This is a genomic window from Cyanobacterium sp. T60_A2020_053 (assembly GCA_015272165.1).
Taxonomy (GTDB): Bacteria; Cyanobacteriota; Cyanobacteriia; order Cyanobacteriales; family Cyanobacteriaceae; genus Cyanobacterium.
This window is the reverse complement of record JACYMF010000039.1, coordinates 1-44,273: the sequence shown is the minus strand read 5'-3', so window position 1 is coordinate 44,273 and position 44,273 is coordinate 1. Positions and strand designations below refer to the sequence as shown.

Sequence of the window (44,273 nt, the reverse complement as noted above, 5' to 3'; positions counted from 1 at the left end):
GTTCAGTTTCTAAAGATTGCTCTTTTAAAATCCTCTCTGTGTCTTGAAAACGTCTCTCTGTCTCCTGAAAACGTCTTTCTGTTTCTTTTTGAGCAATAGCTAATTCGCCCAATAGTTGCCAAACATCATCCGCCGTGGTAGCCATAATCTATACCATTATTTTATTTTTTTTCTTCATTTATTCATTGATTGTAACTCATTAAACCGCTACAAAAATCAGGGCGTTCTCATTTTCCTTCCCACCCTTCCTAAGCAGGGCGTTTTCATTCTCAAAAATGTTAGTTTCTCAAACTAGCCAATAATCTGAAATTCAGAGGTTTTTAACTACTAATAAATCAATTAATAGTAAAAAATCCTCCTGTCTCCCTGAATCTCCCCCCTTTTTAAGGGGGGTTGGGGGGGATCATCCTTATATTGTCTTCTTGTCAAAAACAAATCAATGCTGTAAAGGTGTCAGGTATCAGGTGTTAGGTATTAGGTTTGAAAATTACCCCTGAAACCTGAAGCCTGAAACCTAGTCATCTTCTAACCTTTGCCCTTTGCCCTTTTCCCTTCACCTCACCATTGCACTTTTTCAGCAAACCCTATTTAGATTTATGGTCGCGCATCAATTTAACAAACTGTTCAAAGAGATAATCCGCATCATGAGGACCCGGACTAGCTTCGGGGTGATATTGTACAGAGAAAAATGGTAGTGTTTTATGTTTCAAACCAGCTACAGTACGATCATTTAAGTTGAAATGGGTAATCTCTACGGATGTGCTTAAAGATTCTTCAGTAACAGCAAAACCATGATTTTGACTGGTAATTTCTACTTTTTGGCTCAATCCAGCCGGTTGATTTAAGCCACGATGACCAAATTTTAGTTTAAAGGTTTCAGCGCCCATGGACAAGCCTAAAATTTGATGTCCCATACAAATACCGAAAGTAGGTTTTTCTGCTTTTAATAACTCCTTAGCGGTGGCAATGCCTTCGGCGACGGCGGAAGGGTCTCCGGGTCCATTGGATAAAAAGATACCATCAGGATTATAAGCCAGAATGTCTGCCGGGGCGGTGTGCGCTGGTACAACAATCACACGACAACCATAACTAGCTAAACGTTTTAAAATATTTCTTTTAATACCAAAGTCCACTGCTACTACAGTAAAGGTTTCTTCATCGCTGATGTGCGCCCTAGGATTAAATTCCCATTGTGAATTAGTAATTTCTGTCCATTGGTAAATTTCTTTGGTGGTAATATCCTTAACGAGGTTTAATCCTGCCATGGTGGGGGCGCTTTGTATCTGAATTAACAATTCTTCAGGGTCCAATATTTCCGTGGAAATAGCGCCATTCATAGCGCCCGAAGAACGCAAACGACGGGTTAAATCCCTCGTATCAATGCCGTAAATACCTACTACTTGATGTTGTTTGAGGTATTCTGGTAAAGACTGGGTAGAGCGCCAGTTTGAGGGGCGCTGGGAAATATTACGGGCTATAACACCCTTTACATGGGGTTTATAGGATTCTTCATCTTCCGGATTAACCCCCGTATTTCCCAACTCAGGATAGGTAAATGTGACCATTTGACCAGAATAACTAGGATCAGTTAAAACCTCTTGATAACCAGTCATTCCCGTATTAAAAACCACTTCCCCCATGGTAGTACCTTTTGCCCCAAAAGAAAAACCTTCGTAAGCTGTGCCATCAGCTAAAACTAATATCGCTTTGGTATTGTGTAAAATAGACATAAAAATTAAACTTATTTTCCCTGTAATGACAGAAATATTAGCAATTATTCCACCTATTTAACTAGGCAGATATAATCAAATTCATCTAGGCAATGGGTTTAAACCTATTGTTATCGATTGTGAATCATTGCTCACTGAATTTTAACTCTAAATTACGCTGAATCAATCATACAAATCAAGTATTCTTGACAAACTAGCCCCTAATAAGTCACATTATTAAGGACAGTGCATGAGACTTAGTCAAAATAAATAAGCGGGGTTGGAATTATGAGTCCCAAAAAACTTTCTGAGGATGATCGTCAAGAGATATTGAATCTATACCGTGACACCGATGAAACATCATCTACTCTGGCGGAGCGCTTTGGGGTGACTAATTCTACCATTAGTCGTATTATCAAACTTAGTTTGTCCCCCTCTGAATATGATGACCTAGTACAACAAAAACGGTTGGGGCGCGCTAATTCTCGCAAAAAAGCCCACAAAAAACAATCTAAACAATCATCCGATACCATTGTTGATGAAATTTTGTTGTTTCCAGCGCCCGTCACCCCAGAAATATCATCTCAACAGTTAGAAATTTCTCCTTTAGAAACCCCTGTTTTAGAGAATAATTCTTTAGATGACATTACCGAAGATACTCAGCTAACAGATAGCAATAATGACATCGTTGAAGAAGCCATAGAAGATGAAATTATTGAAAATCAAGCTGTTGAGGAAGTTATAAGGGATCAAACTCCTGAAAATGATATAGTTGAAGAAACCACAGAAGGGGAAGATATTGAAGATTTGGTGATTGAAAATCAAGAAACTATCACCCCTGATACCATGGAGGAATCTCCCCAAAGAATCATTCAAAAACCCATCCTCAAAGTAAAAAATGTCGTTAATAATCCCCTAGAAATAACAGAAAATGAAATAGAAGAAGAAGAAAATAACTACTACAATGACTCAAATAACCTCATGAAAGATGATGAGGAAGATTTTGAAGAAGAGCAAAATTTAGAATCAGTTAACACCCTCAAAGCCATGTTTGGGGAAGATGTGGACGAAGATGACGAAGAGGAAGACTTTGATGATGATGATTTTGGTGAAGAAGAAGAAATAAAATCCACCATTAACATTAAGGAAGTGGAGGTTTTACCTCTATCGGAAGCAAAATTTGCTCGTAATTGCTATTTAGCCATTGATCGTACCGCAGAATTAATGACTAGACCTCTGAAAGAATTTGCTGAATTAGGTAAAATTCCTCTAGGAGAAAATAATCAAAAAACCTTACCAATTTTTGATAATCACCGAGTGGCAAAAAGATTCTGCGACCGTAAAGGTAAAGTAATTAAATTACCTGATACTAAAATTCTACAAAAAACTACCTCTTGCTTACAATCTAAAGGTATTACTCGTATTCTGATGAATGGCAAAGTATATGAGTGTGTTTAGGGGTTTCTAAAAAAGTGGAGTCGTGAAAGGAATGTAGAATTTAGAATTTAGAATCAATAATTTTTTATTGGGATAGAAAAAATACAGTATTTTTAGAGAAAAAACATATTTTTGACACTTTTTCTGGGTTTTATTCTGCTTTAATCCTTTATTTAAGAAGGATTTTGATTTATTCAGCAGACCCTAATTAATTATTAATTGTCAATTATCCATTGTCAATTATCAATTGTTGACAAGACATTGAGTTAAGATAAACAGAGACAGCAAAAGGGTTTTTTCAAATGGTTAATTTTGGTTTTAACAGTGCAAGTATTTTAGGTATTTTCCTTGCGGTAGCCGGTGGTGGTTTATACCTTTTACGTTCTTTACGTCCCGAAGTATCAAGGGATCATGATATTTTCTTTGCCGCCGTGGGCTTGTTATGCGGAGGTATTTTATTGTGGCATGGTTGGCGTTTAGACCCGATTTTACAGTTTTGCCAACTGCTCCTAGCCGGTTCTGCGGTATTTTTTGCTGGTGAAACCGTACGTTTGAGGGGCGCTACTGGACAACAGGCGAGGCGAGGTAATTCTTATGTGGAAGACGAGCGCCCTTCACCGAGTCGAGTTTATCGGGCTGAGTTAGATCGCATTGATGGTTATGAGGATGAGTATGAAGAAGAAATCCCCGACCGTCGCCGTTTACAAGGTAGCCCTAGCCGTAATAATACTCGTCGTAGTGCTTCTGTGGAAGAGGGGAGGGCGCCTCGTCGTCGCCCCCCTTCCCGTGGCGGTTATGACCAAGCGCCCTCCAGAAATGCCCCCGCTCGTGGTGGTTATGATGATGCTTGGGATGACAACCCAGATGCTTGGGACGATACTCCCCCTAGAAGAACCCCCCAGCGCCCTCCCTCTCGTCCAACTCGTGATGATTATACCCAGCGCCCTCCTTCTCGTCCTAGTCGTGGTGACTACACCCAGCGCTCTTCTTCTCGCCCCCCCCGTCGTCCTAAATCACCAGAAGATATTGTCTCCTCTGTGGGAACGGAATATGTTGACTATCAACCCCTTGATTCCTCCGATGAGCAATCATAGATTTTTGTGGATGGAAAGGGAAGAAAGGGAGGCAGAGGGAGAAAGGGAAGCAGAGGGAGAAGGGGAGGCAGAGGAAGATTATGAATTAATTGGTAGGTAAAGAATTAATTATCCATTGTCAATTATCAATTATCAATTATTTTCATGAATGATAATCAACCTAATTTAGAATCTTTAAGCCGTACCCAAATTTTAGTTTTAATGGGGGTAACGGCAATAATTTTGTTACTGATTACTCAGGTATGGCAACGGTGGGGAAATATTGCCCTTGTGCCTTTCCACGCTGACGGGGAAAGCCTCATAAAAGGTGTATTGTTGGGGGCTCTGGTAATTGGTTTAAGCACCATAGTAAGTAAACTTTGGTTGGGTTATCGTCTCAGCGCGAAAAAATATCTCAATTTAATTATCACTCCTTTAGCTATTCCTGATTTAATCTGGGTGGGCTTATTACCCGGTTTGAGTGAAGAATTATTGTTTCGTGGGTTGATGATACCGGCTTTTGGTTACGGCTGGGGCGCTGTTATTCTCTCTAGTTTTTTATTTGGGGTTTTACACTGGAATGATCAAGCTAATTGGCATTATGTCTTGTGGGCAACCATTATTGGCTTGATGTTTGGTTTTAGTGTCTATTTTACTGATAACCTTTGTATTCCCATCACGGCGCACATCGTCACTAATTTAATTTCTAGTTTACTTTGGAAAATAAATCCTGATTATGAGTAGCATTTTATTGGTGGAAGATGAATTAGAATTGGGAGCGAGTTTGACGGCGATTTTAAGCCACGAAGCCTATGAGGTGCAATATGCTTGTGATGGTGGCAAGGCTTTGGAGTTATTAACTAACCATCGTTTTGATTTGGTGATTCTCGATTGGATGCTACCTTTGCGCACGGGGCTAGAAATTTGTCTGCTGTTACGCAATCCCACTGCTAATTATGCAACTTTATCTAATACTCCCGTTTTGTTTTTAACTGCTAAAGATACCCTCGATGATCGTGTTTTGGGATTGGATGCGGGCGCTGATGATTATTTGATTAAGCCTTTTGAGTTACGGGAATTATTGGCACGGGTAAGGGCGCTTTTACGGCGCACGGGAAAAGAAGAAAAGCCCCAAGAGTTGTCTAGTCATCTTCTCCGTTTAAATAATATTGAGTTAGATCAACTTAGTCAATTAGCCTATCGTGATGGTAAATTACTAAAACTATCAGAAAAGGAGTTTAAGTTATTGGAGTTTTTTTTGCTTAATTCTCATCAGTTAGTTACCCAAGAACAAATTTACCAATATTTATGGTCAGAAGATGAAGCGCCGAGTAGTAATGTGGTGGTGGCGGTGGTGCGCTTGTTACGGCGCAAGGTAGAATCGAAAAATCAACCTATTCTCATTCACACTATTTACGGCAAGGGTTATTGGTTTGGTAAACAAGATTAATTTATCTAAAAATCAAACAACAGAAAATATTATCTCTTCGCACTTTACCCACCGTGTAATGAATTACACGGAACCAATAGTATCCCGTTCAATAAATTGAACTAAGATTATTTTTAATTGATTTATGAGTAATCAATTATCACCATCGCCTATGTCTAATTTCCTCTCCTTAAAAATTAATTTATCATAACTACTGTACAAGAGCCACTAAATGAATCCCTTATTCTTGCTAATTGACGGACATTCCCTAGCTTATCGTGCTTATTATGCCTTTGCTAAAGCGCGCTCAGGGGCGCTATATACTTCTAAAGGTATTCCTACCAGTGTTTGTTTTGGCTTTCTCAATTCTTTGTTTCAGTTAATTGACACCTATCAACCCCAAGCGTTGGCGGTGGCTTTTGATTTGAAAGAGGCAACTTTTCGCCATCAAGCTGATAGTAATTATAAGGCAGATCGTCGAGAAACGCCGTCAGATTTTATTACCGATTTGGCTAATCTTTATGAACTTCTTCACTGTCTCAATATTACTACGGTGACGGGCGCTGGATATGAAGCTGATGATATTCTCGGTAGTCTTGCCACGGAAGCGGTGAAGGAAAATTACATTGTAAAAATTGTCTCTGGAGATCGAGATTTATTTCAATTAGTTAATGATGAGCAAAAAATTACGGTACTTTATCCCCAAAAAAAATTGGGTATTTATGATGAATTTGATGAGAAGGAAGTTTTTGCTAAATTAGAGGTTAAGCCTAGTCAAATTGTTGATTATAAAGCCCTTTGTGGTGATAAATCGGATAGCATACCCGGAGTTAGGGGAATCGGTGACAAAACGGCGGTAAAATTATTAGCTGAGTATGATAATCTCAGTAATATTTATGCCAATATTGACAACATTCAAGGGGCAAATAAAAAAAAATTAATTGAAGGAAAAGAGTCTGCTTTACATTCTCAATTCTTAGCACAAATCGTTACAGATGTCAAGGTAAATAATGATATAAAAAGTTATTATTTAAGGGGTTTTAATAGTCAAGAAACTTTGAATCTTTTGGAAGAGTTAGAGTTAAGGAGTTTTATTGCTCAAATCAATAAAATTCAAGCTCGATTAGGAGGAGATGAATTAAAAATTAGTCAAGAAAATGAGCAAAAAGAAGATAGTCAATTATCTTTGTTTAATAATCCAGCGCCCTCCACCGTTATTCAACCTTTAATCGTTGATACAGAAGAAAAATTAGAGCAATTAATTGATATTTTACAACAGCAAAAAGACCGAGAAAAACCCACGGCATGGGATACAGAAACCGACTCTTTAGATGTCAGGGAAGGGCGCTTGGTTGGGGTGGGGTGCGCTTGGGGTGAAAATGACCATGAAACCGCTTATATTCCATTACAACATACAGCCGGACAACAATTAGAATTGAAATTTGTTTTAGAAAAATTACAACCAATTTTAAGTAGTGAAATTTATCCAAAAACTTTACAAAATGCTAAATTTGATCGCTTAATTTTTCATCATCATGGTATTAATTTACAAGGAGTTGTTTTTGATACCATGTTAGCCAGTTATGTTTTGCAACCCGAACAAAGTCACAAATTAAGTAGCCTTTGTCGTCAATATTTAACTGATACTATTTCCTTAGATTATGATCAATTAGAATTAGGAAAAAATGAAACTATTGCTGATTTGCCTATTTCTAAAAGTGCTGAATATTGTGCATTAGATGCCCTTGCTACCTATAAATTAACTCTAGTTTTAGAACAAGAATTAAAAAATATTACCGACTTAAAAAATATATTTGCTTTAGAGGTAAAATTAGAGCCAATACTAGCAAAAATGGAAACAGTTGGCGTAAAAATTGACCAAGAATACTTATCTCAATTAGCAGAGGAAATCAATCAATATTTAGTCACCATTGAAAGTAAAACTTATGAATTAGCTGGAGAAGAAATTAACCTTTCGTCCCCAAAACAATTAAGTGAATTATTATTCAATAAACTAGGTTTAGATACTCGTAAAACTAAAAAAACTAAAACAGGTTATTCTACCAATCAAGACATCTTAGAAAAATTAGAAAAAGATCATCCTATTATCGAACAAATTTTACAACATCGCACCCTTTCTAAACTAAAATCGACTTATGTTGATGCTTTACCAACCTTAGTTAACGCTAAAACTAAACGCATTCATACTAACTATAATCAAACCGTTACCGCCACAGGGCGATTATCTTCTTCTCATCCTAATTTACAAAATATTCCCATTCGTACAGCATTTTCTAGGCAAATTAGACGGGCATTTATCCCTCAAGACAACTGGTTGTTTTTAGGTGCTGATTATTCACAAATTGAGTTAAGAATTTTAGCCCATTTAAGTCAAGAGCCTATTTTGATTAATGCCTATCAAAATAACCAAGATATTCACGCTGTCACCACTAAATTATTATTAGGAAAAGAAGATATTACCTCCGAGGAAAGAAATCTAGGTAAAACTATCAATTTTGGCGTTATCTACGGGATGGGCGCTCAGAAATTTTCTCGTCAAACTGGTATTTCTGTGGCTGATGCACAAAAATTTATTACAATTTATAGGGAAAAATATTCTCAAGTATTTAATTACTTAGAAACCATGAAAAAAGAAGCATTAGCAAATGGTTATGTCACCACAATTTTAGGCAGAAGAAGATATTTTTATTTTAACCAGCGCCCTTCAAACCAGTTAAAAGGTGAAAGTGTAGAATCAATCAATTTAGCTGAATTAAAATTCAATAATTATGATGCCCAAATGCTACGCGCCGCCGCCAATGCTCCCATACAAGGTTCAAGCGCCGATATAATTAAATTAGCTATGGTGAAAATAGCAGAATTATTAACTAATTATCAGAGTAGATTATTATTACAAGTTCATGATGAATTAGTCTTAGAAATTTATCCTGATGAACAAGAAGAATTAACCATTAAAATTAAAGACATAATGGAAAATGTGGTAAATTTATCTATTCCTTTATTAGTTGATATTCACATTGGTAATAATTGGCTAGAAACAAAATAAAAGACAATTGATAATTGATAATGGATAATTGATAATGGACGATGAATAATTAGTTATCCAATAATAAAGATTTTAAAACTTCATATTAGTTCAATTTATTGAACGAAATATCATTAGCTGTGTAATTCATTAAACGGTGACTATAGAGCAAAGATATAATCTTTTTATAACTAATCATCTGAACTTGATATTATTAGTCATATTTACTAAAGTTTTTGATTGATAAATATTTCGGACTTTTCCCCTTCCCCTTTTCCCTACCTCAACGACACCACTTTTTCATTAAACCCTAATTAACTATGACAAAAACAAGAAAAAAAACTGCTGAAATTATTATTATCTACTTAATATTGACAGTAATTGCTCTATTAATGTTATTTCCCCTATTATGGCTATTAGGAACATCTTTTAAATCAGCAGGAGAAGATATATTTTCCTTTCCTCCCAACTTTATTCCTAAACAAATTACCATTGAAAACTTTATTACCGTTTGGCAAAATTATCCCTTTGGCACATACTTAAATAATAGTATTATTGTGGCTATTTTAACCGTTAGTTTAAATTTACTATTTTGCTCTTTAGCCGCCTATCCCCTAGCCAGATTAGAATTTAAAGGCAAAAAAATAATTTTTATCATGATTGTCACCACCATTATGATTCCCTTTCAAATTGTCATGATTCCTTTGTATATTTTAGCCGTCAACTTTGGATTGAGAAATAGTTATTTAGGCGTTATTTTTCCCAATTTAGCCTCTGCATTTGGTATCTTTTTACTAAGACAAGCATTTTTAGGAGTGCCAAAAGAATTAGAAGAAGCAGGAAGGATTGACGGTTGTAGCGAAATTGGTATTTGGTGGCATATTATGTTACCTGCCATACGCCCAGCTACCATTACCCTTACTATATTTGTTTTTATTGGCGCTTGGAGCGATTTTTTGTGGCCTCTCATTGTGTTAGATCGCCCCAACTACTATACTTTACCATTAGGAGTTGCAACCCTTGCCAGTTCCCTTGATTTGAATTGGCGTTTAGTGGCGGCTGGATCGATAATTTCCATAGCGCCCGTCATCCTTTTATTTATCATACTACAAAAATATATTATTCCCAGTGATGTGGGTAGCGGTGTGAAAGGCTAATGAAGTGAAGGGCAAAGGGCAAGGGGCAAAGGTTTAAAGGTGAGTAGGTTTCAGGTATAATTTTCAAACCTAATACCCGATACCTGACACCTTTACAGATATGCTTAAAACCTTTGTTTGACAAGGGTTTTGATTTATTCAGCAAACTCTAATTGCTGACGATGCTTTTTCCTGTCAATTTTGTTATTAATGATCATTAAGATGATATGATTAAAGGTTATAGCAAAACAGAATAACTTTTATACTCATTATTCTTGAGATGCTAAACCCATATTATTATTAGTGATTAAACTCATCATCAAGTGTTTTTAATTTATCACTGATATTACTAAACAACTACTCAAATATGCTCTTCTATTTATAAAACTTATTAACTGACGTTACGCACTGATTCAAATGTTACGTTAAGGGAGGTTTCAGATAGCAGGTAGCAGGTTTCGGGTTTAAAACCCTTCCCTCAATAGACTCTTGTACAACAAAAAGATCAATAAACATAAGTTTCTTGTCAATTCTTTAACCTAATACCTAATACCTGACACCCGACACCTGACACCAACAATTAATTCTATATTTTGCCTAACATCAGTTATTAATAGAAAATAGTTGCCGTTTTAAAAATTATCAAATAATAAAAGATTTAAAAAATCCTCTTTTACAGTAGTTTTAATTTCCTTAAACCACACTTGCGATTATCACAAATATTCTCTTTGCGCCTCTGCGCCTTTGCGAGAAACAAAAAACGTGGTTTATTCATCTAAAATGAGCCGTAAGAGGTGATTAAATTTAATCGCAGTGTAAATTTCAAATTTACCTTTGCCCTTTTGATTTCAATTAACTATTATTAATTTAATAATTTCTTATAAAAATAAAAATCTATGTCAATGTTGCACGGTAGTTTCATCATCAAAAACCAGCAGAAATACTTTTTTATTTGGTATGAAGAATGGAAGCAATTAGGCTCAGAAAAATATGATTTACAAACTAGAGATATTTATGATTATCCTTTTCAAAGTGATGCTATCAACCATTTAATTTCTGCTTTAAATAATTATAATATCAATCATGATGACAACTATCAAAATGAAGAACAATTAGTATTATTTCCTGTTCAAAAAAAGCCTCGTTCTAAAACAGTGGTACCTTTACTTTATGAACAATTCATTACCATCGAAAATAAACTAAGCACTGTTATTTTATATCCTTGGCTAGTGCGAGGAATGAAATTAGATATTAAAAATAGTTTAGCTTTACTACAACAATTACCCCTAAGAGAAGATGAAAATATTGGCTCAGATTTAAGGTTTTGGAGTCATATTTATCGCTGGAGTTTAGATTTAATTTGTCGTCAAAAATTTCTACCAACTATTGATGAGAATAACTGTAGTGTTTGGCAACCTTTACTAGATAGTAATAAAGATCAAGTGCGCCTGACTAAATTTACTCAAACAATGCCTTCTATTTGTCGCTGTTACGTTGATTCTGAAGAATCTCCTACTATTGATCCTCAAGAATTAATTTTAGGAATTTTAACAGATATTATCGATTTACAATTAAGAGAATTATTAGATATTCCCATTAATACAGGAGTTAATTTAACAGTTGAACCTTGGTTAAATTCTTTAAGTAAAACTGATATTAATTACTGTGATTTACCATCTAATGAAAGTAAGCGTTTAAAGATGGCTTTTGATCATTGGACTTTACCTATTCAGGATAATTTAATTACAGCAGATTTTCAACTAGCTAAGAAAAAATATCGTACTTGTTTTAAGTTAACTCCGCCTCCAGCAAAAGAAAATAAATATGATGATTGGCGTTTAGATTATTATTTACAAGCCATTGATAATCCTGATTTTTTAGTGCCTTCTGAGCAAATTTGGCAACATCCTCATCCTGATTTAGATATTGGTGAAAGGCGCATCGAAAACTCTCAAGAAATTTTGTTAAAAGGTTTAGGATTGGCTGCGAAAATTTATTCTCCCATTGCTGAAAGTTTGATGCAGCCAATGCCTAATTTTTGTGCTTTAAATGCCATTGACGCTTATCAATTTATTCGAGGTGCAGTGTGGCAATTGCAAGATAATGGTTTAGGTATTATTTTACCCGATGGTTTGACGGAGGGCGCTGGGGAAAAACGTTTAGGAGTGAAAATTGAGGCTAAAGTTAATCTTAAAAAAGGTGAGCGTTTAAATCTAAATAGTTTGCTTAGTTATAATCTTAAAGTAGCTATTGGGGATAAAGTTTTAACTAATAAAGAGTTTCAAAGTTTATTAGCGCAAAAATCCCCTATTGTGGAAGTTGATGGGCAATGGTTAGCTTTGCAACCTGCTGATGTGAAAGCAGCTCAAGATATTCTCTCTCAAGCCAATAGTAACATTAATTTAACCGTTGAAGATGCACTACGTCTTAGTAGTGGCAATAACGAAATGATTGCTAAATTACCAGTAGTTTCTTTTGAAAGCAGTGGCGCACTTTCTGAGTTGATTAATAGTGTTAATGATTATCAAAAAATTAAAATTTTACCTACTCCAAAAGGTTTTCATGGAGATTTAAGACCTTATCAAAAAGCTGGTTTTAGTTGGCTTTATTTCTTAGAAAAATGGAATTTAGGTGCTTGTTTAGCTGATGATATGGGTTTAGGTAAAACTATCCAATTAATTGCTTTTTTATTAAAATTGAAACAAGATAAACTTTTGGAAAAATGTTGTTTAATTGTTTGTCCAACTTCGGTTATCAATAATTGGCAAAGAGAAATTAAAAAATTTGCTCCTAGTTTAAAAACAATTATTCATCATGGTGAGCAAAGAAAAAAAGGCAAGGATTTCGTCAAAGAAGCTCAAAATAGTGATGTAATTATTACCAGTTATGCCCTAGTTTTTCGTGATTTAGACAGTTTAAAATTGGCAGATTGGCAGGGGTTAATTTTAGATGAGGCACAAAATATTAAAAATCCTCAAGCTAAACAAACCCAAGCTATTCGACAGTTAAATACTGATTTTCGAGTGGCTTTAACTGGTACTCCTGTAGAAAATCGTTTATCAGAATTATGGTCTATTTTAGAGTTTTTGAATCCGGGTTATTTGGGTAATCAACAATTTTTTCAGCGCCGTTTTATTTTACCTATTGAAAAGTACGGCGATCAAGATTCTTTGAAGACATTAAGAAGTTTAGTACAGCCATTTATTTTAAGAAGGTTAAAAACTGATAAAAATATCATTCAAGATTTACCAGAAAAACAGGAAATGAATGTTTATTGTGGTTTATCTTCTGAACAAGCACAATTATATCAAAAATTAGTAGATAATTCTTTAGAACAAATTAATAATGCTCAAGGTATTCAGCGTCATGGTTTAGTATTAACTTTATTGATGAAATTAAAGCAGGTTTGTAATCATCCCAGTCATTTTTTGAAGGAAGATGATTTAGATTTTGAGCAAAGGTCTGGTAAACTTTTACGATTAGAAGAAATGCTCGAAGAAGTTGTAGCTGAAGGAGATCGAGCTTTAATTTTCACACAATTTACTGAATGGGGTAATCTTTTACAGCCTTATTTAAAGAAACGATTAGGGGTAGAAGTTTTATTTTTATCAGGTACTACAAAAATGGAAAAAAGGCAGGAAATGGTTGATCGTTTTCAGAATGATCCGCAAGGTCCTCCTATTTTTATTTTATCGTTAAAAGCAGGGGGAACTGGATTAAATTTAACAAAAGCAAATCATGTTTTTCATTATGATCGTTGGTGGAATCCTGCGGTAGAAAATCAAGCTACGGATCGAGCTTTTCGCATTGGTCAAACTCAAAATGTACAGGTACATAAGTTTATTTGCAGTGGTACTTTGGAGGAGAAAATTAATGATATTTTGGAGAGTAAAAAACAGTTAGCAGAACAAACTATTAATAGTGGTGAGGATTGGTTAACAGATTTAGATACTGATCAGTTGAGAAATTTATTAGTATTGGATCGTAATGCTATTTTATAAGTTATGGTATTACTATGGCTGAGGGGTTTAATTTTCTTATCGAAAATTGATCAATATACCTCTCCAGAAAGACAGGCAAGATGGGGGAGAAAGGGAGAAGGGGAGAAAGGGAGAAAGGGAGAAGGGAGGGAGATTATAATTCATAATTCATTCAACCTTTGCCCTTTTTATGTCTTCGCCCTACACCCACCGTGTTATGAATTACACGGCTACCTAGATTAAGTTCAAGAAATTGAATTAAGATTATTTTTAAAGAATAGCTTATGAAAATACTACATCTCAGCGACATTCATTTAAGTAGTGGCTATTCCCATGGCAAAATTAATCCTGAAACTGGCTTAAATACTCGATTTGAAGATTTTTTACATAGTTTGAGTCTGTGTATTGATCGTGCTATAAATGAACCGGTGGATTTAGTTTTATTTGGAGGGGATGCGTTTCCTGATAGCACCCCAGCGCCCTACATCCAATCAGCTTTTGCTAGGGAGTTTCGCCGTTTAGCTGACATTCCTACGGTGTTGTTGGTGGGTAATCATGATCAACATAGTCATGGGGTGGGGGGCGCTAGTTTATCTATTTATCATAGTTTGGGTGTGCCTAATATTATTGTGGGAGAAAAGTTGGCAACTCATACCCTAGAAACCAAATCGGGGAAAATTCAGGTGATTACTCTACCTTGGTTAACTCGTTCGGTTTTGGTGACGAAAGAGAAAACTGCTAATATGACTATGGAGCAAATTAACCAATTATTAATCCAGAAAGTCAATGCAGCTTTAGAAGGGGAAATACGTCGTTTAAATCCTGAAATTCCTACTATTTTACTAGGGCATTTGATGGCAGAAAGGGCGCAATTAGGCGCGGAGCGTTATTTGGCGGTGGGTAAGGGTTTTCAAATACCATTATCTTTATTAATTCGCCCTGAGTTTAATTATGTGGCGCTGGGTCATGTTCATAAACATCAAAATCTTAATCCTCGTAATAATCCTCCTGTGGTTTACGCTGGAAGTATTGAAAGGGTTGATTTTTCGGAAGAAAAGGAAGATAAAGGTTATGTTTTAATTGATATTGAGGGTAACGGTGAAGGGCGCTGGGAGTTTTGCCCGTTACCTGCTCGTCCTTTTTGTACCATAGAAATTGATGTTACTAAGAGTGAAAATCCTTTGCGGGATATTCTCAGGGAAATTGCCAAGCATTCCATTGAGTCGGCAGTGGTAAGGTTAATTTATCAAGCGCACTCCACCCAATTAGATGATATTGACCAAAAAATTATTAATGAAGCCTTAGAATCCGCCCATACCAAGAGTATTCGGGCTAATGTTGTTACGAAAGAAAGTCGGCGCCGATTACCTGAGTTGGGAGAAGGTAGTAATCTTGATCCTTATTCTGCTTTATCCACTTATCTCACCAATCGGGAGGATATGAAAGATATTGCTGAGGAGATGTTGACGGCGGCTAGGGAATTAATTGACAATTGATAATTATTCCAAAGGGCAAGGGGCAAGGGAAATTATTACAAATAGATTCTAGCTTCGTACTTTACCCACCGTGTAATGAATTACACGGCTAATAGTATCTCGTTCAATAAATTGAACTAAAATCATTTTAATTAATTTATAAGTGATAAAACGAACTTGACATAATAAAATAGAAAAAATCTCCTCTTTCTCCCATGCCTCCTTTGCTTCCTCTGCCAAAATTTAGATTTTTGATTCGACTTTGCAAAAACCCTGTTTTTTAGCGCCCTAGATAAAAAATGAAGGCAATTTGGAGCGATTACCATAGTAAATTACATCAAACTCTCAAATGTAGGCAAATTCTACCAAAAAACAGCAAAATCTTAATTGCCATATCAGGAGGACAAGATTCCCTTTGTTTAGCTCGTTTAATCTTAGATTTACAGCCAAAATGGTCATGGCAGTGTATGTTAGCACACTGTGATCACCGTTGGGCATTAGATCAAGGTTTACCTGAACATTTAGAGAAAATTTGTCATGATTGGGGCGTAAATTTACAGGTTATCAGCGCCCTTCACCCCATTAAGGAAAATGAGTCTAGCGCCCGACAATGGCGTTATCAAGTGTTAACAGAATTGGCACAAGAATTAGCCTACGATTATATTATTACAGGGCATACTTTAACGGATCGGGCTGAAACCTTGATTTATAACCTGTTGAGGGGCGCTGGAAGTGACGGTTTAAGCGCGCTTGATTGGAGTCGTCCCCTGAGTGATAGCATAGGGTTGGCGCGCCCTCTGCTCAATTTTTCCCGTCAGGATACCCTCGATTTTTGTCAGCAGTTTAAGCTACCCATTTGGTGGGATACTTACAACGACAATAAACAGTTTCGCCGTAATCGCATTCGCTTGGAATTGATGCCCTATCTGCAACATCATTTTAATCCCCAAGTGGAAAAGCATCTCGCCCATACCGCCGAAATTCTCAAGGCTGAAGGGGAATATCTCCATCACCAAGCCCAACTTTTACTAACTCTAGGGACAATTAATCGTCATACTATCGACCGTAAAATATTACAGGAAAAGCCGTTAGCATTGCAAAGAAGGGCGATAAAATTATTTTTAGTTCAAAATTTAACTAAAATGCCCAGTTTCGAGCAAATAGAGGCAGTCGTCCAGTTAATCGATGCACCAAATAAAAGTCAGACTTCTAGTATAGGGCGGAGGGCGCTGGTAAGAGTCGAAAACCATCATTTAATTATAGAAAAGCCTTAAGCCCAAACTCAGTAAAATATCAGTTAAAAACGTTTTAATAGTTTATGGAAAGGTCTTTATCTTATATCAAGTTTGCTTGAACACTTACAAATTAGTAATATCAATATCTTAGTTCAATTTATTGAACGATCTGCCCGTCAGCCGTGTAATTCATTACACGGTGGGTAAATTACGAAGACATAATCTTTTTATAGCAATTTCTACACTTATGAGGTACGCTCAAATCTTTCTAATCGAGCAGACTTTGATTTTATTTTGTACCTCATAACCATGAAAAACGCTATATAACTAAGTTGTAAACTTTACACAACATTTTTTGATAATAAATAAACATCCCTAAAAATAATATATTTTCAAAGTATTTTGGACTTCTAACCCGATGTTACCCCCCTTAATTACAAAAATAATCCCACAACTCATCTAGGATTGCCACAGCATAAATTAAAAGTGTTTATCAAAAGAAAAATAGATTTTAACTCACTAAAAACTCGCTTAATATTAGGTATTAGTATTTTGTCAATTACTGGCTTAACTGGTGTTGCTTTTGCCATGAGTTGGCAAATGAAAAATCGTCTAATTATGAGTCATGAAAAACACCTGAATAATCTTGCTCAACAAATACCTAATGATGTCAAAATTTATCAAGAAATGTATTCACCGCAACAGGCTTTAGATAAAACAATTAAAAGTTATTCCAGCCCAAAAACATTGCTGTGGATTAAAACTGATCAAGCCAAAATAACAACTTATTCCGATAATCTATCACCAGAAATTACCACCGTAGAAAATATTACTGATCAACCAAAAATTTTTAATATTAGTAATCAATATTGGCTTATGTGTTCATTGAAAATTAGTTTTGATGAAAAAAATTTACAAACAATATATGTAGCTCAGAATATTAATGATGATCAACTATTATTGAATGATTTACTAAAAACCTTATTTTTGATTATATTTTTAACTAACATAGCCATTATTTACGCTACCAGTACCTATATTTGTTTAGCCCTTAAACCTATAGATAACATAACCAAAACTGCTAAAAATATTTCCCCAGACAAATTAAAAGAAGTTTCCCTAAAATTTAACCAAGCGCCCACCGAAGTCAGAAAATTAGCCCTGACTATCGAAGAATTATTACTGAAAATAGGCGAAAGTTGGGATAATCAAGAACAGTTATTAAGTAATGTTTCCCACGAATTAAGAACTCCATTAACCATTGTTTCTGGTTACTTACAAAGTTTATTAAGAAGGGGAGATAATTTAACTAAAACTCAAAAAGAAGCCTTAACCATTGCCAATTCAGAAGCAGGGCGCACGGTGCAACTATTACAAGATTTATTAGAATTAGCAAGGGCAGATAGCGGTAATATAAAATTACAAATGGAAATAGTTAAATTGAGCGAATTATTAAGAGAAATTATCCCTATGGCTCAACAATATAGCCAAAGACAAATAACTTTATCCATTGAGGATCAAAATATTAATATAAAAGTTGATATTAACCGTTTTAAACAGATTTTTTTGAATCTATTAGATAATGCCATTAAATACTCCTCTGACGATACCCTAATTGAAATTAGAGTAAGTAAAAAAGAAGATATTATTATTGAAATAGAAGATCATGGTATTGGCATTCCCCTAGCTTATCAAAATCGTATTTTTGAGCGATTTTACCGTATGGATGAAGCCAGAACTCGTTATGACAGCGGTAGCGGATTAGGATTAGCTATTGTCAAAACTTTAGTGTTAGCAATGAATGGTAATATTTCTTTGATTTCTCAACCGCAAAAAGGCACTATTTTTACTCTTAAATTTCCTTATGAATAAAACTTGCTTGAAAAGTAGTTAAAAGGGCAAAGAGTAAAGGGCAATAATAAATTTATACGAGTGTGACAGGTAAAAACCCACGATTACTCATTATCAATGATCCATTGTCCACTAACTCTATAGTAAAAATTAGCTGAAATAGGCTTTAAATAGTGCTAAACTATACTGAGTTATAAATTTTGAGTAAAATATCATTCAAGGTTAAAAAACCCTAAATAAGCCTTGAAAACAGGAATATAAAATATGGCTATCGAAAAACAAACCTCAAACTACGGCGCAGAGCAAATTCAAGTTCTCGAAGGCTTAGAACCGGTCAGAAAACGTCCGGGCATGTACATAGGTACTACAGGACCTAGAGGACTGCATCACTTAGTTTATGAGGTAGTGGATAATTCCATCGATGAAGCCTTAGCAGGTCATTGTACCCACATTGAGATCGATATTAACGCCGATGGTTCAGTAAGAGTTACTGACGATGGTAGAGGTATTCCCACCGATATTCACCCTACCACCAAAAAATCAGCGCTGGAAACCGTGATGACTGTACTCCATGCTGGAGGGAAATTTGGTGGTGGCGGTTACAAAGTGTCAGGGGGGCTACACGGAGTAGGTATATCAGTGGTTAACGCCCTTTCTGAGTGGGTACAAGTGACAGTATGGCGCTTAGGTAATATCCATCAACAACGCTACGAAAGAGGAATACCCGTCACTGAGTTAATCGCATCCCCTGACCAAGAACATTCTACAGGTACATCGATATGTTTTTTACCTGATGCACAAATTTTCACAGAAACCACTGAATTTGATTACAATACCCTCTCAGGAAGATTACGAGAATTAGCTTACCTCAACGCCGGAGTAAAAATCACTTTTTCTGATTATCGTGTTACTTCTCCACGACAAGAAACCTACTGTTACGAAGGGGGCATCAAAGAGTATGTAACCTATATGACGAGGGACAAAGAGGTATTACATTCTGATATTATTTATGTGGAGGGGGAGAAAAATGGTGTACAGGTGGAAGTCGCCCTACAATGGTGTATTGATTCCTACAGTGATACTATTTTAGGTTTTGCTAATAATATCCGCACGGTTGATGGTGGTACTCACTTAGAAGGATTGAAAACGGTTTTAACCCGTACCTTAAATAATGTGGCGCGCAAACGCAATAAAATTAAAGAAAACGAGCCTAATTTGGGGGGAGAAAATGTCCGAGAAGGTCTAACAGCGGTGATTTCCGTCAAAGTACCAGACCCAGAATTTGAAGGACAAACCAAAACCAAACTTGGCAACTCAGAAGTAAGAGGTATTGTTGACTCTCTGGTTAGTGAGGTCTTAAATGAATATCTCGAATTTAATCCCCATGTGGGTGATAGTATCATCGAAAAAGCTGTACAAGCCTTTAAGGCGGCGGAAGCGGCGAGGCGCGCTAGGGAGTTAGTCAGACGTAAATCGGTGTTAGAGTCTTCTCCTTTACCCGGTAAATTAGCAGATTGTAGTACAAGAGACCCTTCAGAGTCAGAAATTTTCCTCGTGGAAGGAGATAGTGCGGGGGGCTGTTGGTCCGGAGACACTCTCATCGCTTTAGCCGATGGCAGAAATATTAGTTTTAAAGATGTCGTCGCTGAACAAAAGCAAGGAAAAGAACATTTTTGTTATACTGTCAATGAAAATGGTCAGGTTTGTGTCGAAAAGATCATTAATCCTCGCATCACCAAGAAAAATGCTGAGGTTATCAAATTGACTTTAGATAATGGTGAGGAGTTAATCTGTACACCAGATCATCGTTTTATGTTGCGAGATGGCAGTTACAAACAAGCTCAACATTTAACGGCTGATGACTCTTTGATGCCTTTGTATCGTAAATTGTCTCAACAAAATGCTGAAACTGGTGCTGGTTTGGATGGTTATGAAATGGTTTGGAGTGATGAATCATGGGTTTATACTCATTTACTAGCAGATTTTTACAATCTTAAACATGGAATTTATCAAGCTAGTCAGGGTAGCCACCGACATCATATCGATTTCAATAAGCTCAATAACAGTCCTAAAAATATTCTTCGACTTTCACCAGAAGAACATTTAGCGTTACACCATCGTCACATTAAACATACATTACACCGTCCAGATGTCATCGAAAAAGCCCGCAAAAGTCATCAAACTAATGAATATCGAGCTTTTATGAGTGAAAGAATGAAACAATCGGATACTCGTGAGGTATTATCTGCTCAAGCAAAAGCTCAATGGAAAGATGTAGAGTATAAAGTTTATATGGGCAAAAAATGGCTTGATTTCTACAATAATAACCCTGAATACCGTGAGAAGAATGCTCAACAGTTATATGAAGCTCAACAACTCTATTGGAGTGATGAAAATAATTGTCAAACTCAAAGTCAGAGAGTAAAGGAATTTTATCAAAATAATCCTTCTGCTCGTCAAGATTTATCTGATTTGGCGAAAAAACAATGGCAAGATGAAGATTTATTGAACTGGAGAAGGGAAGAAACTAAAAAACAATGGACCTCTGAATTTCGGGAGAAACGCCTTCAAGCATTATCAAAAACTTACTACAATAAAACTCTCTCTGCTCTCAAGCAGATTGAAATTGACTATGGGTATGCTAATTTTGAAGTCTATAATCAATATCGCTTACAAACAGGGGATAAATCTTTATTAAAACTAGAGACTTTTTGTGAACGTTATTTCAATGGCAATCAAGATAAAGTTTTAGAAGCTGTAGCTAATTATAATCATCGGGTTGTCAAAATTGAACCGATCACGGAATTAATGGATGTTTATGATATAGAAGTACCTCATACCCATAATTTTGCTTTAGCTAGTGGTATTTTTGTTCACAACAGTGCCAAACAGGGAAGGGATAGACGTTTTCAAGCGATTTTACCCCTCAGAGGTAAGATTTTGAATATCGAAAAAACTGATGATGCGAAAATCTATAAGAATAATGAGATTCAATCTTTGATTACTGCTTTAGGATTAGGTATCAGAGGAGATGAGTTTGATTCTAGTCAGTTACGGTATCATCATATCGTGATTATGACGGATGCTGATGTGGACGGCGCCCACATCCGTACACTTTTATTAACTTTCTTTTACCGTTATCAAAGGGAATTAGTGCAACAAGGATATATTTACATTGCTTGTCCTCCTCTTTATAAATTAGAACGGGGTAAAAATCATTATTACTGTTATAGTGATCGGGAGTTACAGCAAAAAATTGCTGAGTTTCCAGCGAATGCTAACTACAATATCCAGCGATTTAAAGGTTTAGGGGAAATGATGCCCCAACAGTTGTGGGATACCACCATGAATCCTGAAACGCGCATGATGAAACGGGTAGAAATTGAGGATGCGCTAGAAGCGGATCGAATTTTCACAGTGTTGATGGGTGATAAAGTTGCGCCTCGCCGAGAGTTTATCGAAACCCATGGCCCACGATTAAATCTGATGGAGTTGGATGTTTAAAAATTTCCCCTGTCTCTCTTGTCTATGGCTGTCTTAAAGCAGGGGAGAAAGCAAGATTTTTGCAAAGTTGAACCAAAAATCTAAATTTTGGAAGAGGAAGCAGAGGAAGCACGGGAGAAAGGGAGAAGGAGAGTAAGAATTAATCGGTAATGGATAACAGATGAAGAATTAGTTATCCATTATCCATTACCATCATGATTCTACTTTTTCATCAACCCCTATTTATTCTCCAATCTTTCCTCCAACTTAGCAATATCCAGTAAAGTTTTTAACACCGAATCAGGGTTTAAGCTGATGGAATCAATGCCTAACTCAACCAAGAAACGAGCAAACTCAGGGTAATCACTAGGCGCTTGTCCACAAATACCGATTTTTCGGTCATTGTGTTTCGCTTTGGCAATAACTAACGCTACCATATCTTTAACCGCTTGATTGCGTTCGTCAAAAATATGCGCTACCAAGGAAGAATCTCGGTCTAATCCCAAGGTTAACTGAGTTAAATCATTAGAACCAATAGAGAAACCGTCGAAAATTTCACTAAATTGATCCGCTAAAATGACATTACTAGGAATTTCACACATGACATAGACTTGTAAGCCATTTTCACCCCGTTTTAAGCCGTGTTTTGCCATTTCTGCTAAAACTTGACGACCTTCGTAGGGAGTACGACAAAATGGAATCATGGGAATTACATTAGTTAAACCCATGTCATCGCGCACTCGTTTCAGCGCCCGACACTCCAAGCCATAAGCGTCTCGATATTTTTCATCATAGTAACGAGAAGCGCCGCGCCAACCAATCATGGGGTTTTCTTCTTTCGGTTCAAAATCAGCGCCCCCCAACAGATTAGCATACTCATTAGATTTAAAATCAGACATCCTGACCACCACGGGATTAGGATAAAAAGCCGCCGCAATAGCGCCCACCCCTCGTGCCACTTTATCCACAAAGAAATCAGCCTTATTGTCATAACCTTTCGTTAAATTAGCAATTTCCTGTTTTACCAAAGGGTCTTGTAACTGATCAAAGTGCATAAGAGCGAGGGGGTGCGCTTTAATATGATTAGCGATGATAAACTCTAAACGAGCTAAACCCACGCCGTCACAAGGAATAGAAGCCAATTTGAATGCTTCTTCAGGATTGCCCACATTCATCAAAATTTTAGTTTTAGTTTTCGGCAAATTATCCAGCGCCGTTTCCACAATGTCAAAAGGAATCAAACCATCATAAACCCGACCTTCTTCACCCTCAGCGCACGATACCGTTAAATCTTGACCTGTTTGTAATACCCCTGTTCCATTACCACAACCAACAATAGCAGGGATACCCATTTCTCTGGCGATGATTGCCGCATGGCAGGTGCGCCCACCCTGATTAGTCAGGGTGTTTTCAAAGTCAGGATCAAAATTGATTTGTTTTTGACAAGAAGACAATATAAGGATGATCCCCCCCAACCCCCCTTAAAAAGGGGGGAGATTCAGGGAGACAGGAGGATTTTTTACTATTAATTGATTTATTAGTAGTTAAAAACCTCTGAATTTCAGATTATTGGCTAGTTTGAGAAACTAACATTTTTGAGAATGAAAACGCCCACCCTGATTAGTGACAATGGCACTAGCTTTTTTCATAATCGGTTCCCAATCAGGGTCGGTTTTATTAGTGATTAACACCTCACCCTCTTTAAACTGATTGATTTGGTGTACATCAAGGATGACGCGCGCTAAACCTTGCCCAATCATTTCACCCACCGCACGACCAGTAATTAACACATCACCGCTACCAATTAACTTATAATCTTTTAAGACGTTGCCTGATTTTTGAGATTGTACAGTTTCGGGGCGCGCTTGGACAATAAATAACTCTCCAGTTTGTCCATCTTTTGCCCACTCAATATCCATCGGGCTAGATTTACCCCGTTTTTCGCTGTAATGATCTTCAATAATACAAGCCCAGCGCGCGAGTATTAAACTTCTCCAACAATTAGGATTTTTGCACGGTGAAACAGGCATCTTGCCTGTATTTCTGGAGAGTTTATGATAACAAGGGTTTTAAACCCCTTACCTATACACAAATAGTAGAACCTCATATTTGTCAACTATCCGTTATCAATTGTCAATTTGCCCCCATAACTTAACTTTCTTAGCGCACCCTAAATACCGATACCAAAACGAATAGCCAAACTAGGGGTAACAGGAATCAAAGTTAGCAAAGCCAACAAAATTAAACCAATACCCAAAAGCGCCCTCCCATCATCCAATTCCGTTAACTCATTAAGACAAGGGCGCTCTAAATCCCGTTGTAAAAAGAGAATCACAATCGCCCAATAAAAAGGCAAAGCATTAATAGTATTAAATAAACTAACAATACCCAGAATAATTAACGTCAAAATAGTAGCACGACGGGCAACCTTACGACCATAAATCGCTTGAATAACGCGCCCTCCATCCAACTGCCCAGCCGGTAAAGAATTAAGCGCCGTAATCACTAACCCCAACCAACCCAAAATCATCAAAGGATGAATACCTACCGTTTGCTGAGATAGAGTAGCACCTAAAATCAATTTAGCTAAACCCCCCACCAAAACTGAGCCTTGAAAAAATAGGGAAGGAATTTGTAACCCCGTGTCACCTCCCGACATCATCAACCCTGACACTAACATAATTAAAGATAACACTCCTGCCACCGCAGGACCCGCAAAAGCAATATCGAATAAAACCGCACGATTAGCTAACAAACTCTCAAAACGAGTAATCGCTCCAAAACTACCAATTTGGATATTGGGCAGAAAAAAAGGTAAGCTAATCTTAACTCCATACTTCTGACCATAAAAACGATGCCCCATCTCATGGGCAAATAAAATCAACCATAAACCCAAAGTCAACGGTAAAGACTCTGGATAACGTTGCCAATTATCAATTAAATCAAAACCCAATAAAATACTAATGCCTTCCACAGAAGTGAAAATTGTTGCCACCAATAACACCAAAGCAATATTTTTTTGGGCTAAAGTTAAAGGTTTAGGATCGTTTGTACTAGGTAAGACAATAACAACAGGTTTACCTTCCGGGGTTTCGACTAAAAATAAACGATATTTTTCCCCTAATTTTTCAGTTAATTTAGAGCTTAACTTGTCGTGGGCAATATCAGGTTCACTGCGTAAATTACCTTTAAAAATTGCCCCCTCTTGATAAGGGATTACTTCAGTAGAAAAGAAAGTGTCAATGCCAAAAATTCCCTTAATAATGTTTAAATCATCTTCATCAATGGGGGTAAAATTAGGCTCAGGAGGTTGATTACGAAAAGAAGATTGATTATTAGATTGTAATGGTAGTTCTTGTTTTGTTTGCTCTTGTGGGTCTTTGTCTGTATTCAAAATATTAGTTTTTTGTTGATTAATTCTATCAAGATTAAAAGACGATAAACTTTGTTCTAAGGCTTTTTTGCGGATCACTTTACCTAGATAAATATAGATACTAGCCGATAATAATAACAGGATAATAATACCGATAAAATTAAGGTAAATACCTGTTGCTAAACAAGCAAAAAAGAATAGCCAAGGAGTCATTAAAGTTACAGATTGTAACCAAGCTAAAATGCCAATTTCGCCAAATTGTTTGCCTCGATTATAGCCCCAAATAAGAATCGTCAGGGCAATTACCCCTATTACTACAGTAGTAAAATTTTCTGATAAATTCAACATTATTAATTATTTTTCCGTATAAATTCTCGTGTAAAACTAATCGTATATAGGGAAGAGACGAAGAAGCAAGAAACTTAAACCCTTTATCATCTCAAATCCCTTTGATTACTGACTATAAAACTTTGCGTCTTTGCGTCTTGGCGAGAGACTTTATCACAATCATTGATAACTTGATATTATTCCTGCGCTTAGTTATAGTTGTGAAGACTGATGGAGATTACCGTCATTTTCAGTTAACAAAGTTTGAGCTTGTGTTAAATTAAGGTTTTTCCAGTGCATCAACAAAGCTAATTTTACTGATAAACCGCTTTGTTGTAAAAGTTCTTGAGCAGTTTGCCGATCTAAATTTGTCAAGTCAGTGATAATACGCAAAGCGCGATCTAACAATTTACTATTTGTCACGGAGACATCAATCATGCGATTACCGTAAACTTTTCCTAGTTTAACCATTACCCCCGTAGAGATAATATTTAGCACCATTTTAGTAACTGTACCAGCTTTTAGACGGGTTGAACCTGCTAAAATTTCAGCGCCCGTCAACAGCCTAATATCCACGTCAACATCAATTTTAACCTGCTCGGAAGGCACACAACTGATAAATACTGTTTTCGCACCAATTTTTCTCGCCTTTTCCAGCGCCCCTCGCACATAAGGCGTTGTACCACCTGCTGTAATACCAACAACTACATCTTGAAAAGTAATACCATGATCAATCATAGCTTGAGCCCCATCTTCCGAGCGATCTTCCAGGGCTTCGGAACTTTTAAACATAGCGCCCTCACCCCCTGCTAAAATCCCCTGTACCAAGTCGGGCGGAGTGCAGAAGGTGGGGGGACATTCTACTGCATCAAGCACCCCTAAACGTCCGCTAGTACCCGCTCCGATGTAAAATAAGCGCCCTCCCCCCCTCAAGGATTCCGACGTGATGTCTATAGCTTGGGCGATGACTTCCCGACTTGCTTTGACGGCATCAATGGTTTTTAAATCTTCTTGATTGAATAGATCAACTATTTCTAATGATGATAATTGGTCTAAACTGGTACTCTGAGGGTTAATTTGTTCCGTTAAAAGATGCCCTCTGGATGGTTGAGTCATGGATGTGATGAATGATAATTTGTCTATTTTAGTTTACATAGGGATTGCGGAAAAAGTCCAATGGTGAGGGGAGGTGTCAGGTTTCAGGTGAAATGCTCATAAATTAAAGAGTTAAGCCAAATATTTATTTTTCATAAATTACTCATTTATCTCAATGCTTAATTCACCAACCCTTGATTTTGTAACCAATTTTTGACCACATAGGTAGCTCGACAATCATCCTCATTATAAGTCAAAATATATTGTAGATAGTCTGGATTACCCGTAGTTAACCATTGATCGTACCATACCACACATTGATCTCCCCCCAACAAACGACCATTAACGTTAATTTCTCCAGTTTCAGGAGTGCGCCAGTGAAAATTTAACCATTTTGCTAAGGATTTGAGAGAATAACTTTCCACAGGTAAAACGTAGTTACGAGTAATAATTTTATGCACATCCACTAACCGTGATAGTAGCGGTTGTAAAATTGCTGGAGGTGTATGATAAAGATGAGCTAAACGTTTGATGGTTTCCACTTCATATTCAGAATAATGATATACCAGCGCCCCTCGCCATTGCTCCATAAATTGTAAAAACTCTCCCCACGCTTTGCCTTCTTCTGTTTTATCTTTTGCTAAAAAATAATAGTACCTTTGTTCTTGTTGTTCATGATCAACTAACAAAACCCCCAGTAAATAATCGAGATTGCGCTCTGGTTCAGCTTCAATGTCAAAATATAATTCGATGGTACTATGGGGGATAGTAGGAAGAGGAAAAATTTTAGCCACCCCTTGATTAAGTTTCAGCGCCCTCACCTGTAGATAAAGATTATCAGCAATGGTAGGATGATCGATGATTTGTGCTAACTCGAAAGCTGATAACTCTGCCAAACTCTCAAAATCTTTAATACCCTGATTAACTAATAATTGGTAACGTTGGGGCGTTATACCCGGTATCAATGATAAATGATTGAGGTGACGGGCGCTGGAATAACAATCATCATGCCAATTACAAAGATGACATTTTTGACGAGACACAAACACCTCTGGAATTTCTTGTGACTGTAATAAAATTACCAACTCCTTAACTAACTCCTTCACCTTCGGCAACCAAATAGCCAAACTCACCCGATGAATTTTCAAACTACGCACCACAAACTCCCCATGATTGAGGTGATTCCCCTGAATATCGCCAATTATCGCCGTTTGTAGAGCGGAAATTAACTTATACTCAGGCTTAGGGTTTTTCCCTAAATGGCAATTAACCCCCCGATAACTCCAATTGCCAAAATGAGAAGGTTGGTTTTGTCTAATTAATAGAGTTGGATTAATTACCATTTCTACCGGTGGCAAATTAAGGTCATAATACCAAAAAGTAGATAATTTACCATCATAAATACATTCAGCGCCCTTCGCCATCAACTCCAGCGTTTCTGCTATTATGCCAGAAGTATCATGCCATAGAGTTTGGGGTTGTTGATAAGATAACTGAAGATGATTGAGAAGATTTTGACAATGAAGGATATTTTCCTGTTTTAACTTAGCAACAAAATCTCTCGGTTGTGGTTTTTCATCTTCCTTACAATAATAATTTAAAAATGCTTTACGGTCACATCGGCGATATTGAAAGATTAGCTCATCAGTTAAAATCATGTAAGAAATCAGAAGTAATGATTAAAATGTTTGTAGGAATTGGCTTGAGAAATAAAACCTAACTATAGTAATCTTATCTGATTTATATCATTTTCACTTGGCATAAATTGAGAATGTAGAATTAATAACACTTGTTTATTAAGCCAAATTTAGTTTCTCATGAATGATATAGAATTGCTATATTTGAATGATAAGAACATTAAAATAAATAGATAATGAATACCAAATATATAGGTTTACTTACCGCAAAAGAAGGTTTTTTAAATGAAAAAGAAATTTGTAAAAAATTTGAATCATGGAAAATAGATAATGAAGCAAAAAAGTGGCTAGAGATAATGGGATATATTCCTGAAAAAATTAGTTCGATTGATGCTTTACATATACCTGTAAAAATTTCCAAAGAGAATGCAAACTTATTAGGTATATCAACAGATAAATATGAAGAATCGATTAAATATAAAAAAGCAGATATTCAAGTTCAGGTAAAAATAATAATTAAAAATGTTTTACATATAGAGAATATTTCATTAAAAAAAGCTAATATTTCTGCTGGTTTTAATCAAGTGGATAAAAGACCTGTAAAAACTTACAAAAAAATGTGGAACTTTGACAATGAAGTAGAAAAATGGCTAAAAGCATTTACTGGTGAAATTTTGCCAAAAGATATTTTAAGTTCAGAAGAATTAAAAAGCATAAAAGACCAGAGAAGGTTATTTTTTCATGAAATGCCAGAAAATGTAATTAAAAGAATTATTGATTTTTTTTTCAAAAAATAAAATTTTAGTAATTAATGATATTATAAAATGAAACCATTAAAAAATATTAAATTCATTGATTTATTTGCAGGAATTGGCGGTTTTCATCAAGCCTTAAATTTTTATGGTGCCCAATGTGTTTTCGCTTCCGAATGGGATAAAAATTGTCAAAAAATTTATCAAGAAAATTACGGTATTTTACCAGCAGGAGATATTACCAAAATTCCAGCCCATAATATACCCAATCATGATATTTTGTGCGCTGGGTTTCCCTGTCAAGCCTTTAGTATATCAGGGAAAAAATTAGGTTTTGAAGATACCAGAGGGACACTTTTTTTTGATGTAGTGAGAATTGCTAGTTATCATCAACCGCAAATTTTAATCTTAGAAAATGTCAAAAATTTTGCCACTCATGATCAAGGTAATACCTTAAAAGTTGTCAAAAATAGTTTACAAGAAATTGGTTATAATGTTTTTGAAAAAGTGTTAAATTCATCTTACTTTGGTGTACCACAAAAACGAGAAAGAATTTATATTATTGCTTTTAGAAATGATTTAAACTTCACAAATTTTATTTTTCCTAGCTTAGAAAATAGTCAAACTAAATTAATTGATTTTTGTTTAGATGACAAAGAAACTAAAGAGTTTATTATTAGAAGAAACGATGTAATTTTTAAAGAAAATATTACTATTGAGCCTGATATTAACGGTAATTATCCTCAAAAACCCATCCGTATTGGTGCAATTAGTCAAGGCAGACAAGGGGAAAGAATTTATCATGCTTATGGTCATGCTATCACTTTATCCGCTTATGGTGGTGGGGTGGGCGCGAAAACAGGTCTTTACTTTATTAATAACACAATCCGTAAATTAGCACCGAGGGAGTGCGCTAGAATCATGGGTTTTCCCGATAATTTTATCCTCAGTGATAATAAAAATGTAGCTTATCAACAGTTTGGCAATAGTGTGGTAGTTAACGTCATTAAATCTTTAGTAAAAAATATTTTACAGCAGTGTGATATTAACAATAAATTATCAGAAAAAATAATGATTAATGTTTAATTGTAGGTTGGGTTAAGGTAAAGAAACCCAACATTGAGAATTATAAATTATGAAGTGATAATTATGAGTTTTGACTTATAAATAGGTTTTGGAGAATAAATAATAAGCTCGTTAATATCAAGATTCGAGAGTGATTAGAAACCATAAATACCTCAAACTTAAATTATCAATAAAAATCAAGTATTCTTCCCTCGAAAATAAGATTTTATGCAATCTAATGATGTATAAAAAATCATGATTTTCCTACACTTGATAATTCATAATTTATCATTCATAATTCATTCCTCTAACTGTTTTGGGCATACATTTGCCGTAATACATCAGCAGGATCAATTCTCTTACCGTTGTACTTTAATTCCCAATGTAAATGAGGTCCTGTAGTTCTACCCGTCATTCCTACCCTAGCAATTCTCGTCCCAGCGCCCACCGTTTGCCCTAACCATAAAAATATACTACCATTACGATCAACTAATACTGTCCCTTGAGGCGTTTTTTCTACCTTGCCCATCAAATGACAATAAACATGATTCCATTGCCCAGATTGAATGGTAATCATCGTACCACAACCCGTATTATCTGATAAAGCCACCACTTCTCCGCCCCACCAACTGCGCACATAACTACCCAAAGGCGCCGCAATATCTAAGCCATTGTGAAACTGTCTTCTTCCTGAAATGGGATGGATACGATAACCAAATCCAGAAGTATAACCCTGAAAATTCTCCACAGGAAAAGATGCTTTACTCCAGACGGCGGCAACTCTTTCTTCCTTGGATAATGCCACTTTTTCCGATAGTGGCGACATAACATGATGAATCAAGGTTATCATCACGAAGGCTAATAAGAATAGGCACAAGCTACGCCATCTTAGTTTTAACATTTGCTTTTTACTATAAATACTAATATTTATGATCACTAGCAAAATATTTTAACCCTTAATCGTTTTTCTAGCTTGAATCTTTAGTTTTCACTATTTAATTGACGTTATGCACTGATTCAAATGTTAAGTTAAGGGAGGTAGCAGGTTTCAGGTTTAAAACCCTCAAACATTGATTCATCAGTCAAAGGATTTACTTTGTTAATTCTTTAACCTAACACCTGACACCAACAATTAATTTTCGACTTTGAAAAAACTCCATTACAATTTATGCAATAAAACAACGGGCTTAAGCCCCTTGCCTTCCTCTGTTCTCATAGCTTTGAGAAAAATAAAAATCACAATTAATTTTGCTTACCTACTTAACTGACGTTACGCACAGTAAACCCTAACCAAGGAATAAACCAGCGCCCATCACCATACCAGTGAGAAAATGAAAGTTAACCGCTATAAACTTGCAATTTTTAACCTTGTCAGGTTGGGCATGATATTGATTAACATGGTTAACCAGTTGATAAGCCACTGGAATAGTTAGGAATACCCCGAAACAAGTTAACGGTAACATCCCCCAGAGACAAAATAACGACACTAATAGATAAAAAATGATAACTGAGACCATTAAAAAAAGAGCGCCCTTCGCCGTGCCTAAACGCACAATGGGAGACTTTTTCCCTGCCTTCAAGTCATCCTCAACTTGATGAAAATGAGAGCAAAATAGAATAATTGCTGTAGAAACCCCAATTAAACTGGAAACCAGCAGAGAATTAGTCGAAAAAGACTGAGTTTGACTATAATAAGAAGCGCCCACCGCCATAGGGCCAAAAGTCGGCAAACAAATTAACTCCCCTAAACCTTGATAACCGAGACGAAAAGGAGGACCTTGATAAGTATAACCGAGAAAACAACTGGCAAGTATAATCAAAAAAACCGTTATATCCTCTTGCCACCAATTAATCAGAAAAATTCCCCCTAAACCTAGCAGTAAAAAAATATTAGCAATCCAAAACACGAGATTTTTTTTACCTGTCAGATTAACGACGGAGTGCGCTTTATTTACATCAATTCCCGTGTCAGCATCAAAAACATCATTAGTAAGATTTAGCCAAGCAATAATGGCGAGGGCGCTAAACAAAAAAACTGTCAAAATTACGCCGTCAAAAATCCCCGTTTCATAATAAGCCAAACCAGCGCCAAAAGTAATGGGAATAATTGCTACCGTGTACATAGGCGGTTTGATAGCGGCTAACCATAGTTGACGTTGGCTGATATTGATAGCTGGATTGGTAATCGTCATAATTGTTTGATTTCGGTAAAATAGAAAATAATTATTAAGACTAATTTTCCTCTGATGTGGCTTAATTGCCCTGTGGGTATTCATCATAACCCATTAAGGGATCAAGGTTTGAGGTGGTTTTGTATTGATAATTTATTTAAAATTAAATTTTCGTTAACATTTTCTTATGGATAAACCCTGTTTATCTTTACAGTTAACCATGTCATCTCTAGTGAATAAGTCCAAAATCTTGTCAAATAAAGATTTTCAGCAACATAAAAACAAAAAAACTACCAAAAATGGTCTTTTTTGCTTAAAAATGCCCCTCTTTACTCTAAATAAAAATCATTAATAGAAATGTTCGACTTATGAAAAGTCACTGTTTGGCGAAGGTCTTTAATTTACAAGCATTTCACCGCGACACCGCGACACCCGAAACCTGATACCTCCCATCCCTCAAGCCATTTTTTCAACACACCTTAAATATTTATAATTCTAGTGTTATGCCGGTAATTCCCGATAACCATTTTTTAACCGACTATTCCCAAACATTACAAAAACTAATTTTTTCTGCTCCACAAAATCAAGATTATGAGGGAGAAATTATCTCTATTTCTCAAGAAATTAATCCCATAGATTTATTAGTTTTTTTGGCAATGATGAAACCACCGCAACAGGTGTCTTTTTACTGTGAAAATCAACGCAAAGAAGAAGCTGTGGTGGGGTTGGGGGCGCTGGTTAAGTTAGAGGTTAATCAGGATAAGTTTAATGCTAACAATAACACATTAAATCGCTTCCAGATTTGTCAAGATTTTATTAATAAATATCAACACAAAATTGATTTTCAAGATAACTTAGAAGGTGAAAAAATCCCCTATTTTTTCTCAACTTTTAATTTTGTTGCTCATGGTGACAATTCCTGTCAATCTTTCCCTCAAGCACAAATTTTTATTCCTTATATTCAGTTATTTAAGCGTCACAATCAATATATTATTACTGTCAATACTTTTTACCTTAGTGATGCCCCTGAATTAGACTTAATTAAACATTATCTAAGTCATAATTTCAGTAAAAATTTAACGCAATTTTATCAAGACAAAAATAATGATAATAACCCTTCATCTTTACCTGTTATTAACTCCAATAATTATCAATCTTTTCTTGATAAAGTTAATCGAGGTTTACAAGCCATTCACAGGGGAAAATTATTAAAAATAGTTATTGCCCATGCCTTAGAAATTGAGCTCCAGCGCCCGTGTAACATCATTAAATCTCTGGAAAATTTGCGAAAAAATCATCCTGATTGTTATATTTTTGCGGTAGGTAATAACGAAGAAGAATACTTTATCGGGGCGAGTCCAGAAAGACTTTTATCTATTCAAGATCGACAATTAGTAACCGATGCTTTAGCCGGATCAGCACCGAGAGGCAAAAATGAATATAATGATAGTTATTTGGGCGAAAATTTATTAAATAGTGAAAAAGAAAAAAGAGAACATGAAATCGTCAGTCAATTTCTTTTTGAACAGTTATTAAAATTAGGATTAACACCTAAAAAAGCCTCATTACAACTATTAAAATTATCCAATATTCAACATCTTTGGACACCAATTTATGCAGAGATTATCGAAACTATTAACCCCTTAGAAATTATCGCTAAATTACATCCAACTCCTGCCGTTGCTGGTATTCCCATTGACGTTGCTTGTGCGGAAATTTCTGCCTATGAAAATTTTGATCGCTCTTTATATGCAGCGCCCATCGGCTGGTTAGATACTAAGGGAAATTGTGAATTTATTGTGGGGATTCGCTCTGCTTTAATTAGGGGTAATAAAGCCCGATTATATGCTGGTGCTGGTATCGTTGCTGGTTCAAAACCTGAACAAGAATTGAGTGAAATCGAACTAAAATTTCAAGTATTGTTGAGGGCGCTGGAAAATAATTAGCTTTATTCAAAAATAGAACTAATAAGCTAAAATTAAAAAATGAAAATATATAGAAAAGGAAATAAAGTAAAAGTGTTGTTTCGTTACAAATTATTATTAATAATTACCATCTTAGGAAACTATTTTAATCCCAGCGCCCTCCGCGCCCAATCCCTAGCGCCCTACACCCCAAAAGTTGACGCTGAAACCCTAGCACCCTATGGGATGCAACTAATACAAGATGCAGTACAACTGATCCGTTTTCGAGAATTTGACTTAGCCTTAACCCGTGCCGAATTAGCCACCCAGTTAGCGCCCAATCAATACGAAACTTGGTTCATTTTGGGTACATTATATGGGCAACAACAGGAAAATCAAAAAGCCATAGATGCCCTATTAACTGCCAAAAAATTAGCACCCGAAGAAGCAGAAGTGTTATTTTCTTTGGGCAACTCTTATTTTCAAATGGGCGAATATCAATCCGCCATTCAAGAATTAGAAAAAGGTTTAGCAATTAATTCAGAAGCACCACAAGCATACTTCGACTTAGGCAACTCCCATTTACAACTAAAACAATTTAATCAAGCTATCAGCGCCTACCGTCAAGCCATCAAGCTGGATGAAAAATTCTGGCCCGCTACCAATAATATTGGTATAGCACAATATGAACAAGGGGATCGGCGAGGGGCGCTGACTCGTTGGCGCGAAGCCCTAGGGGTAATGGAAGAAAGACAAGCAGAGCCTTTATTAGCAATAGCTGTAACCCTTTTTCGTGAAGGTGAAACCAGCGAAGCCATTAAAACCGCATCGGAAGCCCTCACCATGGATGGACAATATGGTAATATTGATTACCTAATTAAAAATCTGTGGGGCGAAAACTTAATTAAAGATACGAAAACATTTTTTGCAAACCCCACCATGAAAAATATTTTAGAAGAAAAACTTATTCCTATGGAATAAAGTAATAAGTTTTTATCACATTTTTCTCTGTATATCGGGCATCCAGCCCGATTTTAAGTAGGTAATGAAGGAAACTGCTACCATGAAAACTTAACCTTCTCTTAGGATTAAACCGTTATCAAAAATGTTATGAATGCAGAAGAAAAAGCGAAAGGGTTAGAAATTGCCACAAAAATAGCCGTCATCGTTAATCTATTCAAACAGCAGTTTCCAGATGTTAAAGCTGACCTGAAACCTTGGCGCAATGATCCTGATACTATTAAATTAGTTGATCCTGATTCCATTGATATAGGCTTTCACTTTCCCGGCTGGAGTAGGAAAATTCAAAGTCGTAGTATTTTAGTGCAAATTCGCTTCCACTACGATGAAATCGATCAGCAACAACGATTAATTGGCATTGAAAGCGCCGGATTTAACTACACTGGAGAAGTATGGCGACTTTCTACCATCGAAAATTGGCAGTTAGAAGGAAAATCCCTTCCAGTGCATGAAATTCAAGAAAAACTTAAAGATTTTTCCCGACAAGTATTTGAATTATTTGAAATGAAATCTGTTTAATGCTTCGAGTCAGAAAAAATACTTTTTGTCAGAAAGTTGGCATTTTAAAAACGAATAAGTTATAATTAATAATTGTGAAAACAAAAGGGTCGATGCCCGAGTGGTTAATGGGGGCGGACTGTAAATCCGCTGGCTATGCCTACGCTGGTTCAAATCCAGCTCGGCCCATTGCCTTTGTAGCTCAGTGGTAGAGCACACCCTTGGTAAGGGTGAGGTCACGAGTTCAATCCTCGTCAAAGGCTTTTTTTATGTGCCAAGTCATTCTCCTTAGATATTATTGCTACTGAAGGTAATCCTAGTTTGATTCTATAGTAGTTTTGATAGAATAAACTGCTATTTTTCTGATAAACGTGAGGTGGTTGTTAATGCTCACAGTTTAATAATGCGGTTTGCTCGATAAAAAATATAACATTGAGGTTATAGAGACTGAATCATTGAATAAGGCATTTTTATGGATTTTCCTCAAATAAAGTTATGATATGATTTACCGTGTATTACCCATATTCCGAAATTGATATGATTCTCGCAAAATAACAAAAAATGATTACTTGTAACTTGATGGTACATCTAATACTGATGTAATGAATCAAATACAAGAAATATATCAAAAAAAGTTTTCTGATTATCAATGTGCTATTCATATAAGACGAGGAGATTATTTAAAATATCCTAACCATCACCCCATTTGCTCCTTAAATTATTACGCTCAAGCAATTCAGTATTTTGATAATTCTACTAATTTTGTTATATTTTCTGATGATATTGATTGGTGTCGTCATCAAGATTTATTTCAAGAAAAACGCTTTGATTTTTGGACATCACAACGAGATGATTTAGACTTATATTTAATGAGTATATTTCCACATCAAATCATCGCAAATAGTTCTTTTAGTTGGTGGGCAAGTTGGTTAAATATTTATCAAAATAAAAAAGTTATTGCCCCATCTTTATGGTTTGGACAAAACTTAAAACATCTTAATACTGAGGATATATATGCTAGTTATATGCTTAAAATCTAGTTTTTAAAGAACCGTTAACTTCAAGAGCAATTTATACTTTTAAAAAATTTCAAAAATCTATTGTAATATTCTATGCTTCTATATTTCACGCAGGGCTGTAAAATAAATGAATCAAAAAGTGAAATTCATACCTATTATATAAGTATTAGAACTAAACTACCAAATTTTAAGTATGAGTTATTTTGATCGTTTTCGCCTTAAACTGAGACAGTATATAAATACTAAGTCAACTGCTAAAAATCAAGACCGTTTTGCCACTAACAAAAAATATAATATTGAAGTTATAGATACTGAATCATCTCGTATCGATAAAGATTGCCGTGACTTAAACGATGTAACTTTTCTCATACCTGTAAAAATAGAACATCCCGACAGAGAAAAAAATATTAATTTATCTATTGATTTTTTAAGACATCATTTTGACACAAATATTATGGTGGCAGAAGAATCCTCTAACCCTCAATTAGAGTATCTAAAAGATAAATGTCAGTATTATCATTATTCAACTAATAGTATTTATACTCATAAAACAAAAATACTTAACAAAATTGCTCAAAAAACTGATACAGAAATCATTGTCATTTGGGATACTGATTCTTTAGTTGAAAAGTTACAAATTTTGACGGCTTATAAATTAGTCAAAGATAAAAAATTAGATATGGTTTGTCCATATGATGGAATCTGTGTTGATTTTTCTCAATCTTCACATCAATATCTTGTTAGGCAAAAATATGAATTATCAAAAATATCACCTGCTCTATTTAAACTTAATTATGAAGATTCTGTGGGTGGAGCAGTATTTTTTAATCGAGAAATTTTTATGGAAGGGGGAATGATGAATGAGCGTTTTGTATCCTACGGGTGGGAAGATAATGAATTGATTGAAAGATTTGCTAAACTAGGTTATCGTATTGGTCGTATTAACGGTGTTTTAGTTCATTTGGAACATTATCGAGACAAAAATGGTTCAAAAAATAATTTATTCGCCATCAATAATCGACAGGAGTTACAAAAAGTACAAATGATGAATCAACAACAGTTAAGGGCTTATGTGGAAGAATGTTTGAAGGTTAAGTAATTTTCATTTATATATATTTATTAATAATCCTTCACCGAATTACATAGTATGAAAAATAATGAAATATTACACCTTAGATGTCTTCACTGAGCAAATTTTTAGCGGTAATCAGTTAGCTGTATTTCCTGATGCGCAGGGATTATCCAGCGAAATCATGCAGAAAATAGCCATAGAATTTAATTTTTCTGAAACAGTGTTCGTTTTCCCTGCTCAAAATGCAGAAGCTAACGCTTTATTGCGTATTTTTACACCCGGCGGTGAAATTCCTTTTGCTGGGCATCCTACCATTGGCACAGCCTATTTACTGGCAAAATTAGGTCAATTTAACTTAGATTCACCCCAAACTGAGGTTATCTTAGAGGAAAAAGCGGGGCTTGTACCAGTGATGATTGAGTCAGTGAATGGTATTCCCACCAGCGCCCTCCTCACAGCGCCCCTCACCCCAGAATTTTATCCCCAATGCCCTGCCATCAATGATTTAGCCCAAGTATTATCATTGTCAGAAAAACAGCTACAGGTAGAAGGATGGCAACCCATGGCGGTATCCTGTGGTTTACCATTTTTAATTATTCCTGTCAGGGATGTGGAGGCATTAAAAGAAGCGAAAATTAATCAACCACAGTGGGAGAGGGTGTTAAAAGATTTTTGGGCGCCCCATGTCTATCCCTTTGTGAAATTAGCAGAAAATGAATATCGGGTGCGGATGTTTGCTCCTGCTTTAAATATAACTGAAGACCCGGCAACTGGATCGGCTGCTTCTGCTTTTGCTGGTTATCTCACCCAACGGGAAACGGCACAGGAAGGGCGCTGGGCATGGCAGATTTATCAAGGTGAGGATGTCGGGCGCTGTAGTCGGTTGGGGGCGCACGGTTTCAAAGAAAATGGCATAATTACCAAAGTTCAAGTTAAAGGTGCATCGGTAATTGTTACCAGTGGTGAATTATTTTTGGCAAACTAATCAAAGGGAGAAAAAATTTAGAATTTAGAATTTAGAATTTAGAAAGTAAAGTTAATTCAATATTTTCTAGTAATATTTTATTCAGAATCAATTGTTTAGCATTCTACATTCTGGATTCCTTCCATTATCCATTGTCAATTATATTAGATGTTTAACACTTCTCTTTTATCTCTGTTACAACTGTGTAATTCTAGCCTACCATTAGGCGCTTATACTTATTCAGAAGGGTTAGAAACCCTTGTTTCAGAAAAAAAATATTTGATCAAAATAGTTTAAAACAATGGTTAACTAATGAATTAAAATACAGCTCAATTAAAATTGAAACAGCTATTTTTTATCGTTGTTATCAATTAGCTAAAAATCAAGAATATGAGCAAATACAATATTGGAATAATTGGTTAAATGCCACCCGTGAAACTCAAGAGCTAAGAGAACAAAATTGGCAAATGGGCAAAAGTTTATTAAGATTAATTAAGGGTATAGAGCCAGAATTTTATCAAGAAATTAGCCCTTATTTTCAGCAAAAAATATCCAGCGCCCCTCTCTTCGGTTTAATTATGGCAAAGTGGGGAATCCCTGAAGAACAAGCCATTTTAGGATATTTGCATAATTGGGTAAATAATCAAGTTAGTGTGGGAGTAAAATTGATTCCTTTAGGGCAAACAGAAGGACAAAAAATATTATTAGAACTTAACTTAATTATGGGGAATATTGCCGAAGAAATTATTAACCTAAAAGATGAGGAATTAAGTTGGTGTAGTTGGGGTTTATCTTATGCTAGTATGAAACACGAAATTTTATATAGTCGTTTATTTCGTAGTTAAAAAAAAACAATGCCAGAAGGATGAATTTTGAAATTATTAGTCAAATTACAAACATAGAAAATATTGCCGTGAGTAACTCCATTCGAGACATAAATCGTCTTCGGAAAAACTATGGTGAAGGGCGCTGGCGAAAACTAAAGGGTATAGCTACGATTCGTTTAGCAAATGGTACAATTAGGAAAGCTGAAATTCATTGGTACGAAGCTCAAGGCATTGGCAAACGAGAAATAAAAAGAAAACGTTACTTAGATTAGTTTCATGGAAAATTATAAATTCGCGGTTTGTTTGAACAATAAAGATTATCCAGCTTCTTTAGAATTGCACAAAATTTATCCCATTATTGCTGACGAAGACGCCAACCAAGATGGAGATTTAAGAGTTATCGATGAGAGTGGAGAAGACTATTTATATCCAGCCAGTTACTTCGTTTTGATAGAATTACCAACACTTGTGCAAGAGTCATTACTAACTACCGTTTGATGGTCAAATTAAGGAATCTTAAAACTCATAAATAAATCTAGCAATGTATCTAAAAAAACTTTTTGAAAGGACAAATCACCGCTAAAATTAAAAGGTTGTCTGGCACAACACCAATGAATCAAAATCGGAAAGAAGCGATTACTATGACTTTTACCACCACAACTGCGCTAGAAGAATTAAGCATTTATTCCAACTCAGAATTATTATTACGTCATCGTCTGAAATTGGTAGAAAATTTGTGGGAGTTAATTTTACGCAATGAATGTGGACAACAATTAGTTGATTTGTTAGAACAGTTAAAGTCCGCTTGTTCTCCCGAAGGTCAAACCAGTGAAACCCCCAAACAGTCGGTTAGCAAATGGATTGAGCAGTTAGAATTAGATGACGCTATCAAAACGGCACGGGCGCTGGCGTTATATTTTCAGCTAATTAATATTGTCGAGCAACATTACGAGCAACGTAACCAAAAAATTATCCGTAGCACCACCACAGAAGATCAAGTTAAGGCACTACAAACTTCCGTTATCGATAGGAATAGCGAAATGGAGTTAAATAGTTCAGAAGATTACAGCTATTTTTCCCAAAAGCCTAATCCAGCTAGTGGGGGAACTTTTCATTGGCTTTTCCCCCATTTACAAAAGTTGAATATGCCTCCGCAAAAAATCCAAGATTTATTGGATGAGTTAGATATTCGCTTAGTTTTTACAGCGCACCCCACCGAAATCGTGCGCCATACCATTCGCAAAAAACAACGACGCATTTCCCATATTTTAGAACGTCTCGACAGCGCCGAGGAATCCTGTCGCTCTATGGGGTTAACGAATTCCTACGAAGCCGAACATTTCCGCAGTCGTTTAATGGACGAAATTCAGTTGTGGTGGCGAACCGATGAACTACATCAATTTAAACCAACTGTATTAGATGAAGTAGATTATGCTTTGCACTACTTTCAAGAGGTGTTATTTGATAGTTTACCGCACCTAACAAAACGCTTACAACAGGCACTCCATAGCACTTTTCCTAAGTTAAACCCCCCCCATCATAAATTTTGTTATTTTGGTTCATGGGTGGGGGGAGATCGAGACGGAAATCCGTTTGTAACTCCAGAGATTACATGGTCAACCGCTTGTTATCAACGTAATCTCGTCATTGATAAATATTTGGATTCTCTGGTTCAGTTGAATGACGTTTTAAGTTTATCTCTTCATTGGTGTAATGTGATGCCTGAGTTGTTAGACTCTTTGGAGCAAGATCGCATTAGAATGCCAGAAGTGTATGACAGTTTGTATGTGCGCTATCGTCAAGAGCCTTATCGCTTAAAATTAGCATTTATTGAGGAAAAATTAAAGAATACCAAAGCGCGTAATGAAGGCTTGTCTAATCCTGATACCAGAAAATCCATCAAGTTGGCAAATAAAGAAGATAATCTTTATCCCAGCGCCCGTGACTTTTTAGAAGATTTAAACTTAATCAAAACTAATTTGGAAGAAACGGGCTTAAATTGCCAAGAATTAGAGCATTTAATTTTTCAGGTGGAAATCTATGGTTTTCATTTAACGGAGTTAGATTTTCGTCAAGACTCTTCCCGTCATTCCGATGCTTTAAATGAGGTTGCCAATTATTTAGGCATTTTAGATCGTCCTTACAATGAACTTTCTGAAGCGGAAAAAACTGCTTGGCTGACGAGGGAGTTAAAAACTCGGCGCCCGTTAGTGCCTAATCCCATTCCTTTTGCCGAGACTACCACGGAAACCATTGAAACTTTTCAGGTGTTACGGGCGCTACAGGAAGAATTTGGCGTAGAGGTTTGTTGTACTTACATCATCAGTATGACTAATTATGTTAGCGATGTGCTGGAGGTGTTGTTATTGGCAAAAGAAGCAGGGTTATATGATCCCGTTTTAGGCATCAGTAGCATTCGCATTGTGCCTTTATTTGAAACAGTGGAAGATTTAAAACGCTCTTATTCTGTGATGCAGGAATTGTTTGATTTACCCCTTTATCGTGCTTGTTTGGCGGGGGGTTATGAAGAAATCAACACTAATCAGGGAGAGTCTAGTTTAGTCATTCCGAGGTTAAAACCCGATGATTTACAGGAAGTGATGTTGGGATACTCGGATAGTAATAAAGATTCGGGGTTTATGAGTAGTAATTGGGAAATTCATAAAGCTCAAAAAGTTTTAGCTAAGTTGGGAGGGCGCTATGGGGTAAAAGTTAAGATATTCCATGGGCGAGGTGGCTCGGTGGGGCGCGGTGGTGGTCCAGCTTATGCCGCTATTTTGGCTCAACCGACTTCTACCATTAACGGTAAAATCAAAATTACTGAGCAGGGAGAGGTATTAGCTTCTAAGTATTCTCTTCCTGAGTTGGCATTATATAACCTCGAAACTATTAGTACCGCAGTAATTCAAGCGAGTTTGTTGGGTAGTGGTTTTGATGATATTGAGCCTTGGAATGACATCATGGAAGAAATTGCCATGGCTTCTCGTCGTGCTTATCGTAATTTAATTTATGAGCAACCGGATTTTATTGACTTTTTCTTGTCAGTAACTCCCATTGAGGAAATTAGTAAGTTGCAAATTAGCTCACGCCCCGCTCGCCGTAAGAGTGGCAAGAAGGATATTAGTTCTTTGCGCGCCATTCCTTGGGTGTTTAGTTGGACTCAAAGCCGTTTTTTACTGCCGGCTTGGTATGGTGTTGGTACAGCGTTACAGGAGTTTTTGGATAAAGAGCCGGAGGAAAATTTAAAGTTATTGCGTTATTTTTATTTAAAGTGGCCTTTCTTTAAAATGGTTATCTCTAAGGTAGAGATGACTCTTTCTAAAGTGGATTTACAGATGGCAAGTCACTATGTGGAGGAGTTGTCAAAAGATGAGGATAAGGAGCGTTTTCGCAAGTTATTTGCTGAAATTGCCCAAGAATACTATCGTAGTCGAGATATTGTTCTGCAAATCAATCAACAGGAGCGACTATTGGATAATGATCCTGAATTACAGCGTTCGGTTCAGTTACGCAATGGTACAATCGTTCCCCTCGGCTTTTTACAAGTTTCTCTTTTAAAACGATTACGGCAGTATGCTAGTCAGGATAAAGCCGGGTTGATTCATTTTCGTTATAGTAAAGATGAACTATTGCGAGGGGCGCTGTTAACTATTAACGGTATTGCCGCTGGTATGCGTAACACTGGTTGATGCTGTTGGGGTGGAGGGCGCTTTTTAAGTAAGAAGTAAAAAAATGGAATTATCAAGGGTTTAGATATACTACAAGAGTTAAAAAACAGGCAGAAATAAACACTGTTTAGACAAAAATAGCGTTAAAATGACAAAATAACATAATAAATATTACTGTGAGACCATAAATCTCATAATTATCCATTGTCAATTGTCTATTATCTTCCACCGTTCCATAATTGACGGGCTTATTTTTATTATCCAAAATAGATGATGATTAATAAGAATGAAAACGAATCCCTTAACTTGACGTTAGAGCAAATCGCTAGTAACCATAATCGAAAAGCTATGTCAGCCCAGAATAATTCTGATGATTTACTAAATCAAATTGAGCAACAATTTAAGCAGAAAAAAGTTAGTAATTATCCTCAAAATAAAACTAAAAATGAGGATTCACTAGATCATATAATTGAAGATTTGTCAAAAAAGAAGTCCGCAAATGAAGAAAGTAGTGATTTATTGAGTGACATTGAAAATAAATTTAAACAAAATCAACCTACATCAAAGCAAAAGAATAACGATAACTTATTAAGTGAAATTGAAAATAAATATCAGCGTCAGTCCCAAAAATCATCTTTTGTAGAAGAAAACTTAAATAATATTTCACAAAAAGTAGCACAAAAAGTAGCACAAAAACAGAAAAAAACAAAAATTACAGAGAAAAGTTTTGAAGAAATAAAACGAGAAGAATTAGCCAAGCAAAGACAAGCTAAAGCAGAAGCAAAAAGGCAAGAAGAAGAAGCAAAAATAACAGCACAAAAACGAGAACAATTAAAACAAAAAGCAGAAAAATGGCTTAAAAATCTTGATCCTACTTCCGATGAAGGTTTTTGGTTTTCTCAGTTTGCTATGTCTTATGATTCTCCACTTCAAGCTGCCATAGAATATCTTCAAGTTATGGGTTAAATTTTGGGCGTTGCATTTTTATGAGATGATTTATAATGAAGGAAAAAGTTTTATGACAGGA

The 44,273-nt window shown here is 35.9% G+C and carries 31 protein-coding genes, 2 tRNA genes and 3 pseudogenes; 26 read left to right on the top strand and 10 right to left on the bottom strand.

Translation table 11 applies throughout. The features are described 5' to 3' along the window. Positions 1 to 145: DUF3782 domain-containing protein (locus tag IGQ45_06100; protein MBF2056788.1), on the bottom strand; the 145-nt coding region annotated here is incomplete at its 3' end. Positions 146 to 584: 439 nt separating this feature from the next. After that, complete coding sequence (carA, locus tag IGQ45_06095) at positions 585 to 1,730, bottom strand: glutamine-hydrolyzing carbamoyl-phosphate synthase small subunit (protein ID MBF2056787.1); 1,146 nt, start codon at positions 1,728 to 1,730, stop codon at positions 585 to 587. 267 nt (positions 1,731 to 1,997) lie between these two features. On the opposite strand from carA, the gene IGQ45_06090 reads away from it, so the two are divergent. The 8 genes from IGQ45_06090 to IGQ45_06055 all read left to right on the top strand — a co-directional run bounded on the left by IGQ45_06090 (position 1,998) and on the right by IGQ45_06055 (position 15,306). Next, positions 1,998 to 3,167 carry a helix-turn-helix domain-containing protein gene (locus tag IGQ45_06090; GenBank protein ID MBF2056786.1) on the top strand — a complete coding sequence of 390 codons (1,170 nt, stop codon included), beginning with the start codon at positions 1,998 to 2,000 and terminating at the stop codon, positions 3,165 to 3,167. Positions 3,168 to 3,448: 281 nt separating this feature from the next. Further along, entirely contained in the window at positions 3,449 to 4,240 is a 792-nt protein-coding gene (locus tag IGQ45_06085) for a Ycf66 family protein (protein ID MBF2056785.1), read from the top strand. Positions 4,241 to 4,384: 144 nt separating this feature from the next. After that, positions 4,385 to 4,963 (top strand): CPBP family intramembrane metalloprotease, encoded by a 579-nt coding sequence (locus IGQ45_06080; GenBank protein MBF2056784.1) that lies wholly within the window; start codon positions 4,385 to 4,387, stop codon positions 4,961 to 4,963. After that, the gene (locus IGQ45_06075) at positions 4,956 to 5,669 is read left to right on the top strand and encodes a response regulator transcription factor (protein MBF2056783.1); all 714 of its coding nucleotides are present in this window, start codon (positions 4,956 to 4,958) and stop codon (positions 5,667 to 5,669) included. Before IGQ45_06080 ends, IGQ45_06075 begins: the two co-directional genes overlap by 8 nt. Positions 5,670 to 5,880: 211 nt before the next feature. Then, positions 5,881 to 8,715, top strand: coding sequence for a DNA polymerase I (polA, locus tag IGQ45_06070; protein ID MBF2056782.1), 2,835 nt, complete (start codon positions 5,881 to 5,883; stop codon positions 8,713 to 8,715). A 299-nt stretch (positions 8,716 to 9,014) separates the two neighbouring features. Then, the gene (locus IGQ45_06065) at positions 9,015 to 9,851 is read left to right on the top strand and encodes a carbohydrate ABC transporter permease (GenBank protein ID MBF2056781.1); all 837 of its coding nucleotides are present in this window, start codon (positions 9,015 to 9,017) and stop codon (positions 9,849 to 9,851) included. Between the two features lie 875 nt (positions 9,852 to 10,726). Further along, a complete protein-coding gene (locus IGQ45_06060) occupies positions 10,727 to 13,831 on the top strand; it encodes a DEAD/DEAH box helicase (protein ID MBF2056780.1) in 3,105 nt (1,034 codons plus the stop codon). Between the two features lie 263 nt (positions 13,832 to 14,094). Continuing rightward, entirely contained in the window at positions 14,095 to 15,306 is a 1,212-nt protein-coding gene (locus tag IGQ45_06055; GenBank protein ID MBF2056779.1) for an exonuclease SbcCD subunit D, read from the top strand. Between the two features lie 48 nt (positions 15,307 to 15,354). Here the strand turns inward: IGQ45_06055 and IGQ45_06050 are convergent, their stop codons facing one another. Then, positions 15,355 to 15,525 (bottom strand): hypothetical protein, encoded by a 171-nt coding sequence (locus IGQ45_06050; protein ID MBF2056778.1) that lies wholly within the window; start codon positions 15,523 to 15,525, stop codon positions 15,355 to 15,357. 68 nt (positions 15,526 to 15,593) lie between these two features. Here IGQ45_06050 and tilS point away from each other — a divergent pair, with 68 nt between their 5' ends. The 3 genes from tilS (at position 15,594) to gyrB (ending at position 21,875) form a co-directional block, all read left to right on the top strand. Next, on the top strand, positions 15,594 to 16,559 hold the full coding sequence (tilS, locus tag IGQ45_06045) for a tRNA lysidine(34) synthetase TilS (protein MBF2056777.1): 966 nt from the start codon (positions 15,594 to 15,596) through the stop codon (positions 16,557 to 16,559). Between the two features lie 549 nt (positions 16,560 to 17,108). Beyond that, a complete protein-coding gene (locus tag IGQ45_06040; protein ID MBF2056776.1) occupies positions 17,109 to 18,392 on the top strand; it encodes a HAMP domain-containing histidine kinase in 1,284 nt (427 codons plus the stop codon). A gap of 249 nt (positions 18,393 to 18,641) precedes the next feature. After that, a complete protein-coding gene (gene gyrB, locus IGQ45_06035; GenBank protein ID MBF2056775.1) occupies positions 18,642 to 21,875 on the top strand; it encodes a DNA topoisomerase (ATP-hydrolyzing) subunit B in 3,234 nt (1,077 codons plus the stop codon). A 218-nt stretch (positions 21,876 to 22,093) separates the two neighbouring features. Here the strand turns inward: gyrB and ppsA are convergent. The 5 genes and pseudogenes from ppsA to IGQ45_06010 all read right to left on the bottom strand — a co-directional run bounded on the left by ppsA (position 22,094) and on the right by IGQ45_06010 (position 28,307). Continuing rightward, positions 22,094 to 23,254, bottom strand: a pseudogene (gene ppsA, locus IGQ45_06030) (phosphoenolpyruvate synthase). Between the two features lie 207 nt (positions 23,255 to 23,461). Then, positions 23,462 to 23,842, bottom strand: a pseudogene (locus tag IGQ45_06025) (phosphoenolpyruvate synthase). A gap of 182 nt (positions 23,843 to 24,024) precedes the next feature. Beyond that, entirely contained in the window at positions 24,025 to 25,575 is a 1,551-nt protein-coding gene (locus tag IGQ45_06020; GenBank protein MBF2056774.1) for a site-2 protease family protein, read from the bottom strand. Positions 25,576 to 25,767: 192 nt separating this feature from the next. Beyond that, entirely contained in the window at positions 25,768 to 26,670 is a 903-nt protein-coding gene (murQ, locus tag IGQ45_06015) for an N-acetylmuramic acid 6-phosphate etherase (protein ID MBF2056773.1), read from the bottom strand. Positions 26,671 to 26,828: 158 nt separating this feature from the next. Continuing rightward, positions 26,829 to 28,307 carry a TM0106 family RecB-like putative nuclease gene (locus tag IGQ45_06010; protein MBF2056772.1) on the bottom strand — a complete coding sequence of 493 codons (1,479 nt, stop codon included), beginning with the start codon at positions 28,305 to 28,307 and terminating at the stop codon, positions 26,829 to 26,831. A 215-nt stretch (positions 28,308 to 28,522) separates the two neighbouring features. On the opposite strand from IGQ45_06010, the gene IGQ45_06005 reads away from it, so the two are divergent. Next, positions 28,523 to 29,083 (top strand): hypothetical protein, encoded by a 561-nt coding sequence (locus IGQ45_06005; protein MBF2056771.1) that lies wholly within the window; start codon positions 28,523 to 28,525, stop codon positions 29,081 to 29,083. Positions 29,084 to 29,110: 27 nt separating this feature from the next. Further along, the gene (dcm, locus tag IGQ45_06000; GenBank protein ID MBF2056770.1) at positions 29,111 to 30,124 is read left to right on the top strand and encodes a DNA (cytosine-5-)-methyltransferase; all 1,014 of its coding nucleotides are present in this window, start codon (positions 29,111 to 29,113) and stop codon (positions 30,122 to 30,124) included. Positions 30,125 to 30,410: 286 nt separating this feature from the next. Here dcm and IGQ45_05995 read toward each other — a convergent pair whose 3' ends face one another. Both IGQ45_05995 and IGQ45_05990 read right to left on the bottom strand, forming a co-directional pair. Next, the gene (locus tag IGQ45_05995) at positions 30,411 to 31,004 is read right to left on the bottom strand and encodes a M23 family metallopeptidase (GenBank protein ID MBF2056769.1); all 594 of its coding nucleotides are present in this window, start codon (positions 31,002 to 31,004) and stop codon (positions 30,411 to 30,413) included. A 385-nt stretch (positions 31,005 to 31,389) separates the two neighbouring features. After that, positions 31,390 to 32,295 (bottom strand): 2-carboxy-1,4-naphthoquinone phytyltransferase, encoded by a 906-nt coding sequence (locus IGQ45_05990; protein ID MBF2056768.1) that lies wholly within the window; start codon positions 32,293 to 32,295, stop codon positions 31,390 to 31,392. A 482-nt stretch (positions 32,296 to 32,777) separates the two neighbouring features. Between IGQ45_05990 and IGQ45_05985 the strand changes: the two genes are divergently transcribed. The 13 genes and pseudogenes from IGQ45_05985 to IGQ45_05925 all read left to right on the top strand — a co-directional run bounded on the left by IGQ45_05985 (position 32,778) and on the right by IGQ45_05925 (position 44,212). Beyond that, positions 32,778 to 34,220 carry an isochorismate synthase gene (locus IGQ45_05985; GenBank protein ID MBF2056767.1) on the top strand — a complete coding sequence of 481 codons (1,443 nt, stop codon included), beginning with the start codon at positions 32,778 to 32,780 and terminating at the stop codon, positions 34,218 to 34,220. A gap of 39 nt (positions 34,221 to 34,259) precedes the next feature. Beyond that, positions 34,260 to 35,159 carry a tetratricopeptide repeat protein gene (locus IGQ45_05980; protein MBF2056766.1) on the top strand — a complete coding sequence of 300 codons (900 nt, stop codon included), beginning with the start codon at positions 34,260 to 34,262 and terminating at the stop codon, positions 35,157 to 35,159. A gap of 129 nt (positions 35,160 to 35,288) precedes the next feature. Further along, positions 35,289 to 35,717: a hypothetical protein gene (locus IGQ45_05975; protein MBF2056765.1), complete on the top strand. Its 429-nt coding sequence runs from the start codon at positions 35,289 to 35,291 to the stop codon at positions 35,715 to 35,717. Between the two features lie 86 nt (positions 35,718 to 35,803). Beyond that, a tRNA-Tyr gene (locus tag IGQ45_05970) sits at positions 35,804 to 35,885 on the top strand. A 2-nt stretch (positions 35,886 to 35,887) separates the two neighbouring features. Further along, positions 35,888 to 35,959: transfer RNA gene (locus IGQ45_05965), tRNA-Thr, on the top strand. A 339-nt stretch (positions 35,960 to 36,298) separates the two neighbouring features. Beyond that, positions 36,299 to 36,736 (top strand): alpha-1,2-fucosyltransferase, encoded by a 438-nt coding sequence (locus IGQ45_05960; GenBank protein ID MBF2056764.1) that lies wholly within the window; start codon positions 36,299 to 36,301, stop codon positions 36,734 to 36,736. 172 nt (positions 36,737 to 36,908) lie between these two features. Beyond that, positions 36,909 to 37,814 (top strand): hypothetical protein, encoded by a 906-nt coding sequence (locus tag IGQ45_05955; GenBank protein ID MBF2056763.1) that lies wholly within the window; start codon positions 36,909 to 36,911, stop codon positions 37,812 to 37,814. A gap of 58 nt (positions 37,815 to 37,872) precedes the next feature. Beyond that, positions 37,873 to 38,772, top strand: coding sequence for a PhzF family phenazine biosynthesis protein (locus IGQ45_05950; protein ID MBF2056762.1), 900 nt, complete (start codon positions 37,873 to 37,875; stop codon positions 38,770 to 38,772). A 147-nt stretch (positions 38,773 to 38,919) separates the two neighbouring features. Continuing rightward, positions 38,920 to 39,596: pseudogene (locus IGQ45_05945) on the top strand (urease accessory protein UreF). 20 nt (positions 39,597 to 39,616) lie between these two features. Then, positions 39,617 to 39,850 (top strand): hypothetical protein, encoded by a 234-nt coding sequence (locus IGQ45_05940; GenBank protein MBF2056761.1) that lies wholly within the window; start codon positions 39,617 to 39,619, stop codon positions 39,848 to 39,850. Between the two features lie 4 nt (positions 39,851 to 39,854). Then, positions 39,855 to 40,076: a hypothetical protein gene (locus IGQ45_05935; protein ID MBF2056760.1), complete on the top strand. Its 222-nt coding sequence runs from the start codon at positions 39,855 to 39,857 to the stop codon at positions 40,074 to 40,076. 143 nt (positions 40,077 to 40,219) lie between these two features. After that, positions 40,220 to 43,267, top strand: coding sequence for a phosphoenolpyruvate carboxylase (ppc, locus tag IGQ45_05930; protein ID MBF2056759.1), 3,048 nt, complete (start codon positions 40,220 to 40,222; stop codon positions 43,265 to 43,267). 249 nt (positions 43,268 to 43,516) lie between these two features. Next, positions 43,517 to 44,212: a hypothetical protein gene (locus tag IGQ45_05925; GenBank protein ID MBF2056758.1), complete on the top strand. Its 696-nt coding sequence runs from the start codon at positions 43,517 to 43,519 to the stop codon at positions 44,210 to 44,212. Positions 44,213 to 44,273: the final 61 nt, after the last annotated feature.

Bases quoted from the DNA above. Each gene is read 5' to 3' on its own strand.
- IGQ45_06005 (MBF2056771.1), top strand. From the start codon at position 28,523: ATGAATACCAAATATATAGGTTTACTTACCGCAAAAGAAGGTTTTTTA.
- IGQ45_06085 (MBF2056785.1), top strand. From the start codon at position 3,449: ATGGTTAATTTTGGTTTTAACAGTGCAAGTATTTTAGGTATTTTCCTT.
- IGQ45_06055 (MBF2056779.1), top strand. From the start codon at position 14,095: ATGAAAATACTACATCTCAGCGACATTCATTTAAGTAGTGGCTATTCC.
- IGQ45_05940 (MBF2056761.1), top strand. From the start codon at position 39,617: ATGAATTTTGAAATTATTAGTCAAATTACAAACATAGAAAATATTGCC.
- IGQ45_06020 (MBF2056774.1), bottom strand. From the start codon at position 25,575: ATGTTGAATTTATCAGAAAATTTTACTACTGTAGTAATAGGGGTAATT.
- IGQ45_06090 (MBF2056786.1), top strand. From the start codon at position 1,998: ATGAGTCCCAAAAAACTTTCTGAGGATGATCGTCAAGAGATATTGAAT.
- IGQ45_05985 (MBF2056767.1), top strand. From the start codon at position 32,778: ATGCCGGTAATTCCCGATAACCATTTTTTAACCGACTATTCCCAAACA.
- carA (MBF2056787.1), bottom strand. From the start codon at position 1,730: ATGTCTATTTTACACAATACCAAAGCGATATTAGTTTTAGCTGATGGC.
- IGQ45_06040 (MBF2056776.1), top strand. From the start codon at position 17,109: ATGAGTTGGCAAATGAAAAATCGTCTAATTATGAGTCATGAAAAACAC.
- IGQ45_05960 (MBF2056764.1), top strand. From the start codon at position 36,299: ATGAATCAAATACAAGAAATATATCAAAAAAAGTTTTCTGATTATCAA.
- IGQ45_06080 (MBF2056784.1), top strand. From the start codon at position 4,385: ATGAATGATAATCAACCTAATTTAGAATCTTTAAGCCGTACCCAAATT.
- IGQ45_05925 (MBF2056758.1), top strand. From the start codon at position 43,517: ATGATGATTAATAAGAATGAAAACGAATCCCTTAACTTGACGTTAGAG.
- IGQ45_05990 (MBF2056768.1), bottom strand. From the start codon at position 32,295: ATGACGATTACCAATCCAGCTATCAATATCAGCCAACGTCAACTATGG.
- IGQ45_05975 (MBF2056765.1), top strand. From the start codon at position 35,289: ATGAATGCAGAAGAAAAAGCGAAAGGGTTAGAAATTGCCACAAAAATA.
- IGQ45_06060 (MBF2056780.1), top strand. From the start codon at position 10,727: ATGTCAATGTTGCACGGTAGTTTCATCATCAAAAACCAGCAGAAATAC.
- IGQ45_05955 (MBF2056763.1), top strand. From the start codon at position 36,909: ATGAGTTATTTTGATCGTTTTCGCCTTAAACTGAGACAGTATATAAAT.
- murQ (MBF2056773.1), bottom strand. From the start codon at position 26,670: ATGACTCAACCATCCAGAGGGCATCTTTTAACGGAACAAATTAACCCT.
- IGQ45_05950 (MBF2056762.1), top strand. From the start codon at position 37,873: ATGAAATATTACACCTTAGATGTCTTCACTGAGCAAATTTTTAGCGGT.
- IGQ45_06065 (MBF2056781.1), top strand. From the start codon at position 9,015: ATGACAAAAACAAGAAAAAAAACTGCTGAAATTATTATTATCTACTTA.
- dcm (MBF2056770.1), top strand. From the start codon at position 29,111: ATGAAACCATTAAAAAATATTAAATTCATTGATTTATTTGCAGGAATT.
- IGQ45_06010 (MBF2056772.1), bottom strand. From the start codon at position 28,307: ATGATTTTAACTGATGAGCTAATCTTTCAATATCGCCGATGTGACCGT.
- IGQ45_06075 (MBF2056783.1), top strand. From the start codon at position 4,956: ATGAGTAGCATTTTATTGGTGGAAGATGAATTAGAATTGGGAGCGAGT.
- IGQ45_05980 (MBF2056766.1), top strand. From the start codon at position 34,260: ATGAAAATATATAGAAAAGGAAATAAAGTAAAAGTGTTGTTTCGTTAC.
- ppc (MBF2056759.1), top strand. From the start codon at position 40,220: ATGACTTTTACCACCACAACTGCGCTAGAAGAATTAAGCATTTATTCC.
- IGQ45_05935 (MBF2056760.1), top strand. From the start codon at position 39,855: ATGGAAAATTATAAATTCGCGGTTTGTTTGAACAATAAAGATTATCCA.
- polA (MBF2056782.1), top strand. From the start codon at position 5,881: ATGAATCCCTTATTCTTGCTAATTGACGGACATTCCCTAGCTTATCGT.
- IGQ45_05995 (MBF2056769.1), bottom strand. From the start codon at position 31,004: ATGTTAAAACTAAGATGGCGTAGCTTGTGCCTATTCTTATTAGCCTTC.